Raw genomic sequence first — 55,236 nt, forward strand, 5'->3', positions numbered from 1 at the left:
CAGTGCGGCATCCCCTACCAGACGCTGACAAAGATCGCGCTACGCATCCACCGCGATCCCCGCGTGTCGACTGTTCAAACCCTCTACGACCACTTTTCTGATCATCCGGTCGTAACCGCTACGCAGCCTGCAGTGCATTGACATCGTCCATCTATCCATTGGCCGAATCGTAATCGCGGAATGTGCTCCGCGACAGGATGAAAGCCGCTTCAGCTCAATATCTGAAATGACCTGCCGATACGACAGTACCGAATGGCTGGACGTGCTCTACACGTCCGTTCGCGACACGCCCGGTGGTGTTGCCGACGCCGCAAACTACCTCACGATCCGTCGCGGCAAGAACATCACGCCTGAATCGCTCCGACTCCGCCTGCGGGGTGTGGGCGACAGTCGTTTGTCGATGGAAATGTTCGAGCTGCTGGTCGAGTGGATGCAGGAAAAGACCGAAGGCAGCGCGCATGCACTCGACGCGCTGCACGCACTGAACGCGCGCTTCGGTTTGGTTGCCGAGCATGTCGGCGATCACGGGACTGATGAGGCGCTCGAGCCGGGCACGATGCATCTCGTCTCGACGACGCTGCACCTGCAGGCGCACGTCGGTCGCGTTGCCGACGACGTGACCCGCGCTCTCGAAGATCAACGAATCGACGACCGGGAGGCCGAGCAAATCATCGCGACGGGGCGCAAGGGACAGCGCCTGTTCCAGAGGTTGATCTACGCGGCCCGCAACCTCGCCGCAAGACGTCGGAATCGTTGACATGGAGCGATTCAAGCACGGCATGGGGTGCTGTCGGCCTGAGCGTGAACGGATCGATCTCCGCTGCTCAACTGAGCAGCAACTGGCGTGCGCTGTCACGAAGCTCGCATCCCAATTCGAGTGTGCCCCTGATCAAGCAGGGCGCCTGCTGTCAGAACTGATCGCTACCTTCCCCGATCGCCTCGCTCCGATTCTTGCGGAAGCGTGCGCAGCGGGGCAGGTGCGTCCGTTCGTCGACCGAGCTGCGCGCGCATGCGCCGCGCTCGCAACCAAGGCGGAACGGCACGCGTTCCGCAATCAGCTTACCGATCGTCTCTGCGCGCTGGATCTAGCCGCGTTCGACGACCTCATGTCGGCGGAATGGCGTCGACTACGCGGCAAATAACAGGAGACCCCCGTGAACGTGAACGGAAACAGTAGCGCATTGCGACGCGGCGCATCGCAGTACAGCCGGTCGCCGAGTGGGCGGCAGTGCTATGCAGCCGGACTGGCAGCGTGGCGCAGCTTCTCTCACAAGGTCGCACGCGACCGTCGCCTCGCCGAGCTGGATGCGGCTCGGCGTACGAGCTAACCGGTGCTGCTCAATGGATTGTGATCTGGCCGCGAGAAGCGGCCAAAGTAACTTTGATCGAGGGAATTTTTGTATGGCGACACTGGACCAGATCATTCAGCAATTGCGTGCGGCCGGACATCCCGACCTGCCCGCAGGGCATCCCGTCGCGGACGGCAAGCATCATCGGTACGGGCCACGCAAGAAATACTGGTATCAGCTTCGAGAGGTTGTCAGCAAGGGCGCTGTAATCGGCTATGGTGGTACGTTCGGTCACTTCTCGGGCGACGATCCGGGTACCGAGCGATTCGAGTGGAACGGTGCACCACTGAGCGAGGAAGTGCTCGCCGAGACGCGTCGCCGTCAGGAAGCGGCCGAACGCGAGCAGGCTGAACGCGACGCCCGGCAGGCGAAGCTCGCCGCAAACCGCGCGCGTGATCAGTGGAACCGGGCGTCTGAACAGGGCACGTCCGCGTACCTGGAGCGAAAGCAGATCTTGGCCGAAGGCGTGCGCTTTGATACCGACGGCACAATGTTCGTGCCGATGTACCAGTACGGCGACGAGGCTCGTCTCGTCGGCCTGCAGAAGATCACGCCGGACGGCGCGAAGCGCTTCAACAAGGGCATGGAGAAGAAGGGCGCATCGTGTCTGCTCGGCGTGGTGGGTGCTGACGATCAGGTCGTGTTGGTCGCCGAAGGCTACGCGACCGCACGCTCGATCCGCATGGCGCTCGACCGCGCCTTCGCCGTCGACGTCTGCTTCGATGCCGGCGGCATCCTGCCGGCTGTGCGCCGCTTGCGCGCAATGCACCCGGACGTGCACGTGTTGATCTGCGCAGACGATGACTGGAAGATCGAGCAACGCATGCGCGAGTGGCTTGCCGACGAATTCGGTTTCCGTGGCGAGCTGGTATTCGGTGCGGAGCCGGTTCGGATCGAGGCGAAGAATACGTGGTACATGATCGCGGCAGCACGTCGCCGTGACGACAACGGCGTGCCGTACGTCGAAGCGAGCTACGGCAATGATGTGATGCCGGTACGCCGCAAGCGTTTCGAAAACACCGGCCTAAAACGTGCGTACGAGGCGGCAGCCGAGGTCGATGACGTGAGCGTCGTCTATCCGGTATTCGCCAATCGGGGCGAGCGCAAGCTGACGGACTTCAACGACCTGCACGTCGAGGACGGTCTCGAATCCGTCGCCGGGCAGATCCAAGCGGCGATCTTGCGCGTCATCGCGCCAGCGAACGAAGACATCCGGCCGGCGACGGTCGCACCGTCGTCCGTAGATGCACCACAAACGCAACCGCACGCGACGTCCGCTGCCGCAGAACAGTCCGAATGGGATGGCCGCGAAGCGGAGAACGGCGCTCATACGTGGGAGCAGGATCTCGCGCGCTCGGATAAGGGCACGCTGCTGCCGACGCTCGGCAATGTGCACATGATCCTGTCGAACCACAAGGCGTGGAAGGGCGTGATCGAGCAGGACGACTTCGGCGGGCGCGTCATGAAGCGCAAGGCGCCACCGTTCCCGCAGGGCGTGACGGGCGAATGGACCGACATGGACGATCAACGCTGCGCGTTGTGGTTGTCGCAGCGGTATGGCCTGTCGGTGCGTACCGACATCGTGATGAACGCGGTGCTGTTGGTAGCAGACGCGACCCACTTCCACGATGTGCGCGAATACCTCGAAGGGCTCAAATGGGACGGCGTGCCGCGTGTGCGGTCGATGCCATCGACGTACCTGAGAGTGGCCGACAGCGAGTATGTACAGCTCGCCTTCATGAAGTGGATGATCGCGGCCGTCGCACGCGTGATGGAGCCCGGTTGCAAGGTCGACAACGTGCTGATCCTCGAAGGCAAGCAGGGGCACCGCAAATCGACCGCACTGAAGGTGCTGGCGGGTGCGCCGTGGTTCACCGACACGCCGATCCAGATCGGCAACAAGGACACGTACGCTGTGCTGGCCGGCAAGTGGGTAATCGAACTGGCTGAACTGGATTCACTGAACAAGGCCGACTCGTCGGCAGTGAAGAGCTTTTTCGCGACGGCCGTCGACCGGTTCCGTAACTTCTACGGCAAGCGGGCGACGGACGTGCCGCGCCAGTGCGTGTTCGCCGGCTCGGTCAACTTCGACACGTACCTGAAAGACGAATCCGGCAACCGGCGTTACTGGCCGCTGCGAGTCGGTGGTCTGGTCGACATCGACGGCATCGTGGCCGTCCGTGACCAGCTATGGGCCGAAGCCGTTCACCTGTACCGCTGGGGCGTCGTGTGGCACGTGACCGAGCAGGAACGGCCGCTGTTCGAGATCGAGCAGGCAGAGCGCTACGAGGGCGACGTGTACGAGGACAAGATCGCCAAGGCTCTGGAATACGTTGCGCGCACAACGATGGAAGAGATCCTCGCCGACGTCCTGAAGCTCGACACGTCGAAATGGACGTTACCGGAGCAGCGTCGCATCGGCAAGGCGCTGAAGTCGCTCGGTTGGGTGCGCAAGCGGGAGTCGACAGGATCGCGTGGGTGGTACTACGTGCGCGAAGAGCAAGAGCCGGAATCCGAGCGCGAACTGGTCGCAGCGGGTGATGACGACAGTCCGTTGTGATTGTGTGGCGCGCTGTGCCTGCACGGCAAGCGCGCCACTGGCCCCGTCTTGGCGCGCTGCGGACGTCCCATGTCCCAATGTCCCAAGGCGCGGTCTCGGGCGCGGGTGCAGGGGCGCGACATGCGCGACGTGAGCGGCGCATGTCGCGCATGTCGCAGGCGCGCACCCCTGCAAGCCTTTTCCCTTGGGACATTGAGACATTAGGACGAGTAGGAGAGAGTCATGATCGATTTAAAAGAGCGGGTGGGCGTTGCGATGAGCGTTCGTGGTCAGTTCACCGACCCGATTGCCGATCCCAAAGTTACTTTGGGCGCCCTCGCCTTTGCGAACGATCTCGGGAGCTTGCTGGCCCGAATCAAAGCCGGGCCGCTGCCGACGCCAGCGACGGTTCGACGTGCAACGTTGCTGTTGGCGCAGATGATCCGGACGTCTGGCCGATTCAAGCGTGCGCGGTTCACTGGTCTGTCGCGCGACGAGCGCCGCGATCAACGTGCGGGGCACGCTGTCGAGCGTTCGAAGGTCGACATCGTCGAGCGGTTCGCGCTGCGGTTGTTGGATGAGTGGGTGAACGATCAATGTGTCGAGTGCGAAGGGCGTGGTGTCGTGCGTCGTGCGCGTGCCGTCACGAAATCAACACACGCTTGCGGTGTATGCGGGGGCAGCGGGAAGGTGTGTGTATCGGAGGAGCGTATCCCGTTCTTCGAAGGGCGTAACGGGCCGCTGGTCTTTCGGGAATACGAATCATGCGACGACTGCGGCGGGATGGGCCGAATCGCTGCGTTGCCGGTTTCGGATGCGAAGGGCCGGCACATTTGCCCCGACTGTTCCGGTTCCGGCAAGCGGCAGGTCGACGACGCTGGCCGGGCGCACGCGCTCGGCGTATCGCTCGACGAGTATCGGAAGAACTGGTCTTGGCGTTTTCACGACATGCTCGCGCTGCTGGATACAGTAGATGGATCGGTGTACGACACATTGCGTCGACAATTGCGAGGATGAAACGTATTCCATTTCAAGAGCGGATCGCTTAAAATCTGCACATCCTTTACTGCATCACTGGATGAATGAGCGACCGCATACTCGTGTCGCAACCTTTGCCCGACAGGCGTACTGAATCGCGGGAGCGCCGCGACCAACAACGATAACTGTCTGCCGGGATCTGTTGGGAGGGCGTTCGCCCTTACGAAATGAATATCGAAGCCCTGAGTGTGCAAGCGCTCAGGGCTTTTGCTTTCTTCGCTAGAATTGTCCCGTGGTACACCAGAGCGCGAAAATTCAAGCACGGGGAAGGAGGCAAGGTGAGGTCAATAAATTTCGACGACGTAGTAAATCGGAATGACGTTCCTGAATGGATGCGAGTGCGATTCCGGCAAATGTTGGAGGATGTGTACAACCTCATGAATTCGTTGGCGCTTGAAAGTGAGCGCGCATCCGTGATTCTTGCCGTTGCACGCATCGACTCGGATTTGGAAAAATTGCTGCAGCATGTGCTGCACCCGAAGCAGGGGACGGCCGATAATCTGTTTGATTCAGAGCGGCCGCTTAGCGCGTTCTCGGCGAAGATTGCTCTCGCGCGGCGGCTCGGCGTGATCGACGGTGAACTAGAAAGTGCGATTCAGATCTTTCGGCGCATTCGCAATGAATTCGCACACGAGATCGAGGCATCGACCCTTCGCAGTGATCGGAACCGAGATAGGCTTGCAGAGCTGGTGAAAAAGTTTGAAGGTACTGAGCTGTACGAAGCTAGTCTTAATCTCGGCATCGGGAAGAACCATAACAAATCGAGCGAGCAAGAGCAGATGCTCGTGTGTGCCGCTTGCATTGTGACGACGCTGATGATTGGTATTGATTCGTTGAAGCGCGTTGACGTTGGGCGTCCATTGACGCCTTGATAGAGCGAGTTCGAAAAACCAGAAGCCCTGAGTGCGAAAGCCCTCGGGGCTTTTTGCATTGGGGCGCTGAAATGCGAATCGAGTCGACGAGCGCCGGGCCGAGCGAGGTCTGGTCGACGTGGGATGAAGATCGAAGCATGGGGCGCGTTACCGCGCGGTGCTTCGTGTTTGACGACGCGATGGACCGTGTCGTGTGGGCGATGGACCGCGCGGGCGACGGCACGACTGCCGATGTCGCGATCGGTGCGGGTCTGCCTATTTTTTGAGCAGGCGGGGACCCTCTGGGCATCGCCATACGCGGGGGCTCGCACCCGCGTTTTTTCTCTACTGGCGAGTTTCCATAGGGGGTCATATTCATGCCGACTCAGCAGCAGATCGCTGACCATCTCGACCTTGATCAGTCGGCCGTTTCGCGGTTCGTCGACAAGGTCCGGCTCGATTACCGCGCGGCGTCGATCGACGAGATCCGCATTGCCTACATTCGGCACTTGCGCGAGGTCGCGGCGGGCCGCTCCAGCGAGACCGGGATCGATCTTGTCGCCGAGCGTGCGATGACGGAGCGCGTCGATCGCGAGATCAAGCTGCTGACGCTGGCAGAGAAGAAGGGGCAGCTCGTCAATGCGGCGCAGCTCGAACAGGCGTACGGCCTGATGGTCGGCGCATTTCAAACGGAACTGCTGTCGCTGTCGGACAAGCTGGTGCAGGAGCTGCGCACGCTCTACGGCGTCGAGGTGGACGTCGAATGGTTGAACGAGCATATATATGGATGCCTTGAGCAGCTTTCTGAATACGACCCAGACAGTCCACGCGGTGATTCGCCGGATCGCGGAGATGCTGCGTCCGCCGGAGCGGATTGGGACGACGGATTGGGCGCGCAAACATCGCAGGTTGAGCGCGAAGGGATCGGCCAGCCCCGGCCGGTATAACCCGAACATAACGCCGTGGGTGTTCGGCATGCACGAAGCGCTGGACGATCCGACCGTGCAGAAGATTGTGTGTATGAAGTCGGCGCAGGTCGCGTGGACAGATGGCGTGCTGCTGAACTACATCGGCAAGCGGATCGACGTTGATCCGTGCCCGATGATCGTCATGTTCCCGAAAGAGAAGACGGCGAAGAAGTTCAACCTGGAGAAGTTCGAGCCGATGGTCGAGGTGACGCCTCGTCTCTCGGCGAAATTGCCGGTTCACGCGGCCCGCGACAAAAACAACTTGTGGGATCACAAGACGTTCGCGCGCGGCTTCCTGAAGTTCATCACGTCGAACGCGCCGGACGAAGTGAAGTCGACGCCGGCCCCGGTCGTTGCGGTCGAGGAGCCAGACGACGCGAACACGAACGTGCGCGAGCAGGGCGATTCGATCACGCTGCTGGAGGAGCGGAACAAGAGCTATTCGGCCCGGCGACGCAAGATGATCTTGGGCGGCACGCCGACCATCGACGGCCTGTCGCGCATCCAGCAGGCTTACGCGGCATCGGATCAGCGCGTGTATCTGGTGCCGTGCCCTGATTGTGACGAGGAGCATGAGCTGGCGTGGGAAAACGTCACGTGGAGCGAGGGCGCCGAAGTCGTACATGAGGTCTACGGCCGCGCACAACCGGAGACGGCTCGTTACACCTGCCCGCATTGCGGCTCCTTGTGGGACGACGCGGCGCGCATTCGCGCGGTGCGTCGCGGGCGGTGGGTTGCGACGGCACCGTTTCACGGCGTTGCCGGTTTTCGGATCAACGAGCTGGTGTCGCCGTTCCCCGGCTCGAACATGGCCGAGCTGGTCAAGAAGTGGCTGACGGCCGATAAGGCGCTGCGAGAAGGGGACGATACGAAGATGCGTTCGTTCGTGAACAACTCGCAGGGCCGGGCGTACAAGTACAAGACCGATCTGCCCGAGCTGGACGTGCTCGCGCAACGTGCGCTGCCATACGCGGAGCTGACGGTTCCGCTCGGAGGTCTGGTGTTGACGCTCGGCGTCGACGTGCAACACGACCGGCTCGCAATCGTCCTGCGTGCATGGGGGCGCGGCGAGGAAAGCTGGCTCGTCTTGTGGGGAGAGATCTACGGCAACGTGACCGAGCAGCAGCAAGACCCGATGGCGGGCGGTGTATGGGGCGCGCTGACGATGCTGTTGTCGCACGCGTATCGGCATGAGAATGGTTGGCTGTTGCGTGTACGGGCAACGTCGATCGACTCGTCGGACGGTGCGACGTCGGACGCCGTATACAAGTATGTGCGAGCTGCGCAGCAGGCCGGTTACAACGTGATGGCCGTCAAGGGCAGTAGCAACGTCGACGCGGAGATTTTCAGCGTGCCGAAGGCGTCGATCGACTCGACGCGCAACAACAGCAAGGCAGCGAAGTACGGGCTGCGCCCGTACATGGTCGGCGTGAGCCGCGCGAAGGATCTGATCCTCGAAAACCGGCTGAAGCTCGAAGGCGACGGGCCGGGCCGCATGCATTGGTATAGCGGCGTGCGCAGCGACTACCTGTCGCAGCTCACGGCAGAGGTCAAGGTGCCGGGGCCGCGCGGAGGTAAGCGCGTGTGGAAGAAGATCAGCCCGAGAAACGAAGCGCTCGATTGCGAAGGGTATGCGCTGCACGCGGCCCGTAGCGTGAAGGTGCATCTGATGAAAGAAGCGGACTGGCAAGCCGCGCAGCATCGCGCGTCGCAGGTCTCGCTGTTCGATGCGGTTCCGGTGCTGGAGGCTCTGCCTACTGTCATGCCTGCCGAGGCGTTACCTGATCCGCCAGCCAAAGTGGTCGTTGCAGAGACTCCGCGGCCATCGCCGCCAGTAATAAAACCGGCCGAAACCCCGCCCTTGAGCGGGGTTTCGCGCATTCAGGGGCGTCGTGTTGGTCGGTCGACGTACCTGAAGCGCCGTTAAACGAGGGAATCGCATGGCATACACCAAGCAGGATCTGCAGAACATCCAGTCCGCAATCGCGAAGGGCGAGCTGGAAGTCCAGTATGCCGACCGGCGCGTGAAATATCGCTCGATCGGCGAACTACGCGAGGCGCGCACCGAGATCATTCGCGACCTGAACGGCGCGGCTGGGCGTTCGTCGATCGTCCGGATTCGCCACGCCGGCAAGGGGGTGCGATGAAGGCGGGCTTTCCGTCACTCGCGCGGCGCGGATTCGTGGTGCCGACGCGGCTGAAAGCGGCGGCCTATGAGTCGGCGAGCACGACGGGCGCACGGGCGAAGTCGTGGCGAACGTCGAGCGCTGGCCCGAACACGGCGGCGGTACAAAACCTGCCGCTACTGCGCTCGCGCGCTCGCGATGCGATTCGCAACGATCCGTGGGCGAAAACGGCGATTGCCCGACTCGTATCGAACACGATCGGTAACGGTATTCAAGCGCATCCGAAGCATCCGAACGCTGCGGTGCGAAAGATGCAAAAGCAACTTTGGGAGGATAGCTGCGAGGAGATCGACGCTGACGAGCTGTTCGATATGGCTGGCGTGCAGACGCTTGCCGCTCGGGCGTTTTTCAGTGACGGCGAGGTACTGGTTCGTCGCCAGTTCCGCAGTCTGCGCGACGGTTTAGCGGTCCCCATGCAGATCCGGCTTCTCGAAGGCGATCTGCTGCCGATGGAGAAGAACGAGGTCGTGCCGGGCGGGGGCGAGATCGTCAACGGCGTCGAGTTCAATGCGGACGGTCGACGCGTTGCGTATCACCTGCTGCAGCGTCATCCCGGCGAGTACGGGCGTGCATCGACGGCCAACATGCAGACCGTTCGCGTGCCGGCCGACGAGATCGCACACGTGTTTCTCGCGTTGAGGCCCGGCCAGGTGCGCGGCGTTCCCGAGCTGTCGACCGTGCTGCTACGGCTCAAGTCACTGGACAACTTCGACGATGCGGTGCTGTTCCGGCAGGAGGTCAGCAACCTCTTTGTCGGCTTCGTCACGAAGCCACCCGCCGAGCCGGGCTTTCCGGGAGATCCCATCACGGGCGGAGAAATGCAGTACGACGTCGACGGTTTTTCGCCGGTCGTATCGCTCGAACCGGGGAGCATGCAGGAGCTGGCCCCCGGAGAGGACGTCAAGTTCGCCGAGCCACCGGGCGCGGGGACCGACTACGGGCCGTTCATGCGCCAGCAACTGATGGCGGCTGCGGCTTCGGTTGGCATGCCGTACGAAGTCTTGACCGGCGATCTGCGCGACGTGAGCGATCGAGTGTTGCGGGTGATCTTGAACGAGTTCAGGCGATCGATTGAGCAGTTCCAGTGGAATGTGTTCATCCACCAGTTCTGCCGGAAGGTCTGGCGGTGGTGGGTCGATGCCTGCGCACTATCGGGTGCGATGCCGATGGCCGATTACTACCGACACCGTCGCGAGTATCTGCGGGTGCGGTGGGTGCCGCAGGGCTGGCCATATATCCATCCTGTGCAGGACGTCACGGCGAAGCGGATGGAGATCCGGTCCGGGCTGGCGAGCCGGACCGGGGCGGTGTTGTCGCGCGGTGATGATCCGGAGCAGGTCGACCAAGAGAACGCGGACGATCTCGCGCGTGAGCGCCGGCTCGGGATTCGATATGACACGCTCGATCCGGTCGACGGGGCGGGCGATCTTTCAAATGGGGATGGCGAATGAAAGGGAAGAAGCGATGGTGGGACATCCGCGCGCAAGTGAACGCGGCGGGCGAGAGTGAGGTCGAGGTCCGGATCTATGGGGACATTGGATTCTGGGGCACCGACTCGGGGCTGTTCGCGTCGAGGCTCGAAGGGCTAGCGGAGAACGCTGCCTCGATTGTTGTCGCGATCAATTCGATGGGCGGCGACGTGTTCGACGCGTTCGCCATCTACAACGCCGTGCGGCGGTATGCCGGCAAGGTGAAGGGGCGCGTCGACGGCGTCGCCGCGTCCGCAGCGTCGCTTATCCTGATGGCGTGCGACACGATCGAGATGCCGTCGAACGCGCGGCTGATGATCCATAACCCGCACACGGTCGCGGCCGGCGGCGCCGGAGATCTGCGCAAGCTCGCTGACCTGCTCGAAAGCATGTCGGACAGCATGCTGGCGGCCTACGTCGAGCGCAGCGGCCGGACCGAAGAGGAGGTCCGCGCGATCATGGATGCCGAGACTTGGCTCACGGCCGCGCAGGCGAAGGAGCAAGGGTTTTGCGATGCGGTCGTCGACCCGATCCGCATCGCCGCATACGCGGGTGCAGCCCGACTCGCGGCACGCTATGCAGCGGTGCCTGCCGAAATCGTGGCGTTACTGGAGGCCGACGGCGAGATACAGCCAGTCAATCCGTCGCCCGATACTTCGACGCAGCCCCCGCAGCCGCCGGCAGCGCCCGATGTCACGGCGCTGGCGTCGCACGTGTTCGCTGCGTGCCGCGATGCTCGGATCGAGCACTGCGCCGAAGGCATCGTGCTGGCGACCGGCTTGCGCGATCGGGCGACCGTCGACGCGGCAATCCGCAACGCGCAGGACATCGCAGGTATCTGTCTGGCCGCGAGCCTGACCGAACTGACGGCCGGCTTCGTGGCAGATGGGCTGACACCGGATCAGGTGCGTGCGCGGTTGTTTGAGCGTGTGACAGCCTCGCAGAGGCCGATCAACCATCGTGCTGCACCGGTTGCGTCGCAAGACGTGCCCGTGGTCGCGAATGCGCCGCGTGCGGCGTCCATCTACGCGGCTCGCAAGAGCGGCAAGTAACTTTGACGTAACCCGAGGAGGGGAAAACTCATGTCGAACTGGAAGGTACAGGCCGCTCTGACGGCTGAATTTCTCGTGTCGGAGGGCAACGGGCAGATCTCGCGCGAGCGGATCGTCGTGAAGGCAGGCGCTGCACTGCCGGCCGGGCAGGTGCTCGGCGTGACCAGTACCGGCGAATATGCGCCGTACGACAAAGCGGCTAACGACGGTTCGGAAGTCGCTGCTGCCATCCTCTATGCGCCGCTGGCAGCGTCTGAAGCCCCGCGTCCGGCGACGGGTGTCGTCCGGCTCGCCGAAGTCGCTGGCGGCCTGCTCACGGGACTCGATGCTGCCAGTCGCGGGGATCTGGCCGAGCGGCACGTGATCGTCCGTTGATCGAAACCCACCCCATTCAAGGCCACGCCGACCGCGTGGCCTTTTTTGTACCCATTTTCATGTCGGAGGTTGTATGGCGGATATCGCCCTGTTTCAAGACGATGCGTTCTCCCTCTCGTCCCTGAGTGCTGCGATCAACGATCAGCCGTATGTTCCCGGCCGCATCGGCTCGCTCGGCCTGTTCGAAGAGGACGGCATCACGACAACGACGATCCAGATCGAGCGCGACGGCGACACGCTGTCGCTCGTGCCGGCCGGGGAGCGCGGTTCGCCGGCCGCAGTCGTCGTCGGCAGCAAGCGCAAGATGATTCCGTTCAATACGGTGCACCTGCCGCAGCGCGCAGTGATCAAGGCGGACGAGATCCAGAATCTGCGCGCGTTCGGTTCCGAGACCGAACTGGAGGCGCTGCAGACGGTCGTGAATCGCCGGCTCGCGAAGATGCGCCGCCAGCTCGATGCGACGCATGAATTCCATCGAATCGGCGCGATCAAGGGCGCGGTGCTCGATGCCGACGGCAAGACGGTGCTGATCGACCTCCTGCAGTACTTCGGCATCGAGCAGACCGTGATTCCGTTCGAGCTGGGCAAGGCGGACACCGAGATCCGCGTGAAGTGCGTCGAGGTGCAGGACGCGATCGAAGATGCGCTGGGCGCGACGACGTACACGGGTGTGCGCGTGCTCTGCGGCCGGACGTTCTGGAACAAGCTGATCGCCGCGAAGACCGTGAAGGAGACGTACCTCGCGACCGCGATGGCGGCGTCGCTGCGCGGCGATGCGCGCGACGCGTTCGACTTCGGCGGCTGCACGTTCGAGCGCTATCGCGGCCGCGTCGGTGACGTCGGCTATGTGGCGGACGACGAGGCGCACGCGATTCCCGAAGGTGTGCCGGACCTGTTCATCACTCGCTTCGCGCCGGCCGACTACGTCGAGGCGGTCAACACGACTGGCATTCCGTACTACGCGAAGCAGGAGCTGATGGAATTCGGGAAGGGCGTCGAGATCGAGGCGCAGTCGAACCCGATCCATCTGTGCACGCGCCCGAAGGCGCTGGTCAAGCTGAAGGCGTGACATGGCGTTCCGGGATCTGATGGCCGACGTCGACACGGCCGTAAAGCGCGACCTGTCCGACGAGGTCAAGATCGATGGCAAGCCGCTACAAGGCATGTTCAAGGCGCCGTGGCTTGGCCCGGATCTCGGAACGCAACGCACGCAGCTGGTTGCGCCGATCCTCGACATCACGGACGACGATGCGGCACGCGTGCGCGAGGGCAGCATCGTCGAAGCGGGTGGCGAGCGGTTCCGTGTCTTCGAGATTCACCCGACCGGCACGGGCTGGACAATCCTCATTCTGAGGTGACGATGGATCTGTTGAAGGTCGAGATCGACGTACGGGGGGCGCTCGAAGCGCTCGCGGAGCTGCCGCCTGCAGCAATGCAGGCGGCATGGCGTCGGACGCTGCGGAAGACAGGCGCGTGGATTCGGAGTCAGACGGCGAAAGAGGTCAGCGGCGCGACAGGCATTCAGCAGAAGCTCCTGCGGCAGCGGATGTACTTCTTCATGCGATCGCTCGACACGGGCAAGGTGTGGCTCGGCCTGAATCCGCTCGAAGCGCACCGGCTCGGCGCGGTACGGCGCACGAAGAAGGGCATGCGGGCCGGTAAATCGCTGTTCGAGAGCGCGTGGCGCAAGACGAATCGACAACCGGACGGGCCGATCTATCGACGCATCGGCAAGGCCCGGACGCCGTTCGAGGTGGTGAAGGTCGAGTGGTCGCAGACAGGTGATCCAGCATTTCGCCGGGCCGCGCAGGCATGCGAGGCGAGGCTGATGACGGTGCTGCGGCAGGAGGTCAACTATGAACTGCAGAAGGCGGCGAGCCGTGCTCGATAACCTGAAACAACTTCATGACGGCATCGAGGCCGGCCTGCGCGCAAAGCTGCCGGACCTCGAACGCATTCATGCGTATCCGAAGATCGGCAAGGCGATCGAAACGCCGTTCGTCGCGATCGAGCTTGCAGAGCTGGAGCCGGGACACGACGACGGAACGGGCCGTGTGCCGCTGATCGCGCGCATGCAGGCTCGCGTGATCGTTGATCCGTTGGTAGAGGATGCCGAGGTGCAGGTCAGAGAGCTGTCCGCGCGCGTACTGCAAACGGTGCACGGGGCGACGTGGGGACTACCCATGACGCCCGGCAAGCAGGTCGGCTCGGCGGGCGTCGATCCGTTCCGGCCAGAGCTGGACACGTATCTCGTCTGGCTCGTCGAATGGGTGCACGAATTCGACCTGGGCGACGTGTTCGAGCCGCCGACCAAGGGCCGCTCAGTGCTGTGGGGCGTCGATCCCCGGACGGGGCCGGGACACGAGGACGACTACTGGAGTCCGTCCGGACAGGATGCGGGGTAAAGGGTGAGCGACTTCGAGTTAGGCGAGATGGATCGCCGCATGGCATGTCTGACGCAGTCCGCGATCGTCGAGGCCGTCACGTACGATCCGCCTCGCGTGAAGGTGCGCATCGGCGATTGGGTGAGCGACTGGCTCAAATGGCAGGCCGGCGCGGCCGGCAAGGTTCGACATTGGCGTCCGCCGTCCGTCGACGAAGAGGTGGCCCTGTGGGCACCGTCCGGCGATCTCGCCGGTGCATTTGTCGCGCCCGGCTACTACACGGACCAGCACGGCGGCTCGGGGCGGTCCAGTCCGGATGAGACGGCGACGGATTACCCGGACGGTGCATTCGAACAGTACAACCATGCGAGCCATGAATACGTGCTGTCGGTGCCGGCCGGCGGACGGATCGTGTTCCGTATCGGCGCGACGGAGTTCGAGCTGAAGGCAGACGGCGCAATGCTGCGTACGGCGAAGCTGCTCGCCGATGTGCCGGACTCGACGTTCACCGGCAACCAGACGACCGAGAAACTGCTGACGTTCAACGGTGGCATGCAGGGCAAGGCGGGCGAGGGCGGTGGCGTCGCGATGAAGGTCGCGGGCGGAGCTGAATTCACCGACGACGTCGTAGCAGCCGGCAAATCGGTCAGCAAGCACAGGCACCGCGAACAAGGCGACGGCGAACTGGTTAGCTCGCCAGTCTGAGCAATTCAAAGTGACTTTGGACCCCGCCCATGCGGGGTTTTTCGTTTGTGGGGGTGGTGATGGCGAAAGACGCACAGCAAGCCGGGGCGGTGGCTCCCGTGACATTCATCGATACCGCGTTCCGCAGCCGCGTGATCGTGTTTCCGGACGGCTCGCACGTTGCCGTGCTGGCCGGAAAAACGGAAGTGACGCAGCCGGAGCATATCGCGTATCTGGAATCGCGCGGCTGCTTCAAGCGCATTCCGACGAAGGCGCAGTGATGGCCGCGCTGGTCGGCATGTGTCGCCGAACGGGGCGGCTGATCGGGGGTGTCGAGCATCTGGTGCAGAGCGTCGCGGACATCCTGAGCACGCGCAAGGGCGCGCGCCGCGAGCGGCCCGAGTATGGCTCGGATCTTCCGGAAATGGTCGACCTGCCGATCACGCGCGGCTGGATCTCGGCCGCACAGGCCGAAGCGGCACGCGCGATTGCCCGCTGGGAGCCGCGCATTGCACTCGGCCGCGTGAACGTGCTGTCTGTCGTGGACGGCAAAGTAACTTTTCGCATCGTCGGGCAGTACGACGGCGATGACGTTGTATTCGAGGTGACGACATGACTGTCATCGATTTGTCGGCGCTCGATCCGCCCGATCTCGTCGAAACGCTGGACTTCGAGGCCGCGTATCAGCTCAAGCTGCAGCATTTCAAACGCATCTATCCGGACTGGACAGCAGCGCTTGAATCCGATCCGGTCGTGAAGCTGATCGAGCTGGCTGCGTACGACGAAATTCGGTTTCGTGCGCGCGTGAACGACGCGGCACGTGCGGTGTTGCTCGCGTACTCGACGGGCGCGGATCTCGAACATCTCGCGGTGCTTTGGAATTTGCAGCGCGAAGTCGTCGACCCCGGCGACCCTGAAGCGCATCCGCCCGTTCCAGCGACGCGCGAGCGCGACGAGCGCCTGCGATTGCGTACACAGATGGGAATCGAGCGATCGTCGACCGCCGGCCCGTTCGGCGCGTACCGATCACTCGCGATGGACGCATCGCCGGACGTTGCCGACGTGCGCGTCGATCGGCCCGAAGCCGGTGTAGTGCGCGTGGTCGTGAAGTCGTATTCGAACGATGGCGTCGCGAGCGCCGCATTGCTAGACACGGTGCGTCGTGCCCTGTCGCCGGAAGACCGTCGGCCGCTGAACGACACGCTGCTGGTCGTTGCGGCTCGGCCTGTCAATTACACGATCGTCGCCGATGTGTACGTCGGGCGCGGCCCGGACCCCGGTGTCGTGATCGCCGCGCGTCGGCAGGATCTGGATATCGCGGTCGCGGCGGGCGAAGCGTTGCGCGTCGGCATGCCGCGTTCGGCCGTGACCGGTGCACTCCATCCGAAAGCGTCAGGTGTCGTGCGCGTCGACCTGAAGTCGCCTGTCGCCGATGTCGTGTGCGCGGTCGACCAGTTCGCGCGCTGCACATCGATCGTGCTCAATGCAAAGGTGGCCGATGACGAGTGAAGCACTGTTGCCAGCAAACCAGACGAGCCTCGAAGCCGCACTCGCGCAGGTGATGCGCCCGAGCGTCGATCCCGACTTGATCCGCACCCTCTGGGATGCCGATCGCTGCCCGGCCGCGTTTCTGCCGTGGCTTGCGTGGTCGCTTGCGGTCGACGGGTGGGAGCTGGCGGAGTCCGAAGACGCACGCCGGGCGCTGATCAAGTCGTCGCTGGCGATCTACCAGAAGAAGGGCACGCCGTGGGCGATCCGCGAGATCGTGCGGCGGCTCGGCTTCGGCGAGATCGATATTCAGGAAGGGCGCCAGATCAAGCGCCGTGACGGATCTGCCACGCGCAACGGCCGATATCTGCATGGCGGTTCGACCGCATGGGCCGAGTACATCGTGAAGCTGCGGCGGCCAGTGACGCGAGATCAGGGCGAAAACCTGAAGCGGGCGATCGAACGCTACGCGCCGGCTCGCAGCCGGCTCGCGTGGCTCGACTTTTCTGAGGTCGCGATCCGGCACAACGGTGTTGCGACGCGCAACGGTCAATTTACGCGAGGGGTGATTGGTACATGGCCAATCTGAAAGAAGAAGGTAAGTGGGAGGACGGCGTTTATCAGTTCGAGACGTCGGACCCGGTGCAGGGCGGCCCGGACGGCGTCGACAACGTGCCGACCAAGCAACTCGCCAATCGCACGCGCTACCTGAAGGATCGTGCGGATGCAGCGGACAAGGCGATTACGGCGCTTGGCACGCGAGCGGACGCGACGGACAAGAAGGTCGGCGATCTCGGCAACGACAAGGTTGCCAAGTCCGGCGATGCGATGAAGGGCAAGCTGCTCGGCAAGGTCGGTGCAATCACGCCGAACAACACGAACAACGCAGGTTTTGCGTTCGACGGTGATCCGGACTCCGGGATGTTTTCGCCGGGAGACGGGCACGTCCAGCTCGGCGTGCAAGGCGTTCCGTACGTCGTCATGCTCGGCAATAACCTGACGCTTGGCGCTGCCGGCTGGCTCTCGCTGATTGCCGGTGGGAGTGAGCGTGGCCGCATCACGCCGGAGGGCCGGTGGTTGATCGGTGGGGCGGGTGACAATGGCCAAGATACCGTGCGTGTGCAGGGTTCGATCGGCGCAAACGGCGGTATTCGCAGCGCGGGCTACGACGCGAACGGCACGGGTGCTCAGTTTCGCGCGGTGGGTACCGACTACGGCGTCATGCTCCGCAATGACAACAAGAGCGCGTGGTTCTTGCAGACAAACAAGGGCGATCCGAACGGCACCTATAACGACTATCGGCCGATCTCGTGGTCGCTCGATACCGGGGTAGTGCGTATCGATGGCACCGGTTGCGGCACGACCTTCGGCGGTTATGCACGTTTTGCCGGCAGCGTGGAATCCGCGGGCGTCGGCTATTTCGGTGGTGGTGCGGGCAAGGCGAAGGACTACGGCTCGGGCGTCACGCTCGGCTCCAACACGGGCGGCGATATCGTCCTGAAGTCGGCGGGTGCCGACAAGGACATGAAGCTGTGGGACATCCAGTCGAACAACGACAGCGTGAGCATCCGCGCGGTCGACGACGAATGGACGACGGGCATACCCGCCGTGCGGATCACCCGCGTCAATCTCAGCACGTCGATCAAGACCATTGAGCTGGCCCCGAACAGTGGCCGCGTGTTGTCCGGTGGTGCTTGGGACGACGGACGTTCGCCGTTTCAGAACAAGGGTGTGCTCAAGAGTAGCAATTCGGCGGGCGCGCTCGTTGCATCGAACGGCGGCGGAACGGGTCAGACGTCGATCCAGTTGACGCGGGAGGGTGCGCCGACCGACCAGAAAACGTGGGAGCTGGTCCACGGAGCCGACGGCTCGTTGGCCGTTCGCACGGTCAACGACACGTACGCCAACTCGCAAGCTGCGATCAACGTCACTCGCGGTTCGAGCTATGTGCTCGGTACGCTGCAATTGATGCCGCAGGGCGGGCGCGTCGTGGTCGGCAAGGTTGGCGACGACGGCTCCACGCAATTGCAGGTCGGCGGTATGGTCTCGGCCGTGTCGCCGCCGGCCGGCGACAACTCGAACAAGCTGATCACGTCGGCGTGGTTCGCGGCAGCGGTTGCCGACGTACAGATCGGACAGATCGTGTGGGAAGCGCGGACTGCGCCGCGTGCCGGCTTTTTGAAGCTCAACGGCACGGAGCTGAAGCGGGCCGACTATCCGTTGCTGTGGGCGTACGCGCAGGGCAGCGGCGCGATCGTCGCGGACCCAGATTGGGGAAAGGGACGCCACGGTTGCTTTTCCAGCGGGGACGGCAACACGACATTCCGGCTGCCTGATCTTCGTGGCGAATTTATCCGCTGTTGGGATGATGCGCGCGGCGCGGATGCACAGCGTCAAATCGGCAGCTGGCAGGACAGTTTGAACCGCTCGCACGCGCACGGTGCGTCTGCCGCAGCTGTTGGTGACCACTCGCACGGCGCGTGGACCGACGCTCAAGGTATTCACGGTCACGGGGTCAACGATCCGGGGCACTCGCATACCACGCGCATTGGTCGCGTCGGGGTCGTCGGTACGAGCTTTGGTCAGGGCAGCGGTCCCTATAACTGGGATCAGGGCGATAACTTCGGGTCGTCCGGCTCCGGCACGGGGATCTCGATCGCTGCGGACGGCAATCACGGTCACAACGTCGGGATTGGCGGGGCCGGTGCGCACTCGCACACGATCAGTATCGGCGCGGACGGTGGCAACGAGAGCCGTCCACGCAACGTTGCGCTGCTCGCGATGATTCGGGCTTATTAATTCGAGGTCAAACATGCTTTGCAATCAGTACGACAACCTGACTGGCCGCTATGTCGCGAGCTTTCTTGCGGAACGCGATCCGATGGACGCGAATCGCTATCTCGTGCCGGCGTTCTGCACGCTCACGCCTCTGCCTGAAGTGCCGACGCGTTCCTGGCCGTTCTGGCAGGACGGCACGTGGGTGATGAAGCCGGACTATCGCGGCGTGCGTCTGTATCGCACCGATACGGGCGAGCCGGGCGAGATCGCGGTCGCGGGCGTCAGTCCCGATGACGTGGGATTGACCGAAATGCCGCGCCCGTCCGACGAATACGTCTGGAGCGATGGCGCATGGGTGCTCGATGAGGCCGTCGTCGCGGAGCGCTTGCGCGCGGCAGCGATGGCGGACTTCTACGCGCGTATGGAGAAAGCGCGGCAGCAGAATCTCGGCAAGTCGGACGCACGTCTGACGGGACTGCTGACGGATGTCGAAGCGGCAATGTTCGACGCGTGGGCCGCGTATCAAGTTGCGCTTGTCCGTGTGGTCGATCTGCCGACGTTTCCGACCGAGATCACGTGGCCCGCCGAGCCGGATCCGGATGCCGTGCTGGCCAAGGTCGAGGCTGAACGCGCGGAGAAGGCGGCTCGCGAAGCCGAGGAAGCCGTCCGACCTGAGGAGGAAGCTCGCCGCAATGAAGCGGCTGAGACAGCTCCGGATACGGAGACCGCTCTGCCTGCGAATGATGACGCCGCGAGCGATAGCGAGCCGCTCGCCGAGATCGACCCAAAGTAACTTTACCGGCGCATTAATGCGCTGTCCTGTTTCGCAAGCCGCTCCTCGAGCGGCTTTTTTCATTTCTGGAGATCCGCATGGCAGCGACTTCCTTTTTCCACGGCATCACGACAACGATCGTCGAGACCGGTCCGCGCACGATCGCGGTGCCGTCATCGTCGGTCGTCGGCATGACCGATACCTACACGCCCGGTCCTGATCTGGCTCAACCGAATGTGCCCGTGCAGCTGACGAGCTATCGCGAGGCCGTGCAGGCCTTCGGTGAGAAGAGCGCGATCGCACGCGCGGCCCGCGCGATCTACGCGCAAAGCCGTGCGGTTGTTATCGCGGTCGGCGTGCCGACGTCGGCCGATGCGGCGCAGCTCACGTCAGCGATTATCGGCGGTGAGACGGCCGGCGGTGCGCGTACCGGCATGCAGGCACTGATCGACGCGAAGTCGCGTTTCAATACGCAGCCGCGCTTGCTGATCGCGCCCGGCCATACGTCGAAGCAACCGGTCGCGACGGCGGCCGATTCGCTCGCCGGCAAGCTCCGGGCCGTCGCCGTGATCGACGGGCCGAACACGGACGACGAGGCGGCTATCGCGTACGCGAAGAATTTCGGCAGCAAGCGCCTGTACATGGTCGACCCCGGCGCGAAGGCATGGGACAACGCAACGAACGGCGAGATCGCGCTGCCGGCGTCGGCATATGCGGCGGGTCTGTTCTGCCAGACCGACGCGAAGATCGGTTTCTGGGCGTCGCCGTCGAACAAGGAGATCGTCGAGATCACGGGCACGGGCCGACCGATCGAATATCTCGACGGCGACGAGACGTGCCGCGCGAACCTTCTCAACAACGCGAACATCACGACGATCATTCGCGACGGTGGCTATCGCCTGTGGGGGAACCGCACGCTTTCGGCCGATCCGAAGTGGAAGTTCGTCACGCGCGTGCGCACGCTCGACATCGTGATGGACGCCGTGCAGGCCGGTCACAAGTGGGCGGTCGACCGGGGCATCACGGCAACCTACGTCAGCGACGTGACCGAGGGTCTGCAGGCGTTCATGCGTGACCTGAAGCGTCAGGGCGCGCTGATCAACTTCGAGGTCTACCCGGACCCGGAGCTGAACACGGCGAGCCAGCTCGAAGACGGCAAGGTGTACTGGAACATTCGTTTCACGGACGTTCCGCCGGCCGAAAACCCGATTTTCCGCTTCGAGGTCACGAACCAGTGGCTGACCGAAGTGCTCGATAACCAGATCTAAGGGGCAGCGATGATTCCGGAAACTCTGTACAACTGCAACACCTTCGTCGACGGCCGTAGCTACGCGGGGCGTGCGACAAGCATGTCGCCGCCGAAGCTGAAGCTCAAGACGGATGACTTTCGCGCGGGCGGCATGGATGCCGCAGTCAAGGTCGATCAGGGCATGGAAGCGCTCGAAGCGTCGTTCGCGATGGCGACGATGGAATACGACGTGCTGAAGTTCTTCGGGCTGGTGGATCAGGGCGCGTTCAACGGCGTGTTTCGCTCCGTGTTCAAGGACCGCAGTGGCAACTCGAAGAGTGTCGTTGTGTATCTGCGCGGCATGCTCTACGAGGTCGATCCGGGCGAATGGAAGCCGGGCGACAAGGTCGATGCGAAGTTCAACGTGTCGTGCGACTACTACAAGCTGGAGATCGACGGCGCGATCGTGCACGAGATCGACATTTTCGCGTGCAAGCGCGTGATCAACGGCGTGGATCAGCTCGCCGACGTTCGCAAGAAGCTCGGCATGGCGTAGCTGTCATTCGGCCGACACTTAGCAAAGTTACTTTATTCAATCAATGGCGAGCCGATGGCTCGCCATTTTTCATTTCAGGAACCGCAATGGACAAGGTCACGGTCAAGCTCGACTTTCCGATCAAGCTCAACGGTGTCGAGTGCGACACCTTCACGATGCGCCGGCCGAAGGTGCGCGACATGCGTGCTGCGCAGAAGCTCGCGCCGAACGATGCCGAAGAACAGGAGCTGATCCTGTTCGCGACGCTTGCCGACATCGCACCGAGCGATCTCGATGCGATGGATATGGCCGATTACGAGCGCGTGCAGGACGCCTACTACTCCTTTCGATCCGTACGCAAAGCTGGACCGAAAGACGCTCAAGGCGCTGGCGAAGCGCCTCGCGTGTGAGTACGGCATGTCGGCGACGTCGATCGACGAGATGACGGTCGACGACATGCTCTGGTGGTTGACGGATTGAGGGGGCCGGGATGGCGAAAGACCTAGCACTTGGCATCGTGATCGGCGGGGCGGTATCGGCGACGTTCGGCAAGGCAATTACCGACACGTCGTCGAAGATCGACGCGATGAAAAAGCGGGCGAACGACTCGCGGCTCTGGCAGCGCCAGATCGGCGAGACGATGCGCCTGCAGGATGAGTTCCGCCGGCTGCATCTGGCAGGCGACAGCGCAGCGGACGGCATCCGCCGCAAGCTTGATAGCAATCTGAAGTCGCTGCGGGATGCCGGCGTCGAGGTCGACCGTCTCGATCGCGCGTATGCGCGACTCGGCCGGACGACGCGGGGGCTGGAGCTGAAAACGTCCGGATACGAGCGGCTGGCAGCCGGTAAGGAGGCCGGGCGGGGCGTGATCGGCGACGCGGTAAAGCTGACTGCGGCGGTCGCGGTGCCGGCGACGATTGCGGCGAACTATCAGGCGATCATTCGCGACATTGCGATCAAGGCCGGTATTGCGCGCTCGCAGGAAGAGGCCGCGATGGGCGTGCGTATCCGGCGTGATGCTGCTGCGAACGGCATCGGCCGCAACGAGCTGGCCGATGCGGTGAACCAGATGGTTGCAGGCGGCATGGATCTCGACCGTGCACTCAACTTCGCGCCGCTGGTCGCGAAGTTCTCGATCGGGCAGGGAGCGACGACGGTCGAAACCGCGAAGATGATTCAGGCGCTGCAGCAGAACGCGGAGATCGTTGACCCGCGTCAGATGGCGAAGGCGTTGGAGGCGATCGCGTATCTCGGCAAGGAAGGCTCGTTCGAATCGGTCGACATGGCGCGATGGTTCCCGGTGCTGCTCGCCGAGATGAAGAAGATCGGCATCACCGGGCAGGACTCGGTGACGCAGCTCGGAGCGATGCTCCAGGTGCAGATGAAGACTGCGGGCAGCTCCGACGAAGCGGCGAACAACCTCAAGAACTGGTTTTCGAAGATCGGTTCGGGCGAGACCGAGCGGAACTACGCGAAAGCCGGTGTCGACTATCAGGCGAAGATGCGCGAGGCGATCGGCAAGGGCTGGTCGACGCTCGAAGCATCGTTCGTCCTCGCACGCGCATACATCGAGCGCGTCGATCCGGCCAAGGCGAAGCAGCTCGCGACGGCAGCGAAGCAGTTCAATTCTGAGATGGACCCGGCCAAGCGTCAGGCGCAAATGGCCGCATTCGCCGAGACGATGAAGACCGGCGATCTGTTCAACGACATGCAGGTCAAGGCGGCGCTGACCGCGTACATGCAGAACGCGGACCTGTACACGAACCTGAAGCGCAACGCGCAGCAGGCGAGTGGCGAGATACAAAAGGATCTGGAAGCCCGTCGCGAGACGTCCAAGCAGATCTGGAGCGAGGTCGGGCAGCGGTGGGACGACGCGATGCGCAGCATCGGCGACGCGCTTCGTCCGGTCACGGATCGTATTGGGGAGGGCGCGAAGGGACTCGGAAGCGGTATCCAGTCCGTCGCGGACGCCGCACCGAAGGCGACGGCAGCCGTCGTCGGTATTGCAGGCGCAGCGCTCGCGTTCCGTGGTGCAAAGGCACTTTGGAGTATCGGCCGGGGCGCGATCGACATCGCACGCGGCACGGTGCTCGCGCGAGGCGGTCGTGCGGCTGCGGAACGTGGTGGCAGGGCCGGCGGTGTCGTGGGCCGGGCGCTCGATGCGCTCGGCGGGGCTGCGGGTGCTGCCGGTGGCGTGCAGCGCGTGTTCGTCGTCAACCTGCCCGGCGGTGGTGTCGGCGGTGGCGGGCTGGGCGATCTCGTCGGCGGTGGTGGGACTGGTCGCGCAGCACGTGGGGCGGCTCGGGCAGGGCGCATCGGGCGCATCGTCAATGCGGGCCGGGCACTGTTCGGCCGCGTGGCGCCGTACGCCGGCAAGCTCGCCGTCGCCGGCACCGTGCTGAAGCTCGGCCTCGCCGCGCGTGAAGCGTACGCGGTCGCGTCGAGCACCGATACCGGCACGCAGAAGGCGAACCGGTTCGCGGGCATCGCAGGCAGCCTCGCCGGTGGCGTGATGGGCGCGAAGGTCGGCGCGATGATCGGTGCGCTCGGCGGACCGATCGGCTCGGCGGTGTTGGGCGTGATCGGCGGTGCGGTCGGCACATTTGCGGGCGACAAGCTTTTCAGCGCCATCTCGCGCAAGGTGCTGGATCGGACGCGGGGCGAGACGCCAGCGAATGCTGTGGCGGTCGCGAAGGCGAAGGCGCTCGTGCCGGAGGCGAGCGGCTTCGGTGCTCGGCCGGGGCCGCGTATCGAGCAGCAAAACACCTTCGCGCCGGTCTTCCACGTGAAGATCGAAGCAAGCGATGCCGACATGGCGAACAAGTTCCTCGCGCAGGTCAGTCCGGCGCTGACCCGGATGATGGACGAGCATCAACGCAAGGCAAACGCGCGAACGGCGATGTTCGATTCGCCACACATGTAAGGGAGATGCAATGGATGTGATTCGACAGATCACGGGCGCGGCGACGCAGGCCGGGATCGCCACCGAGCGCGTGCGCCAGATGGTTCGCATCTTCGACCGGAACCGAGCGGCGAGCATGTCGACGGTCGACATGCTGCAGCGCCTCGCGACCGGCAATCTGAGCAGCGCGGCCGAGCTGTTGACCGGCGCGAGCGGGGCGATCCCGCTGGCCAGCGATCTGTTTCCGCAGGTCGGCACGGTGCTGCGCAGCTTCAACGCGGCACAGGCGTCGGTCGGCGCGATCCTGACAGCCATCGACGGATCGAATTTCCCCCTTGTGCGGGCTGCCGCCGACAGCGTGAAGTCCGCGCTCGGCGGGGCATGGAATCAGTTCAACGCGTCGGTCGGTCTGAAGGATTCGGCGGTGATGACCGTGATCACGTCGACAGGGATCGGTTCGATGGTGTCCGGGCTGTTCGATGGTGCGACGTCTAGCACGCCGCACCTCATGTCGATGACGACCGATGCCGGCGACGCGTTTCACTTCAATCTGTCGACGGCCGCGTACGACAAGCTGCGACGGGCGACGCGGTATCGCGTGGCGCCGCAGGAGCGTCTGAACCGTCAGGAAGCGCTGCAGGCGGTCAGTGAAGGGGGCGAGACGATCACCCTGTCGGGTGTCGTATTCCCGGCACTCGGGGCCGGTACGAAGCAGATCAACCGGCTGCGGGAAATCGGCGGGCGCATGAAGCCCGTGCAGCTCACGACGGGCGACGGCGATGTGCTCGGACGGTGGCTCTTGCAGTCGATCGAGGAGGAGCAGGACGCACTGCTCGTCGACGGCATGCCGCGCAAGCAGACTTTCTCGGTGGAGTTCGGCCGCTATGGCGAAGACTTTAAGAACGTCTGACGGCGACGTGCTCGACACGCTCTGCTACCGGTACTACGGAACGCTGCAGGGTACGGTCGAGGCCGTGTACGACGCGAATCCCGGACTGGCGGCTATGCCGCAGCCGTTCCCGGCCGGCGTCGAGATCCTGCTGCCGGATCTCGATGCGCCGCGTGTCGAATCGGTCCAGCTCTGGACATAGCGAGGTGCGATGGAAGCGATATTTCAGGTGATCGCGAACGGCTCGGACGTGACCAAGGTGATACAGGATCGCGTGCTGGAGATCCGCGCGATCGACAAACCCGGTCTAGACGCAGATGAATGCACGATCACGCTCGACGATCGCGACGGCCGCATCGAGTTTCCGCCGAAGGGCGCAACGTTGAAGGTGTCGATCGGATGGGACGAGCAGGGACTCTCGATGCTTGGCGAGTACGCCGTCGACGAGATCGGTGTGCGCGGGCCGCCGGCGAGCGTCGTGATTCGTGGGAAGCCCGCGAACATGCGGGCGACGTCGAAGACGCAGCGCTACGGCAGCTGGTCGAATGCGAAGCTGGCCGACATCGTCGGCGACGTCGCGCGTCGCAACAAATGGTCGGCCGCGTGCGACGTCGACGTCGTCGTGCCGCGTATTGACCAGTTCGGCGAGAGCGATCTGCATTTCATCACGCGCGTGGCTCGCCAGTACGGTGCGACGGCGACGGTCAAGGCCGGCAAGCTGATCGTCCTGCCGCGCGGCGGCGGCAAGAGCGCGAGCGGCAAACCGCTACCGATCGTCACGCTCACGCCCGGCGATCTGCTCGACTACGACATCAATTTTCCGGATCGCGCGAGCTTTGCGGCCGTGCGCACGAAGGTGCACGACCGCAAGACCGGGAAGAAGATCGACCTGACGATTCCGAATCCGGATGCTCCGCCAGGTGCGTCCGCGGTACATACGGAACGGCATGCGTTCGCGAGTCCGGAGGCGGCGAAAGCGGGCGCGACGTCACGGCTGGCGACGCTCAATCGGCACACGTCGACGAGCCGGCTCACGATGCGCGGCCGGGCAGATCTGTCGGCAGAGAAGACGATCGCGCTCAAGGGTTTCAAGACCGGTGTCGATGGCGAGTTCCTGATCGAGTCGGTCGAGCACACGTTCGCATCACGCGGGTGGATCACGGTGGTCACATTGAACGGAGGGAACAAGGGGAAAGCGAAGGTCGGGCACGGGAAGAAGAAGGGCAAGAAGATCGATCTGGTGGTGCCGGCGCCGAAGTAGCGCAAGTTACGCGTTGCGCACTGTATTTGCAGGCCGCTCACGGGAAACCGGAGCGGCCTTTCTTTTTATCGGGACAAGGGGAACCGATGCAAGAGCATGAAAAGACGATTCTGGAGCTGATCGTTATGGGCGGATTGATCGGGGTCGCGAAGGTGTTGGTGGGTAGCGAGCATTTGACGTTTCGGCTGGTCGCTGGCCGGGCCGTGCTGGGGTCGGCGACGTCGATGGTCGCGGGCATTGCGCTGTTGCAGATCCCGGACCTCCCGCCGATTGCGCTGCTCGGAATCGGAAGTGCGTTCGGCATCGTCGGATCGCAGTACCTGGAGGTGCTGCTGCGCAGGAAGGCAAAGCAACTTTTTGGGGGAAGCAAAAATGGGTAAGTACGACGGGATCAAGCTGAAGGCGGAACTGACGCGCGATGAGGACCGGCGGTATCGCATCTACACAGACACGGTCGGCAAGGTGTCGGGCGGAATCGGCCGCAATCTGACGGACAAGGGGTTCCGCGATAACGAGATCGACCTGATGTACCAGAACGACATCGCCGAGACCGAGGCATGGCTCGATCGGAATCTGTCGTGGTGGTCGTCGCTCGATCCGGTGCGCCAGCGCGTGATGATGAATATGGCGTTCAACATGCAGGGCAAGTTGCTCGGGTTCCGCAAGTTTCTCGCGGCGACGCAGCGGGGCGACTGGAGCGCGGCGGCAGCCGAGATGCTCGACAGTCTGTGGGCGCGACAGGTCGGCGATCGCGCGAAGCGCCTCGCATCGATGATGCGGAGCGGCGCATGACGTGGTTCGATCCTCGACTCTGGCTCGCGCTCATCGCGGCCGTTTTCGTTGGCGCTGCTGCCGGCTATTCGAAGGGGCACCGGGATGCGGATCAGTCCGCGACGGTCGCCGATCAGGCACGGCAGATCGACCATCTCCGCGCTGAACGGGATGAATATGGCCGCCGATTGGCGGCGCAACAGGAGGTCGCAACCGATGCTGCGAAAGAACGTGATCAGGCACGCGCTGATGCTGCTGTTGCCGATGGTGTTGCTGACGGGATGCGCAAGCAGGTCGCCGCGCTCGTTGCCGACGCTCGACGTGCCGGCGCTGCGGCCGGAGGCGCGGCAACCGGCGACGCCCTCGATCTGCTTGCCGACTTGTTCGGCCGGGCTGACGAGCGCGCGGGAGAGCTGGCGAAGATCGCTGACGAGCGGGGCATCGCCGGCCAGCAGTGCGAGCGCAGTTACGACGCGTTGATCGCCGCCGTACCAACCAATCGGCCGCAGTAACGCGGCAATCGAGACCGGACGGTCTCGAAAGAAACAGGGCGACCGGAGGAATGTTCGCGCATTCTCCCGGTCGCCTTTCCACTGAGCGTGCCAGTGAATCAGCCAAGGCCCTGCTTACCTACGTAGGCGGGCCGGATTCTACACCAAGTTTAAAAACGGCTTTCACAATGGCAAATCCCATCATTCCTTGGATTGGCGGCAAACGTCGTCTGGCAGACCACCTCATTCCGCGATTCCCTGCGCACGACTGCTATGTCGAGGTATTCGCGGGAGGAGCGGCGCTGTATTTCATGCGACCACCGGCAAAAGTGGAGGTGGTCAACGATATAAACGGAGAACTGATCAACCTGTATCGAGTTGTGCAGCATCACGTCGACGAATTCGTGCGTCAGTTCAATTGGGCGTTTACGAGCCGCGAACTGTTCGGGTGGATGAAACAGGCAATCCCGGAAACGCTCACTGATATCCAGCGGGCTGCACGTTTTTACTATCTGCAGAAAAGTTGCTTTGGCGGGAAGCTCGAAGGGCAGACGTTCGGATCAAAGACATTGGCCCCTCCGGGATTGAATCCCATTCGTTTGAAGGAGGAACTGTCGGCAGCACATCATCGACTGGCGAATGCCTTCATCGAACGCTTGGATTGGGCCGCGTGCATCGATCGATACGATCGGCCGCACACGCTGTTCTATCTCGATCCGCCGTATCACGAAACGCAGGGGTACGGGATGCCGTTCCCATTCGTCGAGTACGAAAAGATGGCCGACCGATTGCGTCGTCTCAAGGGGCGCGCGATTGTAAGTCTCAACGATCACCCCGATATTCGGCGCGTGTTCGATGGGTTCTACATCGAGACCGTGCCAATCCAGTACACGGTTGGCGTTGAGGCTGTCGACCGAAACGAGCTGATCATCTTTAGTTGGGATGACGCGGCGCAGCCAGTCGGATTGTTCTAAAGACAGGCGATCGGTGGGGCGGTGGCCCCACCTCCCTCAGATACTCGCGTAGGTCGGCAGGAGATCCTGATCAACGAGGCGGATCTCGATGCGATTTGCGACCTCGACGTGCTCGGGGTTTTCGATCGAGAACGGTGCGTCCGTGACGCTAACGATGATCGTCCCGGTTTGCTTTCCGGAAGAGGGGACCGGGATGAGAGCGCGTGCCTCCGGCACCTCTTGTGGTGTGACGATCTTCGGTAGATATAGCATCCAACCGACGCCGGGTTTGTCGTCGAAGACCTGCTTATCGACGTAACCTTGAGGCTCGACCGTCACGTATGCCGGCGCGGTGTGTTGGACAATACCTTCGACGATTGCAGCGGCTTGGTCGGTCGAAAGCAATCGTTCGTCATTGAAGTCCGCTTCGATTTTCTTGGGGCGCTCTTTGGTTGCGACGAGATACGTCAATGTCGCACCAGCGCGTTGGTCATCGCCGCCATCCCACAACGAGATAATTTGCGGTCGATGCTCCGCGCCTCCGAACTCGGTTCGCAACACCGCCAGAGCAGCTGTTGTAGGCTTCCAGTCCTCGAACGCAGGATACAAACGGGCTTCCTCTTTCGAATCGCCAGTCAGGAACCATTGGGAGAGCTGGGGCGCGTGAGCGTGTATTGCCTGCGCGACTGATCCGAGCTGTTCAAAGACGACGTCCAGGTCGGACGCATCATGCTGCGGATCTCTGAAGCGGGAGGTGATTTTCATATTCAGCCAGTGACAACGTAGGGAATTCCGTTTTCTGCGAGGGTAGTGCGGAAGTAGGACATCGTTCGCGGAGTCTGAAAATAGTACTGGAGTTTGGTCGGAGGGTTGGCATGGACCTTCATTGCGCGCTCTTCGATTTCCACCGTGATTTTAGAAAACCCCTTGAACCACGTGACTGGCTTCTTCGTCTCGCTGTCGAAGAACTGGTCATAGTCCCCCTTCGCTTCCTGTAGGAGGCATGCCGGTTGTTGGAATCCATCGAAGTCGGTGCCATTCCATGCCCACTCCTCGCTCCATCCTTCCTCGACGCTATATGGCCGTCCGGTGATGCGTCCTTGATACTCGCGAGGCCCGCGATTCATGTTGTAACGGCGTCGGACCGGCGCACCGCCTATTTCGGGCGGGCATTGCTTGCACTTTTCACCGGTGCGAGGAATCGCCCGGACGTCCGGTTTTGCTTTGCTTTCGTCCTTCGGCGTGTCGCTAGACAGGCTCGCCGTTCCCGCCACTGCCGCCCCGCCCAACAAGGCTACGCCAGCGCGCGCCAATAGCGGCCCAAGCTCCACCGCCGCCGCTTCTATCACCGGTACTACCAATCCCGCCATCTTGAGATCCCCCGTTGTCTTGTGGATGTTCGATGCGCCATTTGATGACGCGAAGGTAATCGTGAAAACGTTCGTCGGCCGAGCGGCCGGGCCGAGTCAGCCACGCGCGTGTGGCCGGCTTTTCATAAAATTTCGGCGCGTATGCCTCGATCCGAAGAAACGCGGCGACATTCTCGTCGGATTCGATGCCGAGCCGCCGAGCTGCGACATACGCGTTCCAGAGGCGCGTCGACAGAGTGTCGTCGTCGGCCAGCTTCGGGTCGGCTTTGACGAGATCGAGCCGCGTGCGTTCGACATATCCGCGTGCATCGATCTCGGCAAGGCCGGCGATCTGTTCGCCCGTCAGTTCAAGCATGCGGGTGCACTCCCTTTAATTTCCCGTTCACTTCCACGAGCCAATTGAATGTCGGGACGAAGAACTGCATGCGTTGCGTCAGTTCCATCAGCGATGCCACGTCGGCCATGATGCGGGCGTCGTAGAAGCGTAGGAGCGCCGTGCGCCCGTCGGGCAGGCGCACGTCGAGCCGGCGACGCAGTTCGTCCGCGAGCGATTCGATCGGATAGGCACTGATGAGCCATGACACACCGGTCGAGCCGCCGGCCATCGCCGAAAGCGCGTGCCGAATGCTCCCCGGCGCTCGTTCCCAATCTAGCAGCCACGGTCCGGCGTCGGCGAGCGATGCGTCTGGCGTGCCGTCAAATAAGGCGACGGCCGCTTGCGATCGCTCAGGGGTCGATCCGCCGGCCGCGTCCGCGAACAGAAGACCGTCGACGAGGGCGTACAGGTGCACCTGCATGGTCAACTGCTGTTGGCGCGTAGCGAAGAAGGATTCGATCGAGATGTCCGCCATGAGCCTACCCGCGCGCGATCATGGTCGCGGCGTTCTCGGCCGCCGACTTCAGGCATTCGAGACAAAGCGTCGGCGATGGTGCGAGCGCGGTTGCTGCGGCTGCTACTGCGCCGCCTGTCGTCGCCTCGCCGGCCCCGACGTCGTCGAGCGTTGCGGACGACTGCGAGGCAATCAGCGTTGCGCCGCACGCGGTTTTCATGCCCTCGATGGCCGTTTCCCGGCCTGCGATTTGGTGCGGGTAGCGTCGTCCGATGGCGGGGAGGATTGGGAAGACTCCCTTGCACTGCGGGCAAAGTACCTTGTGGCCGACGCCTGCAATGGGCTTTCCGTCGATTGTCGCGTTCGCGCTGCCCTCCAGCACGCGGCCGCCGTGCGTCGTCGTGTCGCCGACGCAAATCATGGCTCGGGCCATAAGTTTCTCTCGTAGGTATGGTTTTCGTATGAATTTACCACTTCCGGCAGAGCGGCCGACTGCAGCCGGCCATGTTGGGCCGTCAAATTGTGTCAATCGGCTTAGAGCATCGTCGCGCGTTGCTTCTCTTCCCTGAGCAGATGCCGCAGGCGTTGAAGTGGGCCTTGGCCGCCGCCAAGGTCGCCCTTGTTATCGATGTGCTTGTCGACATAGTCGAACCAATCCTGCACTCGCTCGATCGACTTTCTCAGCGCCAGAATTTCAAGAATCAGTAATCTGACCTGCGGATCGGTGTAGTCGCGCCAAAGTGTGCGCAGCTCCGAATCGGTGGGCGCGTCGAAGTCCGGCATGGTCGGCTTCAGTTTGACGCGGCGGTCTCTGAGCGGGACGCGATTCCGGTCGACCTTACCCGCTTCGATGCGGCGCGATTGCGCCGGCATCAGCGGGTTGTAGACCGCCTCTATCCATGACTCCAGCTCGCGCTCGGTTAACTCGATGGGCGTGCGTTTCCATTCCTCCTCGCCGAGGAACCGATACTCCCAAAAGTATGCCCACTGAGGTTTAATCACGACGCGAATACTGTATAAAAACACAGTGTATCGCGAGGTAAGATGGGGCGGTCAAGAGCGGAAATTGGGGACGTCGATGTGCACGAGTTACAAAGCACCAAGCGAAGATCCGGGTATCAGTGAGCTGAGGATTGGCATCGGTGATTTGTACCGCCGCGACCCATGGGAGCCGGATGTGTATCCGGACTATGCAGCTCCGATCGCTTGGGCTGAAGGCGATGGTGTTGCCGTGGTCAAGGCCGTGTTCGGGTTCTGGCCGAAGTTCATGCAGCCGGAGCGCCTCGACGAACGCGGCCGAAAGCGGCGCAAGCTCGATACGATGAATGCGCGGGCAGAGACGGTCGGCGAGTCTCGCTTGTACGGCAACGCGTGGCGAGCTGGCCAGCGGTGCCTTATTCCGGCGCAGTGGATCTACGAGCCGTGTTACGAGACGGGGCGCAATGTGTGGCAGCGGATTGGCCTCGCTGGCTGGCAACCGTATTGCGTCGCCGGCATCTGGCGCCGCTACGACGGCGACGATGGGCGTACCCTGATCGGAATGTCCATGCTGACCGTCAATGCCGACGGGCATGCCGTGATGGGGCGCATGCACAAGCCCGGCGACGAGAAACGATCGGTAGTCATATTGCGCCCGGCCGACTATGACGAATGGCTGCACACGGAGAATGTTGAAGCCGCGCGCACGCTGCTGCAGCTCTATCCGGCCGACGACATGGTGGTCGCACCAAAGTAGCTTGGACGCGCTCAGATACACGAAAGCCCGCTGCGAGCGGGCTTTTTCATGTGCTACGAAATTGCTACAGCAAGGGTCGGAAGCCTTGCTGGACAAGCCTTGCGCTTGTCATTCCATCCCCTGAACTACGGGGAGAGCCCTGTCCGCGGTTCCGCGTACCAAAGACGCGAACGGGACGGCGATGTGGACAGCGCGCAGAGTATAGCAAACGCGCGGCGCATCGGCGGACGGAATGCGTGCCGATACGCGCCGCGCGCGCTTACTCGTGTCGGGAACCCCGAATCAGAAATCGACGACGACGAAATCTTCCTTGCCCACGTCGCACAGCGGGCAGCGCCAGTCGGCGGGAATGTCGGCGAAACGGGTGCCGGCGGGGATGCCCTCGTCGGGCAGGCCTTCTGCTTCGTTGTACACCCACCCGCAAATCAGGCAGACCCAGTTCTGGTATTCGGTTACTTCGCTCATGTGGTGCTCGGAATGATGAAAATCCGTGATGCCGTGCGCAGTGTGGCCGGCGGACGAAAGGCGCAATGGTACCGGAATTTCGTCGAACGCCGCCGCAACGTCGTTTTAAACGTCGCATCGCGAACAACGGCCGTCATCGCGCGGGCCGGGCGCGCAGTGTATGCTTCGTGAGCCTTTCAATCTGAAGGAGAAAACAATGCTCAACAAGAAGTGGATCGCGGGTGCGGTAAGTGTCGCGGCACTGGCCGTGTCGACGCTCGCGCATGCCGAGGCGCGCGTGTTCTTCGTCGAGCCGAAGGACGGCGCGACGGTGTCGAGCCCCGTGCACGTGAAGTTCGGCCTCGAAGGAATGGATCTCAAGCCGGCCGGCGACATGACGCCGGACACCGGCCACCATCACCTGCTGATCGACGGCAAGCCGGTGCCGAAGGGCGACGTGATCCCCGCGACAGACCATTCGCTGCATTTCGGCAAGGGCCAGACCGAAACCGACGTGAAGCTGCCGCCCGGCCAGCACACGCTGACGCTGCAGCTCGGCGACGGCGCGCACCGCTCGTACGGTCCCGAGCTGAGCTCGACGATCTCGGTCAACGTGAAGTAATCGCCCCCTCGCATGCGGGCACCCGGCCGGGAGGCTGCGGCCGGATGCCCGTCGCGGCGGCCGCGCAACCCCGCCGCGTCGCCTGGCGGTCCCGTCGATCCGGCACGCGCCGCCATGCCGCCGCGGCACGAAATGAACCGCGCACCGGCCTAGTCCGTCCGGCCATCCCGGCGCGGGCGTCCGCCACCGGTACAATGGGCGCTTCCGATTTCTCTCTTCGCCGTCTCCCCATGTCGCTTTATTCCATTACCGGCGCGCAACTCGCGTTCGGTCACGTCGCGTTGCTCGATCACGCGGATTTCTCGCTGGAGGCCGGCGAGCGCGTCGGCCTGATCGGTCGCAACGGCGCGGGCAAGTCGTCGCTGCTGAAGATCGTCGCCGGACTGGCGAAGCCCGACGACGGGCTGATCACGCGCCAGCAGGAGCTCGTGACCGTCTACGTGCCGCAGGAGCCCGAGTTCGAACCGGGCGCGACCGTGTTCAACGCCGTCGCATCGGGCCTCACGCACACGCGCGAAGTGCTCGAAGAATACGATTCGATCGCGCACCGCCTCGCGGAGACGCCCGAAGGCGCCGAGCACGACGCGCTGCTCGCGCGGATGAACGCGCTGCAGTCGACGCTCGACGCGCACGATGCGTGGAACTGGCGTACGCGCGTGTCGATGACGCTCGCGCAGATCGGCCTGACCGACGGCGACGCGCAGGTCGATGCGCTGTCGGGCGGCATGCAGAAGCGTGTCGCACTGGCGCGCGCGCTCGTGCTGCAGCCGGACGTGCTGCTGCTCGACGAACCGACCAACCACCTCGACTTCGACGGCATCCGCTGGCTGGAAGAGCTGCTCGTCGCGCAGCGCGCGGGCCTGTTGTTCATCACCCACGATCGCGCGTTCCTCGATCGCGTCGCAACGCGCATCGTCGAGCTCGATCGCGGCCGGCTGCTGTCGTACCCGGGCAACTTCTCCGCGTACCAGACGCGCAAGGCGCAGCAACTGGAAGTCGAGCGCGTGGAAAACGAGAAGTTCGACAAGCTGCTCGCTCAGGAAGAAGTGTGGATCCGCAAGGGCGTCGAGGCGCGCCGCACGCGCAGCGTCGGCCGCATCGCGCGGCTCGTGCAGATGCGCAACGAGCGCGCGGAGCGCCGCAATGCGCAAGGCAACGTGAAGCTCGACGTCGCGCAGGGCGAGAAGTCGGGCAAGATCGTCGCGGAGCTGACGGACGTGACGAAACGCTACGGCGATCGCACGGTCGTCGACACCTTCTCGACGACGGTCATGCGCGGCGACAAGATCGGTTTCGTCGGCCCGAACGGCGCCGGCAAGACCACGCTGCTCAAGCTGATCCTCGGCGAGCTGAAGCCCGACGCGGGCACGGTGCGTACCGGCACGAACCTGCAGGTCGCGTATTTCGACCAGATGCGCGCGCAGCTCGACCAGGAAAAGAGCCTGGCCGACACGATCAGCCCCGGCAGCGAGTGGGTCGAGATCGGGGGCGTGCGCAAGCACGTGATGAGCTATCTCGGCGACTTCCTGTTCGCGCCGGAACGTGCACGCTCGCCGGTGAAGTCGCTGTCGGGCGGCGAGCGCAACCGGCTGCTGCTCGCGCGCCTGTTCGCGCGTCCGGCCAACGTGCTGGTGCTCGACGAACCGACCAACGACCTCGACATCCCGACGCTCGAACTGCTCGAAGAGCTGCTGGCCGACTACGACGGCACGGTGCTGCTGGTCAGCCACGATCGCGCGTTCCTCGACAACGTCGTCACGTCGGTGATCGCGGCCGAGGGCGACGGCAAGTGGCGCGAATACGTCGGCGGCTTTACCGACTGGCAGATCCAGAGCGAGCGCTCGCAGCAGCTCGCGCAGCAGGAGGCGGCGAAGCGCGCGGTGAAGGAAGCGGCGCCGGTCAAGGAAGACGCGGCGAAAAGCGCGGCCGGCCGTAATGCACAGCGCACGGTGAAGCTGTCGTTCAACGAGCAGCGCGAACTCGATGCGCTGCCGGAGAAGATCGCGGCGCTCGAGGAAGAACAGAAGACGATCAACGCGCAGCTCGAGGACGGTTCGATCTTCGCGAAGGATCCGCAGGAAGGCACGCGCCTGACCGAGCGGTTCGCGGCGATCGACGACGAGCTGCTCGCGGCGCTCGAGCGGTGGGAGACGCTCGAGGCAAAGCGCAAGCCGGTCTGACGCTGCGTGCGCCGTGCGAGCGATCTTGCGACGGCGCGCCACGCGGAACCAGTAAAATACCGCGCGTCCCGGGCAGCGCAGCGAACGCCGCGCGCCCGCTTTCGGAGCAGTCCAAGCACACCGTTGTTTCGATTCGCTTTTTTACGGAACTCAACGTTTTGTCCACGACGTTATCCACACGAGGTGTGGACAACGTCCCGATGAATGACGAAATTCAGCGCCTATGTCAACGAAGAAGCCCAGCGCGGCCTATAGCGAAGCATCGATCAAGGTGCTCAAGGGTCTCGAGCCGGTCAAGCAGCGGCCCGGCATGTATACCCGTACCGAAAATCCGCTGCACATCATTCAGGAAGTCATCGACAACGCGTCCGACGAGGCGCTCGGCGGCTACGGCAAGCAGATCACGGTCACGCTGCATGCCGACCAGTCGGTGTCGGTGGAGGACGACGGCCGCGGCATTCCGTTCGGGATGCACCCCGAAGAGGGCGTGCCGGTCGTCGAGATCGTCTTCACGCGCCTGCACGCGGGCGGCAAGTTCGACAAGGCCGCCGGCGGTGCGTACACGTTCTCGGGCGGTCTGCACGGCGTCGGCGTGTCGGTGACGAACGCGCTCGCGACGCGCCTGGACGTGACGGTCTGGCGCGACGGCAAGATCGCCGAACTCGGTTTCGCCGACGGCGACGTCGTGAAGCCGCTCGCAACACAAGCCGCGGGCCGCGGCGAGAAGAAGTCGGGCACGCGCGTGCAGGTCTGGCCGAATCCGAAGTACTTCGATTCGCCGAACCTGCCGCTCGGCGAGCTGCAGCGCCTGCTGCGCTCGAAGGCCGTGCTGCTGCCGGGTGTCGAGGTCGTGCTCGTCAACGAGAAGACGGGCGAGCGCCAGGCGTGGAAGTACGAGGATGGCCTGCGCGGCTATCTGCTCGACGAGATGAACGGCAGCGAGTTGCTGATCCCGCTGTTCGAAGGCGAGCGCTTCGCCGATGCGCTCTCGACGGACGAAACCTTCGCCGAAGGGGAAGGCGCGTCGTGGGTCGTCGCATGGAGCGAGGAAGGCTCGCTCGTGCGCGAGTCGTACGTGAACCTGATCCCGACGCCGGCCGGCGGCACGCACGAGTCGGGCCTGCGCGACGGTCTCTATCAGGCGGTCAAGAGTTTCGTCGAACTGCACAACCTGCAACCGAAGGGCGTGAAGCTGCTCGCGGAAGACGTGTTCGCGCGCGTGTCGTTCGTGCTGTCCGCGAAGGTGCTCGACCCGCAGTTCCAGGGGCAGATCAAGGAGCGCCTGAACAGCCGCGACGCGGTGAAGCTCGTGTCGTCGTTCTCGCGTCCGGCGCTCGAACTGTGGCTGAACCAGCACGTCGAGCACGGCAAGAAGCTCGCCGAACTCGTGATCAAGCAGGCGCAGGCGCGCACGCGCGCGGGCCAGAAGGTCGAGAAGCGCAAGAGCTCGGGCGTCGCGGTGTTGCCGGGCAAGCTGACCGACTGCGAGACGGAGGATATCGCGCGCAACGAACTGTTCCTCGTCGAGGGCGACTCGGCGGGCGGTTCCGCGAAGATGGGCCGCGACAAGGAATACCAGGCGATCCTGCCGCTGCGCGGCAAGGTGCTGAACACGTGGGAAACCGAGCGTGATCGCCTGTTCGCGAACAACGAGGTGCACGACATCTCGGTGGCGATCGGCGTCGATCCGCACAGCCCGGACGACACCGTCGACCTGTCGAACCTGCGCTACGGCAAGATCTGCATCCTGTCGGATGCGGACGTCGACGGCTCGCACATCCAGGTGCTGCTGCTCACGCTGTTCTTCAAGCATTTCCCGCAGCTGATCGAGCGCGGTCACGTGTACGTCGCGCGCCCGCCGCTGTTCCGCGTCGACGCGCCCGCACGCGGCAAGAAGCCCGCGCAGAAGCTCTATGCGCTCGACGAAGGCGAACTCGAGGCGACCCTCGACAAGCTGCGCAAGGACGGCGTGCGCGAAACGCAATGGAGCATCAGCCGCTTCAAGGGTCTCGGCGAAATGAGCGCGGAGCAGTTGTGGGACACGACGATGAACCCCGACACGCGCCGCCTGATGCCGGTGAAGCTCGGCGAACTCGACTACGAGGCGACCGTCGCGCGGATGACCATGCTGATGGGCAAGGGCGAGGCAGCCGCGCGACGCGGCTGGCTCGAGGAAAAGGGCAACGACGTCGAAGCGGACATCTAAACCCGCGCGGCCGGGCATGACGCCCGGCCCGGCCTCATGCCACTTACGAATACGGAATACAGATGGACGACAATACTTCCGATCTCTTCGCCGCCTCCGACGCACCGGACGCGGATGCGCTGACGCTCGGCAACTACGCGGAGCAGGCGTACCTCAGCTACGCGGTCAGCGTCGTGAAGAGCCGCGCGCTGCCCGACGTGTGCGACGGCCAGAAGCCGGTGCAGCGCCGGATCCTGTTCGCGATGAACGAAATGGGCCTCGGCCCGGACGCGAAGCCGGTGAAGTCGGCGCGCGTGGTCGGCGACGTGCTCGGCAAATATCACCCGCACGGCGACCAGTCGGCATACGACGCGCTCGTGCGGCTTGCGCAGGATTTCTCGCTGCGCTATCCGCTGATCGACGGCCAGGGCAACTTCGGCTCGCGCGACGGCGACGGCGCGGCGGCGATGCGCTACACCGAAGCGCGGCTCACGCCGATCTCGAAGCTGCTGCTCGACGAGATCGACCAGGGTACGGTCGACTTCATGCCGAACTACGACGGCTCGTTCGAGGAACCGAAGACGCTGCCGAGCCGCATGCCGTTCGTGCTGCTGAACGGCGCGTCGGGCATCGCGGTCGGTCTCGCCACCGAGATTCCGTCGCACAACCTGCGCGAAGTCGCGGCGGCGGCGGTCGCGTTGATCCGCAATCCGAAGCTCTCGCATGCGGAGCTGATGAGCCTGATCCCCGGCCCGGACTTCCCGGGCGGCGGCCAGATCATCTCGAGCGACACCGAGATCGCGGCGGCCTACGAGGCCGGCCGCGGCAGCCTGAAGGTGCGCGCGCGCTGGAAGATCGAGGATCTCGCGCGCGGCCAGTGGCAGCTCGTCGTCACCGAGCTGCCGCCGAACACGTCGGGCCAGAAGGTGCTCGAGGAAATCGAGGAGCTCACCAACCCGAAGCTCAAGCTCGGCAAGAAGACGCTCACGCCCGAGCAGCTCAACACCAAGAAGGCGATGCTCGACCTGCTCGACGCGGTGCGCGACGAGTCGGGCAAGGAAGCGGCGGTGCGGCTCGTGTTCGAGCCGAAGTCGCGCACGATCGACCAGACGGAATTCGTGAACACGCTGCTCGCGTACACGAGCCTCGAGTCGAACGCGACACTGAACCTCGTGATGATCGGCGCCGACGGCCGTCCGGGCCAGAAAGGGCTGCTGACGATCCTCGACGAATGGGTGAAGTTCCGCCAGCTGACGATGACGCGCCGTTGCCGCCATCGTCTCGCGAAGGTCGACGATCGCATCCACATCCTCGAAGGTCGGATGATCGTCTTCCTGAACATCGACGAGGTGATCCGCATCATCCGCGAGTCGGACGAGCCGAAGGCGGCGCTGATGAGTGCGTTCGGCCTCAGCGAGCGCCAGGCCGAAGACATCCTCGAAATCCGCCTGCGTCAGCTCGCGCGGCTCGAGAAGATCAAGATCGAGAAGGAACTGGAGGCGCTGCGCGACGAGAAGGCGAAGCTCGAGGAGCTGCTCGCGAACGAAAGCGCGATGAAGCGGCTGATGATCAAGGAGATCGAGGCCGACGCGAAGCAGTACGGCGACGATCGCCGCACGCTGATCCAGCAGGAAAAGCGCGCGACGTTCGAGGCGAAGGTCGTTGACGAGCCGGTGACGGTCGTCGTGTCGCAGAAGGGCTGGGTGCGTGCGCTGAAGGGCCACGGGCTCGACCCGGCCGGCTTCTCGTTCAAGGCGGGCGATCACCTGTATGCGGCGTTCCAGTGCCGCACGCCGGATCGACTGATCGCATGGGGCAGCAGCGGGCGCGTGTACTCGGTCGACGTGTCGGTGCTGCCGGGCGGGCGCGGCGACGGCGTGCCGGTGACGTCGCTGATCGAGCTCGAGTCGGGCTCGCATCTGATGCATTACTACGCGGCGTCGGCCGACCAGCAACTGCTGCTCGCGTCGAGCAACGGCTTCGGCTTCCTCGCCAAGGTCGGCGACATGGTGAGCCGTGTGAAGGCCGGCAAGTCGTTCATGACCATCGATGCGGGCGCGGTGCCGCTCGCACCGATGCCCGTGCTGCCGAACGCGACGCAGGTCGCGTGTCTGTCGAGCGGCGGCCGCCTGCTGGTGTTCGGGATGGACGAGATGAAGACGCTGTCGGGCGGCGGTCGCGGCGTGATCCTGATGGCGCTCGACGACAAGGAAACGCTCGTGCAGGCGCTTGCGATCGACCCGGCCGGCGTCGTGCTGATCGGCACCGGTCGCGGCGGCAAGGTGCAGGACGAGACGCTGTCGTACGCGGGGCTCGCGCCGCACATCGGCAAGCGTGCGCGCAAGGGCCGCGCGCCGGACACGAAGCTCAAGGTCGTCAACGAGCTGCGTCCGCTGCTCGGCTGACGCATCCGGCATCGACGGCCGCACCTTCGCTTCGGCGGGCGTGCGGCCGTTGCTTTTTGCGCGACGCATTCAGGTAAGCGCGAGTGGCGCCGTCACGCGGAACTTGCAAAATATTGTGAAATTCCGCCAACGGTCCGAACCGCGCGGCGGCGCGCCGGTCGAACGTCGCTCGAGACCGCGCGTGACGCGGCTGTTCGTTGCACTCAACTCATACCAGGATTGCCGCCATGTCCCACGCCGTTGCCGTCGCGCTGTTTCTTCATCTGCTGGCCGTCGCCGTGTGGGTGGGCGGGATGGTTTTCGCGAACTTCTGCCTGCGCCCGGCGCTGTCCGATCTGACGCCGCAACTGCGGCTGCCGCTGATCGAGGGCGTGTTCGGCCGGTTCTTCAACTGGGTATCGGGGTCGGTGATCGTGATCCTGCTGTCCGGCGGTTTCCTGCTCACGGCTTTTGGCGGCGCGCACGCGACGTGGACGCTGCATGCAATGGCTGGGCTCGGCGTCGTGATGATGCTGATCTTCGGCCACATCCGTTTCGCGCTGTTCCCGCGCATTCGCCGCGCGGTGCAGGCGCAGAACTGGCCGGACGGCGCGCGCGCGGTCAACACCGTGCGCTTGCTCGTGGTCGTCAACCTCGTGCTGGGCGTTGTGACGATCGGCGCGGCCGTGCTGTCGCGCGGCTTCTGAACGCGAACGCGTGACGGTGCGGCGCCGTTCGGCGCCCGCCGCCTGCGCGACGCCGATGCCGCTATGCCGCTATGCCGCCAGCATCGCGTCGAGCAGCCACGCACCGGCCGGGCCGAGCGGCCGGTTGCGCGACCACACCGCATCGACTCGCACGCGGCGCGGCCAGCCGCGCGAGCGCAACTCGCAGAGACGATCGCGCGCGAAGTGCTCGACCATCCAGCGCGGCAGCTCGGCCCAGCCGAATCCCAGCACCGCCATCTCCAGCAGCATCAGATAGCTCGGCGCGAGCCAGCGCTGCGTGCCGATGACGATGCGGTCGTCGGCGCCGCGATTCTCCGGCTTCACATACGTGTTCAGGCGCAGTTCGCGCGCGTCGCGTAGTGCCGCGTGCGGCACGTCGGCGTCGCCGAAGGCCGCCAGCGCGTGCGTGCGCCCGACGAACAGGCCGATCTCCGACTCCTCCGCCACCGTCGCCGCGCCGATATCGGGCGGGTAGACGGCGCGCGCGGCCATCAGCCCGAGCTGTGCGCGGCCCTGCTGGATCAGGTCGAGCACGTCCTCGTGTTCGGCGATCAGGCATTCGAGTTCCAGCGTCGGAAAGCGCCGCTCGAGCGCCATCAGGGTTTCCTCGTAACGCTTCGACTGATACGTATCGGACACGACGAGCGTCAGCCGTGCTTCCTCGCCTTGCGCGAGCCGCGCGGCGGTGCGGTCGATCGCCGCGCCGGCCTCCAGTGCGCGCTGCACCTGCGGCAGCAGCGCGCGTCCGGCATCGGTCAGCGTCGGCGTGCGCGTCGAGCGGTCGAACAGCTGCAAGCCGAGATCGATCTCGAGGTTCGCGATCGCTTCGGACACCGTCGACTGGCGCTTGCCGAGTTTGCGCGCGGCAGCCGTAAACGAGCCGAGCATCGCGGCTTCGGCGAAGGCGAGCAGGGCTTCGGGAGCGTGGTGCATGCGCGGATCTCACGACGTTCTATCGGAAAAACCGATGATATCAAACTGGATTTTCGCTGTTTCGCCGATCAAAATGCGCCGCATATGCTGCACAACCGAATCGGAGGAACCATGAAACAGATGAACAAAACAGTGACTGAACGCCTCGTTCACGCGCTGGCGTTCGAGCTGGTGGCAATCGCGCTGTGCGCGCCGATCGGCGCGTGGCTGCTCGACATGCCGGTGTCGCACGTCGGCGTGCTGACGGTGATGGTGTCGCTGATCGCGATGGCGTGGAACATGACGTTCAACACGCTGTTCGACCGTTTCGAGCGCCGCGCGGGCCTGACGCGCACGCTCGGGATGCGCATCGCGCACGCGGTCGCGTTCGAGCTCGGCCTCGTCGTGATGGTGGTGCCGGTTGCCGCGTGGTGGCTGAACGTGAGCCTCGTCGAGGCGCTGCTGCTGGACCTCGGCATCGTGCTGTTCTTCCTGCCGTACACGTTCTGCTTCAACCTCGCGTACGACGCGTTGCGGGCCCGCTGGGTCGCGCGCCGCGTCGCGGTGCACGCGGGCTGAGCGGCACGCGGCCGGCGCTCGCGGGCTGGCCTGCCGTCAGTGCGCGACGGCCGCCCACAACAGCCACCCGCCGCACGCGATCGCGACCGCACCGTAGACGGCGTACACGGGCACCTTGAAGCGTGCGAAGCACAGCGTCGCAAAGGCGCCCGTGAGCCAGTAGACGGGATCGGCCGGCTCGCGATGCAGGATCTTCACGACGGCGACGACGAGAAAACCCGTCGTTGCCGCGCGCAGCAGGCGCATCCCGTGCTCGAAGCGCGAATGGCGCTTGAGCCGGAACAGGTGGTTCTGCGCGAACACGACGAGACACCCCGACGGGATGAACAGCGCGGCGGTGGCGAGCAGCGCGCCGGTCCAGCCGGCGGTCAGGTAGCCGAGAAACGGCACGACGTTCAGCAGCGGGCCGGGCGACACCGGCGACAGCGCGAATGCGAGCGTGAAGTCGTGATCGGAGATGCCGGTAGCCGGCGACACGAACAGCGTCTTGAGCACGGGCAGCGCGGAGAAGCCGCCGCCGAACAGCGTCATGCCGGCACCGGCGAGCCGCGGCCACAGCAGCGTTTCCTGGTAGTCGCCGGGCAACGGCAGCGCGAACAGCGCGACGAGCACGGCGAGCAGCACGAGCAGGCTGCGATCGCGTTTCGACAGCGTGAAATCGACGGCGGCGTGTTGCGGCGGCCCGGTCAGCCAGCCGGCTGCAAACGCGGCGAAGAGAATCCCGACGAAAGCGGCCGGACTATGCGCGAAAGCGAGCAGAATCGTCGATAGCGCGGCGATCGCCTGCTCGAGCCGCGTGCTCGCGAGCGTGCGCAATTGCCTGACCCACGTGACGCCGATCAGCGCGGCGAGCACCATCCCGAAGTGATTGATCAGCATCGGCGCGGCGAGCGAGCGCACGATCGGCGTGCGGTAGAAGATCGCGAACAGCGTCATCAGCACGGAAAACGGCAGCACGCTCGCGATCCCGGCGATCCATGCGCCGGTGCGGCCGTGCAACGTCTGGCCGACCTGCACGGCGACATTGCAGCCGACGGGCCCTGGCACGAGCCATGCAAGCGCGACGAGATCGGCGAATACGTGCGGCTCGATGCGCTGCAAGCGCTCGACATAGTGGCGTTCGAGCTGCGCCATCATCGAAAGCCCGCCCCACGACACGGCGGAAATGCCGGCGACGACCTTGAACAACGCCCACAGGGATGCCTGTGCCTGTTCGACACGTTCGGCCGCTTCGACTTCGATGGTTGTCATGACTATGCTGTTGGCGCGGGGGCTGGTCTGGCGCATGGAAACGTGCCGGCGGCCTGCCGACACGATGGCCCTCCCGATTGTCCGCCTGGCATTGTGACAGTGCCATGCGCGAAAACGCCAGTTAATGGACTAAACAACCGGATCGGAAACCGAAATAATCGGTGTGCCGCGCAACATCGCCGTGCGGGCAGCGGGCTCAGACGCCCGTGCTCCCGGTCGCGCGGTGCGCGAGAGCGGTCGGGCTATCGCCGCGCACGCCGAAGCGCTCGATCAGCGCGGGGATCGCGTCGGCCGGCACGGGGCGGGAGAAGAGGAAGCCCTGCGCCTCGATTTCGCCGAGCGCGGACAGCCATGCGATCTGCTCCTCGGTTTCGGTGCCTTCGACGACCACCGTCAGGCCGAGCGAGCGCGCGAGGTGCACGATCGACGACACCATCACGCACACGCTGCGATCGGTCGGGATCGCCTGCACGAACGAGCGGTCGACCTTCAGCGTATCGACGGAGAAGCGGTGCAGGTACGACAGCGACGAATAGCCGGTGCCGAAATCGTCGAGCGCGATGCGGATGCCGAGCTTCTTCAACGCGACGATCTTCTCGGAGACGAGCTCCGGATATTCCATCATCGCGGTCTCGGTGATCTCGATTTCGAGCCGGTTCGCCTCGATACTGGTGTCCTGCAGCGCCTGCGAAATCGTCTCGATCAGGTCGCCGCGCCAGAATTGCACCGGCGAGATGTTGACCGCGAGCGTCAGCGTGTCGTGGCCGTCGTCGCGCCAGCGCGCGATCTGTTCGCACGCGGTGCGGATCACGAAGTCGCCGATCGGCACGATCAGCCCGGTCGATTCGGCAATCGAAATGAATTCGTTCGCGGAGATGATCCCGTGCTCGGGGTGGTCCCAGCGCGCGAGGGCCTCGAAGCCGGTGATCGTGCGGTGCGTCAGGTCGATCTTCGGCTGGTAGGCGAGGAACAGCTGCCCCTCGGCGAGCGCGACGCGCAATTGCTGTTCCCAGCGCATCAGGTGGTCGGCGCGATGCGACAGGTGCGGCGCGTAGAACTGGTAGCAGTTCTTGCCCGCGTCCTTCGCGCTGTACATTGCGAGATCGGCCTTCTTCAGCAGGTCGATCTCGCTTTCGTTCGCGACGGTGTGCAGCGCGATGCCGATGCTCGCGTGCAGCACGAACGAACTGCCGCGCACGTCGAACGGCTCGGCGAACATCCGGATGATCGCTTCCGCGAGCCGCACCGCGCGCCGCTCGACGTCGTCGCCCTTCATCACGACGACGAACTCGTCGCCGCCGATCCGGGCGAGCGACCCTTCGTCGCCGACGGCATCCGACAGGCGCGACGCGGTCATCTGCAGCACGATGTCGCCGGCGTTGTGGCCGAGGGTGTCGTTGACGGTCTTGAAGTTGTCGAGGTCGATGAACAGCAGGCCGAGCCGCGACAGGCTGGCCGGCATCGACACGTCGTTGCGCAGCCCGCGCAGCGTCGCGTAGCGGTTCGCGAGGCCGGTGAGGAGGTCGTATTCGGCGAGCTGCGTCATCTCGCGCTCGCGGCCGAGCAGCTTGCCGATCAGCCCGGTCGCGACGCCGAAGAACGCAAGCATCGCGAGCGTGATGAAGCTCGTCATCAGCAGGTAGACGTTGCGCGTGTGGTAGTAGTCCGCGAATTCCTCGGACTGCGACAGCCCGACCATCACCGCGAGCGGGTAGCCGTCGAGGTGGCGGTACGACACGATGCGCGTCACGCCGTCGATCGGGTCGATGATCGTGCCCGTCACGCGTTCGGCGATCGGGTAAACGCCCGATGCGGAGAACGCACCGGGTGCGTTGTTGAGCGAGCCGGTGCGCCGCGCGAGCACGGCGCCCGTGTCGGACACCACGGCGATCACGCCTTCCTTGCCGATCGCCGCGTTGTTGTAGAAGTCGTTCGTGAAGTAGCTCGGGTCTTCCGACACCACGACGATGCCGGCGAAGCTGCCGTCCGGGTTGTTCAGGCGCCGCGTCATCTGCAGCGTCCAGTGACTCGACACGCGGCCGAGCACCGGCTTGCTGATGTACAGGCGATCGTCGTTGTGCGCGAGGTGGACCTTGAAGTGCTCGCGGTCGGCCAGGTTGATCGGCTTCGGATGGAGCTCGGCCGTGTTCGCGAACAGGATGCCCTTCGCGTTGACGAGCGAAACCTGGATCAGCGTGTCGCTCGGCACGACGCCTTTTTCGACCGCGCTCGCGAGGTTGAAGCGCGCGGGCGACTTCTCGAACTCGAACTTGACGAAGCGGGTGATCTGGTCGACTTGGTGGATCGCCTTGACCGTGTGCTGTTCGAGCGCCGACGACAGGATCGCCGCCGAGGCCGCCGCTTCCTTGTACGCGCTGTCCTTTTCGACCGACAGCCGCGCGACGATCACCGCCCACAGCAGCGCAAGCGCCAGCATCCCGAGCAGCGGGATCGCGAACAGCGCGCGGCGGCGCGACTTGCGCGGCGCGCGCAGCGGCCGGGTCGGCGGCGTGTGGTTTGACCGGGCGGAGCTCATCAGAGAGGGCGGCGTCCTGCTCGCGTGCGTCCATCCGTCTGGATGGCCGGCTATGGTTCGGGTTGTCCCGACGTCTGTTCGTTCGCGGGACACGCAACCATGGACAGACCTCCGAAACAACGGATTAGGCCCGATATTACTGGCTGGCGCATTTTTGCGATAGTTGGGCGAATCGTAGGGGCGCCGGACCGGCCGGCGCCATCGCACATCGCGAAATGTTACACGGGCGAACGGAAGGTGCCGTCGACGACCGTGACGACGTGGCCGCCTATCCACGTGGTGCCGTCTTGGTCATAGCTGACGGCGATGCGGCCTTCGCGGCCGATCGCCGTTCCCTGGCGGGCCGTGTACGACCGGCCGGGGCGGCGTTGCTGCAGTGTCAGCAGCCCGGCCAGCGCGGCGTTCGCGCTGCCGGTGACCGGATCCTCGCCGACGCCGAAATTGCCGCCCGCCATCAGGCAGCGGATTTCGAACGTCGCGGGGCCGCCTTCGACGTGCGGCGCGTAGACCGCGAGGCCGTCCATGCCGTAGCGGCGCGTGAGTGCCTCCAGCGCGGCCGGATCGGGCGACAGGCCGATGCACGCGTCGGCCGACTTCAGCCGCACAACCAGCCAAGGCGCGCCGTTGTCCACCGCGCACGGCTCGGCGTCGAAGTCGATCGCGTCGCTGCGCAACGCGGCGGCGAGCACCGCGTAGTCCGAACGGTCGAGCGGCGTGACGCGGGCCGGCGGCGCGGCGAACGCCCAGCTGCCGGCCTGCTCGCGCAGCGCGACCCGGCCGACCCCGCACTGCTGGATCAGCCGGCCCGGCGTGCGTGGCCGCCCGCCGCTTTCGAGGAACGCATGCGCGGTGCCGAGCGTCGGATGGCCGGCGAACGGCAGTTCACCGGCCGTCGTGAAGATCCGCACGCGGTAGTCGGCGTCCGGATCGGTCGGCGTGCAGACGAACGTCGTTTCCGACAGGTTCGTCCAGCGGGCGATCTCGAGCATCGCGTCGTCGCCGAGCGAATCGGCGTCGAACACGACGGCGAGCGGGTTGCCCTTGAACGGCACCGACGTGAAGACGTCGACCTGCTTGAAGCGGACGAGACGACCGGTCATCTCGATGCGCGCGTTACGCGACTTCGGCGATCAGTTCGATCTCGACGCATGCGCCGAGCGGAATCTGCGCGACGCCGAACGCCGAGCGCGCGTGCTTGCCCGCGTCGCCGAACACTTCGGCGATCAGTTCCGACGCGCCGTTCGTCACGATGTGCTGTTCGGTGAAGTCGAGCGTCGAGTTGACGAGGCTCATCAGCTTCACGATGCGCGTGACCTTGTTCAGGTCGCCCGTGTGCGCGTGCAGCGTCGCGAGCAGGTCGATCGCGATCGAGCGCGCGGCCGCCTTGCCGTCTTCCGTCTGCAGGTCGGCGCCGAGCTTGCCGGCCCAGACCTTGCCGTCCTTCTTCGCGATGTGGCCCGACAGGTAGACCGTGTTGCCGCTTTGCGCGCTCATCACGTAGGCGGCGGCCGGTGCGCCGGCGGTCGGCAGTTCGATGCCGAGCGACTTCAGTTTGTCGTAGACGTTAGCCATGTGTTCGATTCCTCGTTGAGAGTCGTGACAGGAAAAAACGGATCAGAGACGCTCGCGCAGCAGCTTGCCGAGGCGCGCGACGCCTTCCTCGATCTTCTCCGGCGGCACCGTCACGAACGACAGGCGCAGCGTGTTCTGCTGCGGGTCGTTCGCGAAGAACGGCGCGCCCGGCACGAAGGCGACGTGGTTGGCGACCGCCGCCTCGAGCAGCTTCATGCTGTCGATCTGCGCGGGCAGGTTCACCCAGATGAACATGCCGCCGTCCGGGCGGTTCCACGTGACGCCTTCCGGCATGTGGCGCGCGAGCGATGCGAGCATCGCTTCGCACTGCGCGCCGTACAGCTGGCGGATCGTCGGGATGTGCTCGTCGAGGAAGCCGTCCTTGATCACTTCGTGCGCGATGCGCTGCGTGAGCGTCGGCGTGTGCAGGTCGGTGGCCTGCTTGGCCTGCACGAGCTTGAAGTGAAGCTCCTCGGGAGCAATGATGTAGCCGATCCGCAGGCCCGGCGCGAGCACCTTCGAGAACGTGCCGAGGTGCACGACGTGGTCGGGCGCCATCGACAGCATCGTCGGCAGCGGCTCGCCCTGGTAGTTCAGCGCGCCGTACGGGTCGTCTTCCAGCACCGGGAACGGGCTCGACTGCGCGAACGCGGCGAGCGCGCGGCGGCGCTCGACGGGCAGGCGGCGGCCGGTCGGGTTCTGGAAGTTCGGCTGCGCGTACAGCAGGCGCGCGCCCTGCGTCAGCGCGGGCGTGAGGCCTTCTGGCAGCAGGCCCTGCTCGTCGGTCGGCACCTGCACGTAGCGCGGCTCGTACAGCGAGAACGACTGCAGCGCGCCGAGGTAGGTCGGGGTTTCCACGAGGATCGGGCTGTCCGGATCGATCAGCGCCTTGCCAAGCAGGTCGAGCGCTTGCTGCGAGCCGGTCGTGATCAGCACCTGCGACACGCGCACGCGGTAGCGCTCGGCGATCCATTCGCGCAGCGGCAGATAGCCTTCGGTCGCGCTGTACTGGAGCGCGGCGGCGGGCGCATCGCGCAGCACGCGATCGGCCGCGGCGCGCATGCGTTCGGCCGGGAACGTCGCGGGAGCGGGCAGGCCGCCTGCGAACGAGATGACCTCGGGGCGTTCCGTGACCTTCAGGATCTCGCGGATCGCAGAGCTCGTCAGCTTGCGGGCGCGTTCGGAAAGCTGCCAGTGCGGCGGATGCAGGTCGCTCGGATTCATAGTCTCCTCGTTCGGATATCGTGGTCAGTCAAGAAAGGTCGATCGGGCTGGTCGCGTCGACGCGGCCGGGTGGGCGCGCGGGAGCGCGATCGGGCCGTCGCGGCCGGGTGGGCAAAACCGTTCAGGCAAAACGGACATTATGGCGCACCTCATCAGCCGGCGCGAGCGGGGCGCGGGGCCGTGGCCACCGACGAGCGCCGGCCGAGCATCACGGTCGCGATCACGGCGGCCGCGAACAGCCACGTCGACGGCGTCACCGTCTCGCCGAACAGCAACGCGGAAAAGGCGATCGTGAAGAAGATCTGCAGCAGCTGCACCTGGCCGACGCGCGCGGTGCCGCCCATCGCGAGCCCGGCGTACCACGCGAAAAAACCGATGAATTGCGAAAAAAGGGTCACGTAGCCGAATGCGAGCCACGTGCGCGGCGCGAGCGGGGCGGGGTGCGCGACGTGCTGCGTCCATGCGAGCCACCCGACCGGCAGCACGAGGAACGGCGCGGACACGACGAGCGCCCAGCAGATCACTTGCCAGCCGCCGATCTGGCGCGCGAGGCGCGCGCCTTCCGCATAGCCGAGCGCGCCGATGCCGACCGCGACGAGCATCAGCGCGTCGCCGGCCTGCACCGTGCCGCCGCCGTCGCGCAGCGCGAACGCGATCACGAGCGCGCTGCCCGCCACCGCGCTGGCCCAGAACGCCTTCGACGGCCGTTCGTGCGACAGCCACGCCGCGTACAGCGCGACGAACAGCGGCTGCAGCCCGTTGACGACCGCGCCGTGCGAGGCCGGCACGGTTTTCATCGCCCAGGCCGAGAACACCGGATACGCGATGATCACGCCGGCCGACACGATCGCGAGGCTTTTCAGCTGGGCGCGGGTCGGCAGCCGTTCGCGCCGCCACCACAGCAGCAGGCCGGCCGGCACCGACGCGGCGAGCGCGCGGCCGAGCCCGTTCAGCAGCGGGTTGAGTTCGGAGACGACGATACGCGTCATCGGCAGCGTGAGGCTGAAGATCATCACGCCGATGAGGCCGAGCAGCATGCCCCGGGTTTCGCGCGAATTCATGAAGGGGGTGTCTCCGTATTGCGAGTTTCAGTTGATCGAGGGGCCGCGGGGGCGCTCAGCGCAGCGTGCGTGCGCCCTGCGGTGTGTCGAATTCGGCGACGAGCGCCGGCGGGCCGTCGCCGCTGTCGAGGTCGAGCAGATGGCCGGCACCGAGCCAGTCGAGCTGCTCGCGGATGACCTCCGCACGCGGATGGACGCCCTTGAGCGCCTTGAGCGCGACGCCGTCGTTCGGCAGCGATTCGGCCGGATGGCGCGGGCTGTCCCACTGGATCAGCGACGGCAGGAGGCCGTCACCGGCGCCTTGCCAGGCCGGGAACGCGCCGTCGTCGGGCACCGTGAGGCCCCAGCTCAGATCGCCGCGCCGCATCGCGACGACCGGCGCGATGCGCGCCGGGTACTGGCTTTGCCACATCGCGAGCTGGCGCGGACGCTCGACGCGCGCGACCCAGTGCGCGAGAAACGGGCCCTGCGCGAGCCGCGCCTGCATCGCCGGATCGTCGAGGCCGAACAGCCGCGCGCGCGGCGGCGCGGCGCCGTCGCCCGTGGCGCTCGCATCGGGATCGATCGCGATCACCTCGAGATACAGCCCGCCCCACGCGCCGAACAGCGCGTTATGGGTGCGCATCAGCGGATGGCGGCCGCCGCCGGCCGGTTCGATGCCGAGCGAAGCGGCGACATGGCGCACGCCTTCGTCGAGCGTGCGTGCGGCGATCACGAGATGGTCGAGGGTCAGGGAGCGGGCTGGCATGAACGTCGGTCGGAAAGCGAAAGTGTCATGGTGGGCGGGCGATGCGCCGGACGGTTACGGAGCCGGCCGGTGCCCGGGCCGCGATCTCGGCCGGGCGGCGCGGCACCGCGTGCGACAAGGCCGCGACGGCAGCCGCACGATCGCCATTCCAGAGAACTGTAATCGTCGCCACCGGCACAGTAACGGTACAATCGGCGCGATAGCCTTCGGTACAGTTGGAGCCGCCGCCCATGTCCACCGTCCCACTCGCCCAGATTCCCGCGCCGCACGATACGGCCACGCTCACGCTCGTCGACCAGCTTGTCCAGTGGGCGCGGCGCCGCATCGACGAACGCGTGTTCCGGCCCGGCATGCGCATGCCGTCGATCCGCAAGCTCGCGCTCGACAAGAGCGTGTCGCGCTTTACCGTGGTGGAAGCGTACGAACGGCTCGTCGCGCAGGGCTACCTCGATTCGCGGCGCGGCTCGGGCTTCTACGTGCGCGAGCGCACGGCCACCGGCCCGCAGCCGGCTGACAACGTGGTGCGCGTGGCCGAGGCCGCGCCGGTGCACAACACGATCGACGTCGTCTGGCTGCTGCGCAACATGCTGCACACCGTCAGCCCGGAAAAAGGGCCGGGCCTCGGCTATCTGCCGGGCCGCTGGCTGGACGGCGAGCTGATCACCGGCGCGCTGCGCGCGCTCGGGCGCCAGTCCGGCGCGCAGATGCTCGGTTTCGGCACCGCGCAGGGCTTCCTGCCGCTGCGCCAGCAATTGCAGACGCGGCTCGCGGAAGTCGAGATCGGCGCGAAGCCCGAGCAGCTCGTGCTGGTGTCGGGCATCACGCAGGCGATCGATCTGATCGCCCGGATCTACGTGCGGCCCGGCGATGCGGTGATCGTCGGCGATCCCGCATGGTTCCAGATGTTCGGGCGCTTCGCGTCGCAGGGTGCGCAACTGGTCGGCATGCCGTATACGCCCGACGGCCCCGATCTCGACGCGCTGGAAACGCTCGTGCAGATGTGGCGGCCGAAGATGCTCGTGATCAATTCGGTGCTGCAGAACCCGACCGGCACGTCGCTGTCGGCCGCGCAGGCGTTCCGGATCCTGAAGCTCGCCGAGGCGTACGACTTCCTCGTCGTCGAGGACGACGTGTACGGCGACCTGTGCCCGCCGAGCTATCCGGCCACGCGACTCGCGAGCCTCGACCAGTTGAAGCGCGTGATCTACCTCGGCAGCTATTCGAAGACGCTCGCGGCGAATTTGCGGGTCGGCTATGTCGCGTGCGCACCGGAGATCGCGAAGGCCGTCACCGACCAGAAGATGCTGGTCGGGATGACGACGCCGGAGCTCAACGAGCGCGTGCTGTACAAGATCCTGACCGAAGGGCATTACCGGCGCCACGTGGAGCGGCTGCGCGCGCGGCTCGACGGCGTGCGCGACAAGACCGCGCGGATGCTCGAGCGTACCGGGTTGCGGCTCTTCACGATGCCGGCGGCCGGGATGTTCCTGTGGGCCGACACGGGTGTCGATTCCGACGCGCTCGCGGCCGCCGCGCACGAGGAAGGGTTCCTGCTGACGCCGGGGAGTCTGTTCTCGCCGCAGCAGTCGCCGTCGACATGGACGCGCTTCAACGTCGCGAACTGCGGCGATCCGGCGCTGCCGGGGTTTCTCGCGCGCTATATCGAGTCGGCGGCGCGGCGCGCAGGCGGATCCGGGCTGACGGGCTGACGCGCTGATCATCCGCCTCGAGGCTGCATGAAATCGTTTCGTTTTCGATCCGGGAAGCGATACGCCATTTCAGCGAATTGAAAGCGGCGCGAACATTGGATCGGTCCGAAATTCGCGCGGTAAAAGCGCTAATTCGCGACCCGGCCCACACGTGCATCCGGACAAGGCGCCGAAGCACACGGCCGGGCCCTTGAAATCCAGCCGGCCGCCCCCAGATGGCGGCAACAACCGGTCGGCCCCGGCATCGTGCGCCGGGTGCCGGGGGTTACACCATTCAAGTAAGAGGAAACAGCATCCATGGCACACGAAACGATGAGCTTTCAGGCAGAGGTCAAGCAACTCCTCCACCTGATGATTCATTCGCTCTACAGCAACAAGGAAATCTTCCTGCGCGAACTGGTGTCGAACGCGTCCGACGCGGCCGACAAGCTGCGTTTCGAAGCGCTCGCGGACAACGCGCTGTACGAGAACGATCCGAACCTGCGCATTCGCATCGGTTTCGACAAGGCCGCGCGCACGATCACGATCGACGACAACGGCATCGGCATGAGCCGCGACGAGGCGATCGCGAACCTCGGCACGATCGCGCGTTCGGGCACCAAGGAATTCTTCACGAAGCTGTCCGGCGACCAGCAGAAGGACGCGGCGCTGATCGGCCAGTTCGGCGTCGGCTTCTACTCGGGTTTCATCGTCGCGGACAAGATCACCGTCGAGACGCGCCGCGCCGGCCTGCCGGCGAACGAAGCCGTGCGCTGGGAAAGCGCGGGCGAGGGCGATTTCACGATCGACGCGATCGAGCGCGCGCAGCGCGGCACGACGATCACGCTGCACCTGCGCGAAGGCGAGGACGAACTGCTGTCGTCGCACCGCCTGAAGTCGATCATCCAGAAGTATTCCGACCACATCGCGCTGCCGATCCTGATGAAGAAGGAAGAGTGGGATCAGGAAAAGGGCGAGATGGTCCTGAAGGACGAGGACGAGACCGTCAACCAGGCGAGCGCGCTCTGGACGCGTTCGAAGAGCGACGTCACCGACGAGCAGTACACGCAGTTCTACCAGCACATTGCGCACGATCACCAGGATCCGCTCACGTGGACGCACAACCGCGTCGAAGGCCGCAGCGAATACACGCAGCTGCTGTTCGTGCCGGCGCGCGCGCCGTTCGACCTGTGGAACCGCGATTACCGCGGCGGCCTGAAGCTGTACGTGAAGCGCGTGTTCATCATGGACGACGCCGAGCAGCTGCTGCCGCAATACCTGCGCTTCGTGAAGGGCGTCGTCGATTCGGCCGACCTGCCGCTGAACGTGTCGCGTGAAATCCTGCAGGAAAGCCGCGACGTGAAGGCGATCCGCGAAGGCGTGACGAAGCGCGCGCTGTCGATGCTCGAGGAGCTCGCGAACGCGGAAGACGACGCCGGCAAGGAGAAGTACAAGACGTTCTGGAGCGCGTTCGGCCAGGTGCTGAAGGAAGGCGTGGGCGAGGATCACGCGAACCGCGAGCGTATCGCGAAGCTGCTGCGCTTCGCATCGACGCACGGCGACACCGACGCGCAGGACGTGTCGCTTGCCGACTACGTGTCGCGCATGAAGCCCGAGCAGAGCAAGATCTACTACGTGACCGCCGATACGTGGCAGGCCGCGAAGAACAGCCCGCACCTGGAAGTGTTCCGCAAGAAGGGCGTCGAGGTGCTGCTGCTGACCGATCGCGTCGACGAATGGATGCTGTCGTTCCTGCACGAATTCGACGGCAAGCCGCTCGCGAGCGTGGCCCGCGGCGATCTCGACCTCGGCGCGCTCAACGACGAGGAAAAGAAGGCGCAGGAGCAGGCTGGCGAGGCGATCAAGCCGGTCGTCGAGAAGATGAAGGAAGCGCTCGGCGACAAGGTGAAGGAAGTGCGCGTCACGTTCCGCCTGACCGATTCGCCGTCGTGCCTCGTCGCGGACGACAACGACATGAGCGGCTACCTGCAGCGGATGCTGAAGGCGGCCGGCCAGAACGCGCCGGCGATGCAGCCGATCCTCGAGATCAACCCGGAGCACGCGCTCGTGAAGCAGCTGAACACCGAAAGCGCCGATTTCGGCGACTGGTGCCACCTGCTGTTCGACCAGGCGCTGCTGGCCGAAGGCGGGATGCTCGACGATCCGGCGAGCTTCGTGAAGCGGACCAACGCGCTGCTGCTGTCGCGCGCCGCGTGAGCGCGCG

59 protein-coding genes (1 of these 59 running past the window's edge) are annotated in these 55,236 nt (G+C 64.8%); 44 read left to right on the top strand and 15 right to left on the bottom strand.

The window, feature by feature from the left end:
• From HW466_RS11125 to HW466_RS11290, 34 genes are all read left to right on the top strand, one after another.
• Positions 1 to 141, top strand: the 3' portion of a protein-coding gene (locus HW466_RS11125; RefSeq protein WP_170296586.1) for a hypothetical protein. Its footprint begins 84 nt before the window's first position; 141 of the gene's 225 nt are visible here — the last part of the coding sequence; its start codon lies off the left edge, out of view; the stop codon is at positions 139 to 141.
• 85 nt (positions 142 to 226) lie between these two features.
• Positions 227 to 757, top strand: coding sequence for a phage regulatory CII family protein (locus tag HW466_RS11130; RefSeq protein ID WP_151002747.1), 531 nt, complete (start codon positions 227 to 229; stop codon positions 755 to 757).
• Between the two features lies 1 nt (position 758).
• A complete protein-coding gene (locus HW466_RS11135; protein WP_151002749.1) occupies positions 759 to 1,142 on the top strand; it encodes a hypothetical protein in 384 nt (127 codons plus the stop codon).
• A 259-nt stretch (positions 1,143 to 1,401) separates the two neighbouring features.
• Positions 1,402 to 3,909, top strand: a complete 2,508-nt coding sequence (locus HW466_RS11140; protein WP_151002816.1) for a virulence-associated E family protein — start codon at positions 1,402 to 1,404, stop codon at positions 3,907 to 3,909.
• Between the two features lie 222 nt (positions 3,910 to 4,131).
• Positions 4,132 to 4,905 carry a zinc finger-like domain-containing protein gene (locus tag HW466_RS11145; protein ID WP_151002751.1) on the top strand — a complete coding sequence of 258 codons (774 nt, stop codon included), beginning with the start codon at positions 4,132 to 4,134 and terminating at the stop codon, positions 4,903 to 4,905.
• Between the two features lie 188 nt (positions 4,906 to 5,093).
• Positions 5,094 to 5,798 carry a hypothetical protein gene (locus tag HW466_RS11150; protein ID WP_151002753.1) on the top strand — a complete coding sequence of 235 codons (705 nt, stop codon included), beginning with the start codon at positions 5,094 to 5,096 and terminating at the stop codon, positions 5,796 to 5,798.
• Positions 5,799 to 6,154: 356 nt separating this feature from the next.
• Positions 6,155 to 6,724 (top strand): MarR family transcriptional regulator, encoded by a 570-nt coding sequence (locus tag HW466_RS11155; protein ID WP_174905713.1) that lies wholly within the window; start codon positions 6,155 to 6,157, stop codon positions 6,722 to 6,724.
• Positions 6,630 to 8,672 carry a phage terminase large subunit family protein gene (locus HW466_RS11160; RefSeq protein ID WP_338145011.1) on the top strand — a complete coding sequence of 681 codons (2,043 nt, stop codon included), beginning with the start codon at positions 6,630 to 6,632 and terminating at the stop codon, positions 8,670 to 8,672. The genes HW466_RS11155 and HW466_RS11160 overlap by 95 nt, the downstream gene beginning before the upstream one ends.
• Positions 8,673 to 8,685: 13 nt before the next feature.
• Positions 8,686 to 8,892 carry a phage head-tail joining protein gene (locus tag HW466_RS11165; RefSeq protein WP_006497114.1) on the top strand — a complete coding sequence of 69 codons (207 nt, stop codon included), beginning with the start codon at positions 8,686 to 8,688 and terminating at the stop codon, positions 8,890 to 8,892.
• Entirely contained in the window at positions 8,889 to 10,382 is a 1,494-nt protein-coding gene (locus HW466_RS11170) for a phage portal protein (RefSeq protein ID WP_151002759.1), read from the top strand. Before HW466_RS11165 ends, HW466_RS11170 begins: the two co-directional genes overlap by 4 nt.
• A complete protein-coding gene (locus HW466_RS11175; protein ID WP_151002761.1) occupies positions 10,379 to 11,452 on the top strand; it encodes a head maturation protease, ClpP-related in 1,074 nt (357 codons plus the stop codon). The genes HW466_RS11170 and HW466_RS11175 overlap by 4 nt, the downstream gene beginning before the upstream one ends.
• Before the next feature lie 30 nt (positions 11,453 to 11,482).
• Positions 11,483 to 11,827: a head decoration protein gene (locus HW466_RS11180; RefSeq protein ID WP_151002763.1), complete on the top strand. Its 345-nt coding sequence runs from the start codon at positions 11,483 to 11,485 to the stop codon at positions 11,825 to 11,827.
• 73 nt (positions 11,828 to 11,900) lie between these two features.
• Positions 11,901 to 12,896 (top strand): major capsid protein, encoded by a 996-nt coding sequence (locus HW466_RS11185; RefSeq protein ID WP_151002765.1) that lies wholly within the window; start codon positions 11,901 to 11,903, stop codon positions 12,894 to 12,896.
• A gap of 1 nt (position 12,897) precedes the next feature.
• A complete protein-coding gene (locus tag HW466_RS11190) occupies positions 12,898 to 13,185 on the top strand; it encodes a head-tail joining protein (protein ID WP_124627716.1) in 288 nt (95 codons plus the stop codon).
• 2 nt (positions 13,186 to 13,187) lie between these two features.
• Positions 13,188 to 13,718 carry a phage tail protein gene (locus tag HW466_RS11195; RefSeq protein ID WP_151002767.1) on the top strand — a complete coding sequence of 177 codons (531 nt, stop codon included), beginning with the start codon at positions 13,188 to 13,190 and terminating at the stop codon, positions 13,716 to 13,718.
• Complete coding sequence (locus HW466_RS11200) at positions 13,708 to 14,232, top strand: hypothetical protein (RefSeq protein WP_151002769.1); 525 nt, start codon at positions 13,708 to 13,710, stop codon at positions 14,230 to 14,232. Before HW466_RS11195 ends, HW466_RS11200 begins: the two co-directional genes overlap by 11 nt.
• Before the next feature lie 3 nt (positions 14,233 to 14,235).
• Positions 14,236 to 14,916: a phage baseplate assembly protein V gene (locus tag HW466_RS11205; protein ID WP_151002774.1), complete on the top strand. Its 681-nt coding sequence runs from the start codon at positions 14,236 to 14,238 to the stop codon at positions 14,914 to 14,916.
• Positions 14,917 to 14,945: 29 nt separating this feature from the next.
• A complete protein-coding gene (locus tag HW466_RS11210) occupies positions 14,946 to 15,176 on the top strand; it encodes a hypothetical protein (protein WP_239006199.1) in 231 nt (76 codons plus the stop codon).
• Positions 15,176 to 15,511, top strand: coding sequence for a GPW/gp25 family protein (locus tag HW466_RS11215; RefSeq protein ID WP_151002776.1), 336 nt, complete (start codon positions 15,176 to 15,178; stop codon positions 15,509 to 15,511). The genes HW466_RS11210 and HW466_RS11215 overlap by 1 nt, the downstream gene beginning before the upstream one ends.
• Positions 15,508 to 16,404, top strand: coding sequence for a baseplate assembly protein (locus HW466_RS11220; RefSeq protein ID WP_151002778.1), 897 nt, complete (start codon positions 15,508 to 15,510; stop codon positions 16,402 to 16,404). The genes HW466_RS11215 and HW466_RS11220 overlap by 4 nt, the downstream gene beginning before the upstream one ends.
• Positions 16,394 to 16,972 carry a phage tail protein I gene (locus HW466_RS11225; RefSeq protein WP_059503399.1) on the top strand — a complete coding sequence of 193 codons (579 nt, stop codon included), beginning with the start codon at positions 16,394 to 16,396 and terminating at the stop codon, positions 16,970 to 16,972. Before HW466_RS11220 ends, HW466_RS11225 begins: the two co-directional genes overlap by 11 nt.
• Positions 16,960 to 19,182, top strand: a complete 2,223-nt coding sequence (locus tag HW466_RS11230) for a phage tail protein (protein ID WP_151002780.1) — start codon at positions 16,960 to 16,962, stop codon at positions 19,180 to 19,182. The genes HW466_RS11225 and HW466_RS11230 overlap by 13 nt, the downstream gene beginning before the upstream one ends.
• A 13-nt stretch (positions 19,183 to 19,195) precedes the next feature.
• Positions 19,196 to 19,954, top strand: a complete 759-nt coding sequence (locus HW466_RS11235) for a tail fiber assembly protein (protein ID WP_151002782.1) — start codon at positions 19,196 to 19,198, stop codon at positions 19,952 to 19,954.
• Positions 19,955 to 20,031: 77 nt separating this feature from the next.
• A complete protein-coding gene (locus tag HW466_RS11240; protein ID WP_151002784.1) occupies positions 20,032 to 21,201 on the top strand; it encodes a phage tail sheath subtilisin-like domain-containing protein in 1,170 nt (389 codons plus the stop codon).
• Positions 21,202 to 21,210: 9 nt separating this feature from the next.
• Positions 21,211 to 21,717, top strand: coding sequence for a phage major tail tube protein (locus tag HW466_RS11245; protein WP_059978490.1), 507 nt, complete (start codon positions 21,211 to 21,213; stop codon positions 21,715 to 21,717).
• A gap of 86 nt (positions 21,718 to 21,803) precedes the next feature.
• The gene (locus HW466_RS11250; RefSeq protein WP_059952150.1) at positions 21,804 to 22,106 is read left to right on the top strand and encodes a phage tail assembly protein; all 303 of its coding nucleotides are present in this window, start codon (positions 21,804 to 21,806) and stop codon (positions 22,104 to 22,106) included.
• Positions 22,107 to 22,186: 80 nt separating this feature from the next.
• Positions 22,187 to 24,619 (top strand): phage tail tape measure protein, encoded by a 2,433-nt coding sequence (locus HW466_RS11255; RefSeq protein WP_151002786.1) that lies wholly within the window; start codon positions 22,187 to 22,189, stop codon positions 24,617 to 24,619.
• A 10-nt stretch (positions 24,620 to 24,629) separates the two neighbouring features.
• On the top strand, positions 24,630 to 25,508 hold the full coding sequence (locus tag HW466_RS11260; protein WP_151002788.1) for a phage tail protein: 879 nt from the start codon (positions 24,630 to 24,632) through the stop codon (positions 25,506 to 25,508).
• On the top strand, positions 25,483 to 25,689 hold the full coding sequence (locus HW466_RS11265; RefSeq protein WP_059511218.1) for a tail protein X: 207 nt from the start codon (positions 25,483 to 25,485) through the stop codon (positions 25,687 to 25,689). Before HW466_RS11260 ends, HW466_RS11265 begins: the two co-directional genes overlap by 26 nt.
• A 9-nt stretch (positions 25,690 to 25,698) precedes the next feature.
• A complete protein-coding gene (locus HW466_RS11270; protein ID WP_060023916.1) occupies positions 25,699 to 26,748 on the top strand; it encodes a phage late control D family protein in 1,050 nt (349 codons plus the stop codon).
• An 86-nt stretch (positions 26,749 to 26,834) separates the two neighbouring features.
• Positions 26,835 to 27,128, top strand: coding sequence for a phage holin family protein (locus HW466_RS11275; protein ID WP_059503379.1), 294 nt, complete (start codon positions 26,835 to 26,837; stop codon positions 27,126 to 27,128).
• Entirely contained in the window at positions 27,121 to 27,540 is a 420-nt protein-coding gene (locus HW466_RS11280) for a lysozyme family protein (protein ID WP_151002790.1), read from the top strand. Before HW466_RS11275 ends, HW466_RS11280 begins: the two co-directional genes overlap by 8 nt.
• Positions 27,537 to 28,031: a DUF2514 family protein gene (locus tag HW466_RS11285; RefSeq protein WP_151002792.1), complete on the top strand. Its 495-nt coding sequence runs from the start codon at positions 27,537 to 27,539 to the stop codon at positions 28,029 to 28,031. Before HW466_RS11280 ends, HW466_RS11285 begins: the two co-directional genes overlap by 4 nt.
• A gap of 167 nt (positions 28,032 to 28,198) precedes the next feature.
• Complete coding sequence (locus tag HW466_RS11290; protein ID WP_151002794.1) at positions 28,199 to 28,984, top strand: DNA adenine methylase; 786 nt, start codon at positions 28,199 to 28,201, stop codon at positions 28,982 to 28,984.
• Positions 28,985 to 29,020: 36 nt separating this feature from the next.
• Here HW466_RS11290 and HW466_RS11295 read toward each other — a convergent pair whose 3' ends face one another.
• From HW466_RS11295 to HW466_RS11320, 6 genes are all read right to left on the bottom strand, one after another.
• Positions 29,021 to 29,728 carry an immunity 52 family protein gene (locus HW466_RS11295; protein ID WP_151002796.1) on the bottom strand — a complete coding sequence of 236 codons (708 nt, stop codon included), beginning with the start codon at positions 29,726 to 29,728 and terminating at the stop codon, positions 29,021 to 29,023.
• Between the two features lie 2 nt (positions 29,729 to 29,730).
• Entirely contained in the window at positions 29,731 to 30,324 is a 594-nt protein-coding gene (locus HW466_RS11300; RefSeq protein WP_239006207.1) for a restriction endonuclease fold toxin 5 domain-containing protein, read from the bottom strand.
• The gene (locus HW466_RS11305; RefSeq protein WP_239006197.1) at positions 30,212 to 30,688 is read right to left on the bottom strand and encodes a hypothetical protein; all 477 of its coding nucleotides are present in this window, start codon (positions 30,686 to 30,688) and stop codon (positions 30,212 to 30,214) included. The genes HW466_RS11300 and HW466_RS11305 overlap by 113 nt, the downstream gene beginning before the upstream one ends.
• Positions 30,681 to 31,184, bottom strand: coding sequence for a DUF4123 domain-containing protein (locus tag HW466_RS11310; RefSeq protein WP_059503364.1), 504 nt, complete (start codon positions 31,182 to 31,184; stop codon positions 30,681 to 30,683). The genes HW466_RS11305 and HW466_RS11310 overlap by 8 nt, the downstream gene beginning before the upstream one ends.
• A gap of 4 nt (positions 31,185 to 31,188) precedes the next feature.
• Complete coding sequence (locus HW466_RS11315) at positions 31,189 to 31,596, bottom strand: PAAR domain-containing protein (RefSeq protein ID WP_059503362.1); 408 nt, start codon at positions 31,594 to 31,596, stop codon at positions 31,189 to 31,191.
• Between the two features lie 101 nt (positions 31,597 to 31,697).
• Entirely contained in the window at positions 31,698 to 32,165 is a 468-nt protein-coding gene (locus HW466_RS11320) for a hypothetical protein (protein ID WP_315857467.1), read from the bottom strand.
• 76 nt (positions 32,166 to 32,241) lie between these two features.
• Between HW466_RS11320 and HW466_RS11325 the strand changes: the two genes are divergently transcribed.
• Positions 32,242 to 32,898: an SOS response-associated peptidase family protein gene (locus tag HW466_RS11325; protein ID WP_151002800.1), complete on the top strand. Its 657-nt coding sequence runs from the start codon at positions 32,242 to 32,244 to the stop codon at positions 32,896 to 32,898.
• A 282-nt stretch (positions 32,899 to 33,180) separates the two neighbouring features.
• On the opposite strand, the gene HW466_RS11330 is transcribed toward HW466_RS11325, so the two are convergent.
• The gene (locus HW466_RS11330; protein ID WP_151002802.1) at positions 33,181 to 33,363 is read right to left on the bottom strand and encodes a rubredoxin; all 183 of its coding nucleotides are present in this window, start codon (positions 33,361 to 33,363) and stop codon (positions 33,181 to 33,183) included.
• 12 nt (positions 33,364 to 33,375) lie between these two features.
• Here HW466_RS11330 and HW466_RS11335 point away from each other — a divergent pair, with 12 nt between their 5' ends.
• The 6 genes from HW466_RS11335 (at position 33,376) to HW466_RS11360 (ending at position 41,420) form a co-directional block, all read left to right on the top strand.
• On the top strand, positions 33,376 to 33,534 hold the full coding sequence (locus HW466_RS11335; RefSeq protein ID WP_174905705.1) for a hypothetical protein: 159 nt from the start codon (positions 33,376 to 33,378) through the stop codon (positions 33,532 to 33,534).
• Between the two features lie 25 nt (positions 33,535 to 33,559).
• The gene (locus HW466_RS11340; protein ID WP_059770793.1) at positions 33,560 to 33,964 is read left to right on the top strand and encodes a DUF4399 domain-containing protein; all 405 of its coding nucleotides are present in this window, start codon (positions 33,560 to 33,562) and stop codon (positions 33,962 to 33,964) included.
• A gap of 230 nt (positions 33,965 to 34,194) precedes the next feature.
• Positions 34,195 to 36,144, top strand: a complete 1,950-nt coding sequence (locus tag HW466_RS11345) for an ATP-binding cassette domain-containing protein (RefSeq protein ID WP_151002804.1) — start codon at positions 34,195 to 34,197, stop codon at positions 36,142 to 36,144.
• A gap of 223 nt (positions 36,145 to 36,367) precedes the next feature.
• Positions 36,368 to 38,350, top strand: coding sequence for a DNA topoisomerase IV subunit B (parE, locus tag HW466_RS11350; RefSeq protein ID WP_151002806.1), 1,983 nt, complete (start codon positions 36,368 to 36,370; stop codon positions 38,348 to 38,350).
• A gap of 62 nt (positions 38,351 to 38,412) precedes the next feature.
• Positions 38,413 to 40,734 carry a DNA topoisomerase IV subunit A gene (parC, locus tag HW466_RS11355; RefSeq protein ID WP_151002808.1) on the top strand — a complete coding sequence of 774 codons (2,322 nt, stop codon included), beginning with the start codon at positions 38,413 to 38,415 and terminating at the stop codon, positions 40,732 to 40,734.
• 227 nt (positions 40,735 to 40,961) lie between these two features.
• Positions 40,962 to 41,420, top strand: coding sequence for a CopD family protein (locus HW466_RS11360; protein WP_059448642.1), 459 nt, complete (start codon positions 40,962 to 40,964; stop codon positions 41,418 to 41,420).
• Positions 41,421 to 41,489: 69 nt separating this feature from the next.
• Here the strand turns inward: HW466_RS11360 and HW466_RS11365 are convergent, their stop codons facing one another.
• Positions 41,490 to 42,374 carry a LysR family transcriptional regulator gene (locus tag HW466_RS11365; protein WP_151007101.1) on the bottom strand — a complete coding sequence of 295 codons (885 nt, stop codon included), beginning with the start codon at positions 42,372 to 42,374 and terminating at the stop codon, positions 41,490 to 41,492.
• Between the two features lie 111 nt (positions 42,375 to 42,485).
• Between HW466_RS11365 and HW466_RS11370 the strand changes: the two genes are divergently transcribed.
• The gene (locus HW466_RS11370) at positions 42,486 to 42,932 is read left to right on the top strand and encodes a multidrug/biocide efflux PACE transporter (protein ID WP_151007102.1); all 447 of its coding nucleotides are present in this window, start codon (positions 42,486 to 42,488) and stop codon (positions 42,930 to 42,932) included.
• Positions 42,933 to 42,968: 36 nt separating this feature from the next.
• On the opposite strand, the gene HW466_RS11375 is transcribed toward HW466_RS11370, so the two are convergent.
• The 7 genes from HW466_RS11375 to HW466_RS11405 form a co-directional block, all read right to left on the bottom strand.
• Positions 42,969 to 44,183 carry a chromate transporter gene (locus HW466_RS11375; protein WP_059502715.1) on the bottom strand — a complete coding sequence of 405 codons (1,215 nt, stop codon included), beginning with the start codon at positions 44,181 to 44,183 and terminating at the stop codon, positions 42,969 to 42,971.
• Between the two features lie 196 nt (positions 44,184 to 44,379).
• Complete coding sequence (locus tag HW466_RS11380; protein WP_151006293.1) at positions 44,380 to 46,719, bottom strand: bifunctional diguanylate cyclase/phosphodiesterase; 2,340 nt, start codon at positions 46,717 to 46,719, stop codon at positions 44,380 to 44,382.
• A 218-nt stretch (positions 46,720 to 46,937) separates the two neighbouring features.
• On the bottom strand, positions 46,938 to 47,819 hold the full coding sequence (locus tag HW466_RS11385; RefSeq protein WP_174905715.1) for a PhzF family phenazine biosynthesis protein: 882 nt from the start codon (positions 47,817 to 47,819) through the stop codon (positions 46,938 to 46,940).
• Between the two features lie 13 nt (positions 47,820 to 47,832).
• Positions 47,833 to 48,291 (bottom strand): RidA family protein, encoded by a 459-nt coding sequence (locus HW466_RS11390; protein WP_034208050.1) that lies wholly within the window; start codon positions 48,289 to 48,291, stop codon positions 47,833 to 47,835.
• Positions 48,292 to 48,333: 42 nt separating this feature from the next.
• Entirely contained in the window at positions 48,334 to 49,515 is a 1,182-nt protein-coding gene (locus tag HW466_RS11395; RefSeq protein WP_059547088.1) for an aminotransferase-like domain-containing protein, read from the bottom strand.
• A gap of 152 nt (positions 49,516 to 49,667) precedes the next feature.
• Entirely contained in the window at positions 49,668 to 50,576 is a 909-nt protein-coding gene (locus HW466_RS11400; protein WP_059448649.1) for a DMT family transporter, read from the bottom strand.
• 55 nt (positions 50,577 to 50,631) lie between these two features.
• Entirely contained in the window at positions 50,632 to 51,324 is a 693-nt protein-coding gene (locus HW466_RS11405; RefSeq protein WP_059448650.1) for a VOC family protein, read from the bottom strand.
• A gap of 230 nt (positions 51,325 to 51,554) precedes the next feature.
• Here HW466_RS11405 and HW466_RS11410 point away from each other — a divergent pair, with 230 nt between their 5' ends.
• Entirely contained in the window at positions 51,555 to 53,033 is a 1,479-nt protein-coding gene (locus HW466_RS11410; protein WP_059502707.1) for an aminotransferase-like domain-containing protein, read from the top strand.
• 297 nt (positions 53,034 to 53,330) lie between these two features.
• A complete protein-coding gene (gene htpG, locus HW466_RS11415; protein WP_059502705.1) occupies positions 53,331 to 55,229 on the top strand; it encodes a molecular chaperone HtpG in 1,899 nt (632 codons plus the stop codon).
• The last annotated feature ends 7 nt before the right edge of the window (positions 55,230 to 55,236 follow it).

This window comes from Burkholderia territorii (genome assembly GCF_902833055.1).
Taxonomy (GTDB): Bacteria; Pseudomonadota; Gammaproteobacteria; order Burkholderiales; family Burkholderiaceae; genus Burkholderia; species Burkholderia territorii.

What these genes read in the sequence shown, in the direction of transcription:
- HW466_RS11130 (WP_151002747.1), top strand. Translation starts at nt 227, where the DNA reads ATGACCTGCCGATACGACAGTACCGAATGGCTGGACGTGCTCTACACG.
- HW466_RS11135 (WP_151002749.1), top strand. Translation starts at nt 759, where the DNA reads ATGGAGCGATTCAAGCACGGCATGGGGTGCTGTCGGCCTGAGCGTGAA.
- HW466_RS11140 (WP_151002816.1), top strand. Translation starts at nt 1,402, where the DNA reads ATGGCGACACTGGACCAGATCATTCAGCAATTGCGTGCGGCCGGACAT.
- HW466_RS11145 (WP_151002751.1), top strand. Translation starts at nt 4,132, where the DNA reads ATGATCGATTTAAAAGAGCGGGTGGGCGTTGCGATGAGCGTTCGTGGT.
- HW466_RS11150 (WP_151002753.1), top strand. Translation starts at nt 5,094, where the DNA reads ATGAATATCGAAGCCCTGAGTGTGCAAGCGCTCAGGGCTTTTGCTTTC.
- HW466_RS11155 (WP_174905713.1), top strand. Translation starts at nt 6,155, where the DNA reads ATGCCGACTCAGCAGCAGATCGCTGACCATCTCGACCTTGATCAGTCG.
- HW466_RS11160 (WP_338145011.1), top strand. Translation starts at nt 6,630, where the DNA reads ATGCTGCGTCCGCCGGAGCGGATTGGGACGACGGATTGGGCGCGCAAA.
- HW466_RS11165 (WP_006497114.1), top strand. Translation starts at nt 8,686, where the DNA reads ATGGCATACACCAAGCAGGATCTGCAGAACATCCAGTCCGCAATCGCG.
- HW466_RS11170 (WP_151002759.1), top strand. Translation starts at nt 8,889, where the DNA reads ATGAAGGCGGGCTTTCCGTCACTCGCGCGGCGCGGATTCGTGGTGCCG.
- HW466_RS11175 (WP_151002761.1), top strand. Translation starts at nt 10,379, where the DNA reads ATGAAAGGGAAGAAGCGATGGTGGGACATCCGCGCGCAAGTGAACGCG.
- HW466_RS11180 (WP_151002763.1), top strand. Translation starts at nt 11,483, where the DNA reads ATGTCGAACTGGAAGGTACAGGCCGCTCTGACGGCTGAATTTCTCGTG.
- HW466_RS11185 (WP_151002765.1), top strand. Translation starts at nt 11,901, where the DNA reads ATGGCGGATATCGCCCTGTTTCAAGACGATGCGTTCTCCCTCTCGTCC.
- HW466_RS11190 (WP_124627716.1), top strand. Translation starts at nt 12,898, where the DNA reads ATGGCGTTCCGGGATCTGATGGCCGACGTCGACACGGCCGTAAAGCGC.
- HW466_RS11195 (WP_151002767.1), top strand. Translation starts at nt 13,188, where the DNA reads ATGGATCTGTTGAAGGTCGAGATCGACGTACGGGGGGCGCTCGAAGCG.
- HW466_RS11210 (WP_239006199.1), top strand. Translation starts at nt 14,946, where the DNA reads ATGCGGGGTTTTTCGTTTGTGGGGGTGGTGATGGCGAAAGACGCACAG.
- HW466_RS11215 (WP_151002776.1), top strand. Translation starts at nt 15,176, where the DNA reads ATGGCCGCGCTGGTCGGCATGTGTCGCCGAACGGGGCGGCTGATCGGG.
- HW466_RS11220 (WP_151002778.1), top strand. Translation starts at nt 15,508, where the DNA reads ATGACTGTCATCGATTTGTCGGCGCTCGATCCGCCCGATCTCGTCGAA.
- HW466_RS11225 (WP_059503399.1), top strand. Translation starts at nt 16,394, where the DNA reads ATGACGAGTGAAGCACTGTTGCCAGCAAACCAGACGAGCCTCGAAGCC.
- HW466_RS11230 (WP_151002780.1), top strand. Translation starts at nt 16,960, where the DNA reads ATGGCCAATCTGAAAGAAGAAGGTAAGTGGGAGGACGGCGTTTATCAG.
- HW466_RS11235 (WP_151002782.1), top strand. Translation starts at nt 19,196, where the DNA reads ATGCTTTGCAATCAGTACGACAACCTGACTGGCCGCTATGTCGCGAGC.
- HW466_RS11240 (WP_151002784.1), top strand. Translation starts at nt 20,032, where the DNA reads ATGGCAGCGACTTCCTTTTTCCACGGCATCACGACAACGATCGTCGAG.
- HW466_RS11245 (WP_059978490.1), top strand. Translation starts at nt 21,211, where the DNA reads ATGATTCCGGAAACTCTGTACAACTGCAACACCTTCGTCGACGGCCGT.
- HW466_RS11250 (WP_059952150.1), top strand. Translation starts at nt 21,804, where the DNA reads ATGGACAAGGTCACGGTCAAGCTCGACTTTCCGATCAAGCTCAACGGT.
- HW466_RS11255 (WP_151002786.1), top strand. Translation starts at nt 22,187, where the DNA reads ATGGCGAAAGACCTAGCACTTGGCATCGTGATCGGCGGGGCGGTATCG.
- HW466_RS11260 (WP_151002788.1), top strand. Translation starts at nt 24,630, where the DNA reads ATGGATGTGATTCGACAGATCACGGGCGCGGCGACGCAGGCCGGGATC.
- HW466_RS11265 (WP_059511218.1), top strand. Translation starts at nt 25,483, where the DNA reads ATGGCGAAGACTTTAAGAACGTCTGACGGCGACGTGCTCGACACGCTC.
- HW466_RS11270 (WP_060023916.1), top strand. Translation starts at nt 25,699, where the DNA reads ATGGAAGCGATATTTCAGGTGATCGCGAACGGCTCGGACGTGACCAAG.
- HW466_RS11275 (WP_059503379.1), top strand. Translation starts at nt 26,835, where the DNA reads ATGCAAGAGCATGAAAAGACGATTCTGGAGCTGATCGTTATGGGCGGA.
- HW466_RS11280 (WP_151002790.1), top strand. Translation starts at nt 27,121, where the DNA reads ATGGGTAAGTACGACGGGATCAAGCTGAAGGCGGAACTGACGCGCGAT.
- HW466_RS11285 (WP_151002792.1), top strand. Translation starts at nt 27,537, where the DNA reads ATGACGTGGTTCGATCCTCGACTCTGGCTCGCGCTCATCGCGGCCGTT.
- HW466_RS11290 (WP_151002794.1), top strand. Translation starts at nt 28,199, where the DNA reads ATGGCAAATCCCATCATTCCTTGGATTGGCGGCAAACGTCGTCTGGCA.
- HW466_RS11295 (WP_151002796.1), bottom strand. Translation starts at nt 29,728, where the DNA reads ATGAAAATCACCTCCCGCTTCAGAGATCCGCAGCATGATGCGTCCGAC.
- HW466_RS11305 (WP_239006197.1), bottom strand. Translation starts at nt 30,688, where the DNA reads ATGCTTGAACTGACGGGCGAACAGATCGCCGGCCTTGCCGAGATCGAT.
- HW466_RS11310 (WP_059503364.1), bottom strand. Translation starts at nt 31,184, where the DNA reads ATGGCGGACATCTCGATCGAATCCTTCTTCGCTACGCGCCAACAGCAG.
- HW466_RS11315 (WP_059503362.1), bottom strand. Translation starts at nt 31,596, where the DNA reads ATGGCCCGAGCCATGATTTGCGTCGGCGACACGACGACGCACGGCGGC.
- HW466_RS11325 (WP_151002800.1), top strand. Translation starts at nt 32,242, where the DNA reads ATGTGCACGAGTTACAAAGCACCAAGCGAAGATCCGGGTATCAGTGAG.
- HW466_RS11330 (WP_151002802.1), bottom strand. Translation starts at nt 33,363, where the DNA reads ATGAGCGAAGTAACCGAATACCAGAACTGGGTCTGCCTGATTTGCGGG.
- HW466_RS11335 (WP_174905705.1), top strand. Translation starts at nt 33,376, where the DNA reads ATGATGAAAATCCGTGATGCCGTGCGCAGTGTGGCCGGCGGACGAAAG.
- HW466_RS11340 (WP_059770793.1), top strand. Translation starts at nt 33,560, where the DNA reads ATGCTCAACAAGAAGTGGATCGCGGGTGCGGTAAGTGTCGCGGCACTG.
- HW466_RS11345 (WP_151002804.1), top strand. Translation starts at nt 34,195, where the DNA reads ATGTCGCTTTATTCCATTACCGGCGCGCAACTCGCGTTCGGTCACGTC.
- parE (WP_151002806.1), top strand. Translation starts at nt 36,368, where the DNA reads ATGTCAACGAAGAAGCCCAGCGCGGCCTATAGCGAAGCATCGATCAAG.
- parC (WP_151002808.1), top strand. Translation starts at nt 38,413, where the DNA reads ATGGACGACAATACTTCCGATCTCTTCGCCGCCTCCGACGCACCGGAC.
- HW466_RS11360 (WP_059448642.1), top strand. Translation starts at nt 40,962, where the DNA reads ATGTCCCACGCCGTTGCCGTCGCGCTGTTTCTTCATCTGCTGGCCGTC.
- HW466_RS11365 (WP_151007101.1), bottom strand. Translation starts at nt 42,374, where the DNA reads ATGCACCACGCTCCCGAAGCCCTGCTCGCCTTCGCCGAAGCCGCGATG.
- HW466_RS11370 (WP_151007102.1), top strand. Translation starts at nt 42,486, where the DNA reads ATGAAACAGATGAACAAAACAGTGACTGAACGCCTCGTTCACGCGCTG.
- HW466_RS11375 (WP_059502715.1), bottom strand. Translation starts at nt 44,183, where the DNA reads ATGACAACCATCGAAGTCGAAGCGGCCGAACGTGTCGAACAGGCACAG.
- HW466_RS11380 (WP_151006293.1), bottom strand. Translation starts at nt 46,719, where the DNA reads ATGAGCTCCGCCCGGTCAAACCACACGCCGCCGACCCGGCCGCTGCGC.
- HW466_RS11385 (WP_174905715.1), bottom strand. Translation starts at nt 47,819, where the DNA reads ATGACCGGTCGTCTCGTCCGCTTCAAGCAGGTCGACGTCTTCACGTCG.
- HW466_RS11390 (WP_034208050.1), bottom strand. Translation starts at nt 48,291, where the DNA reads ATGGCTAACGTCTACGACAAACTGAAGTCGCTCGGCATCGAACTGCCG.
- HW466_RS11395 (WP_059547088.1), bottom strand. Translation starts at nt 49,515, where the DNA reads ATGAATCCGAGCGACCTGCATCCGCCGCACTGGCAGCTTTCCGAACGC.
- HW466_RS11400 (WP_059448649.1), bottom strand. Translation starts at nt 50,576, where the DNA reads ATGAATTCGCGCGAAACCCGGGGCATGCTGCTCGGCCTCATCGGCGTG.
- HW466_RS11405 (WP_059448650.1), bottom strand. Translation starts at nt 51,324, where the DNA reads ATGCCAGCCCGCTCCCTGACCCTCGACCATCTCGTGATCGCCGCACGC.
- HW466_RS11410 (WP_059502707.1), top strand. Translation starts at nt 51,555, where the DNA reads ATGTCCACCGTCCCACTCGCCCAGATTCCCGCGCCGCACGATACGGCC.
- htpG (WP_059502705.1), top strand. Translation starts at nt 53,331, where the DNA reads ATGGCACACGAAACGATGAGCTTTCAGGCAGAGGTCAAGCAACTCCTC.